Source organism: Buttiauxella noackiae ATCC 51607, from assembly GCF_001654865.1.
GTDB classification, from domain to species: domain Bacteria; phylum Pseudomonadota; class Gammaproteobacteria; order Enterobacterales; family Enterobacteriaceae; genus Buttiauxella; species Buttiauxella noackiae.
Genome location: NZ_LXEO01000013.1, coordinates 1 through 57671, shown reverse-complemented (window position 1 = coordinate 57671; position 57671 = coordinate 1). Strand labels below are relative to the sequence as shown.

55 protein-coding genes, 2 tRNA genes, 1 other RNA gene and 2 pseudogenes (1 of these 60 running past the window's edge) are annotated in these 57671 nt (G+C 49.4%); 24 read left to right on the top strand and 36 right to left on the bottom strand.

What is annotated here, in order from left to right; all coding sequences use genetic code 11:
• The 4 genes from M979_RS05240 to rssA form a co-directional block, all read right to left on the bottom strand.
• A protein-coding gene (locus tag M979_RS05240; RefSeq protein WP_034455846.1) for a UDP-glucose dehydrogenase family protein crosses the window boundary here: on the bottom strand, positions 1-774 show its 5' portion. It extends 567 nt beyond the left edge of the window; only the first 774 of its 1341 coding nucleotides appear in the window; the start codon lies at positions 772-774; its stop codon lies beyond the left edge, outside the window.
• A 24-nt stretch (positions 775-798) separates the two neighbouring features.
• The gene (galU, locus tag M979_RS05235) at positions 799-1707 is read right to left on the bottom strand and encodes a UTP--glucose-1-phosphate uridylyltransferase GalU (RefSeq protein ID WP_034455847.1); all 909 of its coding nucleotides are present in this window, start codon (positions 1705-1707) and stop codon (positions 799-801) included.
• Positions 1708-1907: 200 nt separating this feature from the next.
• The gene (rssB, locus tag M979_RS05230) at positions 1908-2921 is read right to left on the bottom strand and encodes a two-component system response regulator RssB (RefSeq protein WP_064554000.1); all 1014 of its coding nucleotides are present in this window, start codon (positions 2919-2921) and stop codon (positions 1908-1910) included.
• 93 nt (positions 2922-3014) lie between these two features.
• Positions 3015-3923 carry a patatin-like phospholipase RssA gene (gene rssA / locus M979_RS05225; RefSeq protein ID WP_064553999.1) on the bottom strand — a complete coding sequence of 303 codons (909 nt, stop codon included), beginning with the start codon at positions 3921-3923 and terminating at the stop codon, positions 3015-3017.
• Between the two features lie 116 nt (positions 3924-4039).
• On the opposite strand from rssA, the gene M979_RS05220 reads away from it, so the two are divergent.
• The 5 genes from M979_RS05220 to M979_RS05200 all read left to right on the top strand — a co-directional run bounded on the left by M979_RS05220 (position 4040) and on the right by M979_RS05200 (position 5954).
• Positions 4040-4498 (top strand): YchJ family protein, encoded by a 459-nt coding sequence (locus tag M979_RS05220; protein WP_064553998.1) that lies wholly within the window; start codon positions 4040-4042, stop codon positions 4496-4498.
• A gap of 55 nt (positions 4499-4553) precedes the next feature.
• The gene (purU, locus tag M979_RS05215; protein ID WP_034455854.1) at positions 4554-5396 is read left to right on the top strand and encodes a formyltetrahydrofolate deformylase; all 843 of its coding nucleotides are present in this window, start codon (positions 4554-4556) and stop codon (positions 5394-5396) included.
• A 164-nt stretch (positions 5397-5560) separates the two neighbouring features.
• A tRNA-Tyr gene (locus M979_RS05210) sits at positions 5561-5645 on the top strand.
• Between the two features lie 50 nt (positions 5646-5695).
• A tRNA-Tyr gene (locus M979_RS05205) sits at positions 5696-5780 on the top strand.
• 43 nt (positions 5781-5823) lie between these two features.
• Positions 5824-5954, top strand: a non-coding RNA gene (locus M979_RS05200) — RtT sRNA.
• 197 nt (positions 5955-6151) lie between these two features.
• On the opposite strand, the gene narI is transcribed toward M979_RS05200, so the two are convergent.
• From narI to M979_RS05175, 5 genes are all read right to left on the bottom strand, one after another.
• A complete protein-coding gene (gene narI, locus M979_RS05195; protein WP_034455855.1) occupies positions 6152-6829 on the bottom strand; it encodes a respiratory nitrate reductase subunit gamma in 678 nt (225 codons plus the stop codon).
• 2 nt (positions 6830-6831) lie between these two features.
• Positions 6832-7533 (bottom strand): nitrate reductase molybdenum cofactor assembly chaperone, encoded by a 702-nt coding sequence (gene narJ, locus M979_RS05190; protein ID WP_064553997.1) that lies wholly within the window; start codon positions 7531-7533, stop codon positions 6832-6834.
• Positions 7530-9065: a nitrate reductase subunit beta gene (narH, locus tag M979_RS05185; RefSeq protein ID WP_064553996.1), complete on the bottom strand. Its 1536-nt coding sequence runs from the start codon at positions 9063-9065 to the stop codon at positions 7530-7532. The genes narJ and narH overlap by 4 nt, the downstream gene beginning before the upstream one ends.
• Positions 9062-12808 (bottom strand): nitrate reductase subunit alpha, encoded by a 3747-nt coding sequence (locus M979_RS05180; RefSeq protein WP_064553995.1) that lies wholly within the window; start codon positions 12806-12808, stop codon positions 9062-9064. Before M979_RS05180 ends, narH begins: the two co-directional genes overlap by 4 nt.
• Positions 12809-13159: 351 nt before the next feature.
• On the bottom strand, positions 13160-14551 hold the full coding sequence (locus tag M979_RS05175) for a NarK family nitrate/nitrite MFS transporter (protein ID WP_064554008.1): 1392 nt from the start codon (positions 14549-14551) through the stop codon (positions 13160-13162).
• A 307-nt stretch (positions 14552-14858) separates the two neighbouring features.
• Here M979_RS05175 and narX point away from each other — a divergent pair, with 307 nt between their 5' ends.
• A complete protein-coding gene (gene narX / locus M979_RS05170) occupies positions 14859-16643 on the top strand; it encodes a nitrate/nitrite two-component system sensor histidine kinase NarX (protein ID WP_064554007.1) in 1785 nt (594 codons plus the stop codon).
• A complete protein-coding gene (gene narL / locus M979_RS05165) occupies positions 16636-17286 on the top strand; it encodes a two-component system response regulator NarL (protein ID WP_034455863.1) in 651 nt (216 codons plus the stop codon). The genes narX and narL overlap by 8 nt, the downstream gene beginning before the upstream one ends.
• A gap of 106 nt (positions 17287-17392) precedes the next feature.
• Here the strand turns inward: narL and M979_RS05160 are convergent, their stop codons facing one another.
• Positions 17393-18793, bottom strand: a complete 1401-nt coding sequence (locus tag M979_RS05160; RefSeq protein WP_064553994.1) for a YchO/YchP family invasin — start codon at positions 18791-18793, stop codon at positions 17393-17395.
• Positions 18794-18914: 121 nt separating this feature from the next.
• On the opposite strand from M979_RS05160, the gene M979_RS05155 reads away from it, so the two are divergent.
• Both M979_RS05155 and M979_RS05150 read left to right on the top strand, forming a co-directional pair.
• Positions 18915-19268, top strand: coding sequence for a DsrE/DsrF/TusD sulfur relay family protein (locus tag M979_RS05155; protein ID WP_034455866.1), 354 nt, complete (start codon positions 18915-18917; stop codon positions 19266-19268).
• 262 nt (positions 19269-19530) lie between these two features.
• A complete protein-coding gene (locus tag M979_RS05150) occupies positions 19531-19776 on the top strand; it encodes a DUF1883 domain-containing protein (protein ID WP_064553993.1) in 246 nt (81 codons plus the stop codon).
• 61 nt (positions 19777-19837) lie between these two features.
• Here the strand turns inward: M979_RS05150 and M979_RS05145 are convergent, their stop codons facing one another.
• Both M979_RS05145 and chaB read right to left on the bottom strand, forming a co-directional pair.
• A complete protein-coding gene (locus M979_RS05145) occupies positions 19838-20533 on the bottom strand; it encodes a gamma-glutamylcyclotransferase (protein ID WP_064554006.1) in 696 nt (231 codons plus the stop codon).
• 225 nt (positions 20534-20758) lie between these two features.
• Positions 20759-20989: a putative cation transport regulator ChaB gene (gene chaB / locus M979_RS05140; RefSeq protein WP_034455868.1), complete on the bottom strand. Its 231-nt coding sequence runs from the start codon at positions 20987-20989 to the stop codon at positions 20759-20761.
• A 280-nt stretch (positions 20990-21269) separates the two neighbouring features.
• On the opposite strand from chaB, the gene chaA reads away from it, so the two are divergent.
• Positions 21270-22373: a sodium-potassium/proton antiporter ChaA gene (chaA, locus tag M979_RS05135; RefSeq protein WP_034455869.1), complete on the top strand. Its 1104-nt coding sequence runs from the start codon at positions 21270-21272 to the stop codon at positions 22371-22373.
• 90 nt (positions 22374-22463) lie between these two features.
• Here chaA and kdsA read toward each other — a convergent pair whose 3' ends face one another.
• Genes kdsA through hemA form a run of 6 tightly spaced genes read right to left on the bottom strand, consistent with a single transcriptional unit; the run spans position 22464 to position 27783 of the window.
• Entirely contained in the window at positions 22464-23318 is an 855-nt protein-coding gene (gene kdsA / locus M979_RS05130) for a 3-deoxy-8-phosphooctulonate synthase (protein ID WP_034455870.1), read from the bottom strand.
• 40 nt (positions 23319-23358) lie between these two features.
• Positions 23359-24168 carry an invasion regulator SirB1 gene (sirB1, locus tag M979_RS05125; protein ID WP_034455871.1) on the bottom strand — a complete coding sequence of 270 codons (810 nt, stop codon included), beginning with the start codon at positions 24166-24168 and terminating at the stop codon, positions 23359-23361.
• Positions 24169-24171: 3 nt separating this feature from the next.
• Positions 24172-24561 (bottom strand): invasion regulator SirB2, encoded by a 390-nt coding sequence (sirB2, locus tag M979_RS05120; RefSeq protein WP_034455872.1) that lies wholly within the window; start codon positions 24559-24561, stop codon positions 24172-24174.
• A gap of 17 nt (positions 24562-24578) precedes the next feature.
• Positions 24579-25409 carry a peptide chain release factor N(5)-glutamine methyltransferase gene (gene prmC, locus M979_RS05115; RefSeq protein ID WP_064553992.1) on the bottom strand — a complete coding sequence of 277 codons (831 nt, stop codon included), beginning with the start codon at positions 25407-25409 and terminating at the stop codon, positions 24579-24581.
• The gene (gene prfA / locus M979_RS05110; RefSeq protein WP_064553991.1) at positions 25409-26491 is read right to left on the bottom strand and encodes a peptide chain release factor 1; all 1083 of its coding nucleotides are present in this window, start codon (positions 26489-26491) and stop codon (positions 25409-25411) included. Before prfA ends, prmC begins: the two co-directional genes overlap by 1 nt.
• Positions 26492-26526: 35 nt before the next feature.
• Positions 26527-27783 carry a glutamyl-tRNA reductase gene (gene hemA / locus M979_RS05105; RefSeq protein WP_064553990.1) on the bottom strand — a complete coding sequence of 419 codons (1257 nt, stop codon included), beginning with the start codon at positions 27781-27783 and terminating at the stop codon, positions 26527-26529.
• A gap of 205 nt (positions 27784-27988) precedes the next feature.
• Here hemA and lolB point away from each other — a divergent pair, with 205 nt between their 5' ends.
• The 4 genes from lolB to dauA all read left to right on the top strand — a co-directional run bounded on the left by lolB (position 27989) and on the right by dauA (position 32357).
• On the top strand, positions 27989-28612 hold the full coding sequence (gene lolB, locus M979_RS05100) for a lipoprotein insertase outer membrane protein LolB (protein ID WP_064553989.1): 624 nt from the start codon (positions 27989-27991) through the stop codon (positions 28610-28612).
• The gene (ispE, locus tag M979_RS05095) at positions 28612-29481 is read left to right on the top strand and encodes a 4-(cytidine 5'-diphospho)-2-C-methyl-D-erythritol kinase (RefSeq protein WP_034455877.1); all 870 of its coding nucleotides are present in this window, start codon (positions 28612-28614) and stop codon (positions 29479-29481) included. The genes lolB and ispE overlap by 1 nt, the downstream gene beginning before the upstream one ends.
• Positions 29482-29603: 122 nt before the next feature.
• The gene (gene prs, locus M979_RS05090) at positions 29604-30551 is read left to right on the top strand and encodes a ribose-phosphate diphosphokinase (protein ID WP_008454180.1); all 948 of its coding nucleotides are present in this window, start codon (positions 29604-29606) and stop codon (positions 30549-30551) included.
• A 99-nt stretch (positions 30552-30650) separates the two neighbouring features.
• A complete protein-coding gene (gene dauA, locus M979_RS05085) occupies positions 30651-32357 on the top strand; it encodes a C4-dicarboxylic acid transporter DauA (RefSeq protein ID WP_064553988.1) in 1707 nt (568 codons plus the stop codon).
• 56 nt (positions 32358-32413) lie between these two features.
• Here dauA and ychH read toward each other — a convergent pair whose 3' ends face one another.
• On the bottom strand, positions 32414-32692 hold the full coding sequence (ychH, locus tag M979_RS05080) for a stress-induced protein YchH (RefSeq protein ID WP_034455878.1): 279 nt from the start codon (positions 32690-32692) through the stop codon (positions 32414-32416).
• A 399-nt stretch (positions 32693-33091) separates the two neighbouring features.
• On the opposite strand from ychH, the gene pth reads away from it, so the two are divergent.
• The 3 genes and pseudogenes from pth to M979_RS22385 all read left to right on the top strand — a co-directional run.
• Positions 33092-33679, top strand: a complete 588-nt coding sequence (gene pth, locus M979_RS05075) for an aminoacyl-tRNA hydrolase (protein WP_064553987.1) — start codon at positions 33092-33094, stop codon at positions 33677-33679.
• Positions 33680-33813: 134 nt separating this feature from the next.
• A complete protein-coding gene (ychF, locus tag M979_RS05070; protein WP_064553986.1) occupies positions 33814-34905 on the top strand; it encodes a redox-regulated ATPase YchF in 1092 nt (363 codons plus the stop codon).
• Positions 34906-35100: 195 nt separating this feature from the next.
• A pseudogene (locus M979_RS22385) lies at positions 35101-35291 on the top strand (Arm DNA-binding domain-containing protein); the annotation flags it as partial.
• An 11-nt stretch (positions 35292-35302) separates the two neighbouring features.
• Here the strand turns inward: M979_RS22385 and M979_RS05065 are convergent.
• The 4 genes from M979_RS05065 to galB are packed head-to-tail and all read right to left on the bottom strand — an operon-like array spanning position 35303 to position 38726.
• Positions 35303-36181 (bottom strand): DUF1932 domain-containing protein, encoded by an 879-nt coding sequence (locus tag M979_RS05065; protein WP_064553985.1) that lies wholly within the window; start codon positions 36179-36181, stop codon positions 35303-35305.
• Between the two features lie 13 nt (positions 36182-36194).
• Positions 36195-37277, bottom strand: coding sequence for a 4-oxalomesaconate tautomerase (locus tag M979_RS05060; protein WP_064553984.1), 1083 nt, complete (start codon positions 37275-37277; stop codon positions 36195-36197).
• A 1-nt stretch (position 37278) separates the two neighbouring features.
• A complete protein-coding gene (locus M979_RS05055; protein ID WP_064553983.1) occupies positions 37279-37989 on the bottom strand; it encodes a 4-carboxy-4-hydroxy-2-oxoadipate aldolase/oxaloacetate decarboxylase in 711 nt (236 codons plus the stop codon).
• Positions 37986-38726, bottom strand: a complete 741-nt coding sequence (galB, locus tag M979_RS05050; protein ID WP_064553982.1) for a 4-oxalmesaconate hydratase — start codon at positions 38724-38726, stop codon at positions 37986-37988. Before galB ends, M979_RS05055 begins: the two co-directional genes overlap by 4 nt.
• 131 nt (positions 38727-38857) lie before the next feature.
• Here galB and M979_RS05045 point away from each other — a divergent pair, with 131 nt between their 5' ends.
• A complete protein-coding gene (locus M979_RS05045) occupies positions 38858-40126 on the top strand; it encodes a LysR family transcriptional regulator (RefSeq protein ID WP_064554005.1) in 1269 nt (422 codons plus the stop codon).
• On the opposite strand, the gene M979_RS05040 is transcribed toward M979_RS05045, so the two are convergent.
• From M979_RS05040 to M979_RS05025, 4 genes are read right to left on the bottom strand one after another with little or no spacing between them, the layout of a single operon-like run.
• Positions 40102-41358, bottom strand: coding sequence for a gallate dioxygenase (locus M979_RS05040; RefSeq protein ID WP_064553981.1), 1257 nt, complete (start codon positions 41356-41358; stop codon positions 40102-40104). The two genes, M979_RS05045 and M979_RS05040, sit on opposite strands and share 25 nt — an antisense overlap.
• Before the next feature lie 44 nt (positions 41359-41402).
• A complete protein-coding gene (locus M979_RS05035; protein WP_064553980.1) occupies positions 41403-42542 on the bottom strand; it encodes an aromatic ring-hydroxylating oxygenase subunit alpha in 1140 nt (379 codons plus the stop codon).
• Positions 42543-42550: 8 nt separating this feature from the next.
• Positions 42551-43531: a PDR/VanB family oxidoreductase gene (locus M979_RS05030; RefSeq protein WP_083963890.1), complete on the bottom strand. Its 981-nt coding sequence runs from the start codon at positions 43529-43531 to the stop codon at positions 42551-42553.
• A gap of 13 nt (positions 43532-43544) precedes the next feature.
• Complete coding sequence (locus tag M979_RS05025) at positions 43545-44906, bottom strand: MFS transporter (RefSeq protein ID WP_064553979.1); 1362 nt, start codon at positions 44904-44906, stop codon at positions 43545-43547.
• A 292-nt stretch (positions 44907-45198) separates the two neighbouring features.
• Here M979_RS05025 and M979_RS23505 point away from each other — a divergent pair.
• A pseudogene (locus tag M979_RS23505) lies at positions 45199-45392 on the top strand (IS3-like element ISKpn37 family transposase); the annotation flags it as partial.
• Positions 45393-45534: 142 nt separating this feature from the next.
• On the opposite strand, the gene M979_RS05020 reads toward M979_RS23505, so the two are convergent.
• Complete coding sequence (locus M979_RS05020; protein WP_064553978.1) at positions 45535-46416, bottom strand: LysR substrate-binding domain-containing protein; 882 nt, start codon at positions 46414-46416, stop codon at positions 45535-45537.
• Between the two features lie 123 nt (positions 46417-46539).
• Here M979_RS05020 and M979_RS05015 point away from each other — a divergent pair, with 123 nt between their 5' ends.
• Entirely contained in the window at positions 46540-47121 is a 582-nt protein-coding gene (locus M979_RS05015; protein ID WP_064553977.1) for a nuclear transport factor 2 family protein, read from the top strand.
• Positions 47122-47295: 174 nt separating this feature from the next.
• On the opposite strand, the gene M979_RS05010 is transcribed toward M979_RS05015, so the two are convergent.
• Complete coding sequence (locus tag M979_RS05010) at positions 47296-48327, bottom strand: methionine synthase (RefSeq protein WP_064553976.1); 1032 nt, start codon at positions 48325-48327, stop codon at positions 47296-47298.
• A gap of 27 nt (positions 48328-48354) precedes the next feature.
• Positions 48355-49332: a DUF1852 domain-containing protein gene (locus tag M979_RS05005; protein ID WP_064553975.1), complete on the bottom strand. Its 978-nt coding sequence runs from the start codon at positions 49330-49332 to the stop codon at positions 48355-48357.
• Positions 49333-50044: 712 nt separating this feature from the next.
• Between M979_RS05005 and M979_RS05000 the strand changes: the two genes are divergently transcribed.
• Complete coding sequence (locus tag M979_RS05000) at positions 50045-50635, top strand: hypothetical protein (RefSeq protein WP_064553974.1); 591 nt, start codon at positions 50045-50047, stop codon at positions 50633-50635.
• A gap of 73 nt (positions 50636-50708) precedes the next feature.
• Here the strand turns inward: M979_RS05000 and M979_RS04995 are convergent, their stop codons facing one another.
• Genes M979_RS04995 through M979_RS04985 form a run of 3 tightly spaced genes read right to left on the bottom strand, consistent with a single transcriptional unit; the run spans position 50709 to position 53688 of the window.
• Complete coding sequence (locus tag M979_RS04995) at positions 50709-50975, bottom strand: YkgJ family cysteine cluster protein (RefSeq protein WP_064553973.1); 267 nt, start codon at positions 50973-50975, stop codon at positions 50709-50711.
• Positions 50972-52543 (bottom strand): hypothetical protein, encoded by a 1572-nt coding sequence (locus M979_RS04990; protein ID WP_064553972.1) that lies wholly within the window; start codon positions 52541-52543, stop codon positions 50972-50974. Before M979_RS04990 ends, M979_RS04995 begins: the two co-directional genes overlap by 4 nt.
• A 47-nt stretch (positions 52544-52590) precedes the next feature.
• The gene (locus M979_RS04985; RefSeq protein ID WP_034455895.1) at positions 52591-53688 is read right to left on the bottom strand and encodes a hypothetical protein; all 1098 of its coding nucleotides are present in this window, start codon (positions 53686-53688) and stop codon (positions 52591-52593) included.
• Between the two features lie 419 nt (positions 53689-54107).
• Here M979_RS04985 and M979_RS24000 point away from each other — a divergent pair, with 419 nt between their 5' ends.
• The gene (locus M979_RS24000) at positions 54108-54284 is read left to right on the top strand and encodes a Bor/Iss family lipoprotein (protein ID WP_425338127.1); all 177 of its coding nucleotides are present in this window, start codon (positions 54108-54110) and stop codon (positions 54282-54284) included.
• Positions 54285-54303: 19 nt separating this feature from the next.
• Here M979_RS24000 and M979_RS04975 read toward each other — a convergent pair whose 3' ends face one another.
• The 3 genes from M979_RS04975 to M979_RS04965 form a co-directional block, all read right to left on the bottom strand.
• On the bottom strand, positions 54304-54741 hold the full coding sequence (locus M979_RS04975) for a hypothetical protein (RefSeq protein WP_034455897.1): 438 nt from the start codon (positions 54739-54741) through the stop codon (positions 54304-54306).
• 197 nt (positions 54742-54938) lie between these two features.
• Complete coding sequence (locus M979_RS04970; RefSeq protein ID WP_064553971.1) at positions 54939-55289, bottom strand: hypothetical protein; 351 nt, start codon at positions 55287-55289, stop codon at positions 54939-54941.
• Positions 55290-55748: 459 nt separating this feature from the next.
• Complete coding sequence (locus M979_RS04965) at positions 55749-56684, bottom strand: LysR family transcriptional regulator (RefSeq protein ID WP_064553970.1); 936 nt, start codon at positions 56682-56684, stop codon at positions 55749-55751.
• A 98-nt stretch (positions 56685-56782) separates the two neighbouring features.
• Between M979_RS04965 and M979_RS04960 the strand changes: the two genes are divergently transcribed.
• Both M979_RS04960 and M979_RS04955 read left to right on the top strand, forming a co-directional pair.
• Entirely contained in the window at positions 56783-57217 is a 435-nt protein-coding gene (locus M979_RS04960; RefSeq protein WP_034455900.1) for a DMT family transporter, read from the top strand.
• Between the two features lie 9 nt (positions 57218-57226).
• Positions 57227-57671, top strand: a 445-nt coding sequence (locus M979_RS04955) for a DMT family transporter (protein ID WP_064554003.1), incomplete at its 3' end; no start/stop codon positions are given.

Sequence of the window (57671 nt, the reverse complement as noted above, 5' to 3'; positions counted from 1 at the left end):
TGGGTAGATAAAGCTGTAGCCAATGCGGGAGTCTGAACCAATACCCATACGCACTTTTTCGATATCTGCACCCAGGCGTTCTGCCAGGTTAGAGATCTCGTTCATAAAGCTGATTTTCGTCGCCAGCATACAGTTTGCCGCGTACTTGGTCAGCTCAGCACTGCGGATATCCATCAGGATCATGCGGTCGTGGTTGCGGTTGAACGGTTCGTACAGCTCACGCAGCAAATCCACAACATCATCGTTATCTGTACCGATAACAATACGCTCAGGGCGCATACAGTCAGAAACTGCCGCCCCTTCCTTCAGGAATTCAGGGTTTGAAACCACATCAAATGGGATATCCACGCCACGGGCTTTCAGCGTTTCTTCCATCACGCTGCGCACTTTGTCTGCGGTTCCGACAGGAACGGTAGATTTATCGAGCACAACTTTGTGGGATGTCATGTGCTGCGCGATAGTACGTGCAACAGCGGTGACATATTTCAGGTCAGCAGACCCGTCTTCATCCGGAGGAGTACCAACGGCAATAAACTGCATTTCACCATGGAGGACGCCCATTTCAGCATCGGTGCTGAACTGTAAACGGCCTTCTTCATAGTTTTTCTTCACCAGCGGCGTTAAGCCGGGTTCAAAAATTGGGATCACGCCGTTTTTCAGATTTTCGACTTTCTTCGCATCGACATCTATGCACATTACATCGTGACCAACTTCCGCAAGCACTGCGGCCTGCACAAGTCCAACATAGCCGATACCAAATACAGTAACTTTCATCTTTCTATCCTGCGTTGAAATGAATTACTTTTTCGCGCCAACTGTCTCTTCTAGCCAGGCTTTAAAATCTGCGCCCAAAGTGCTGTGACGGATACCGTACTCCACAAACGCCTGCATATAACCGAGTTTGTTACCACAATCATGGCTCACGCCTTTCATGTGATAGGCTTCAACAGTCTGTTTTTCCATCAACATAGCAATAGAGTCAGTCAGCTGAATTTCATCACCAGCACCTGGAGGTGTTTTGGACAGCAGCGGCCAGATGTCGGCGGTCAGAACATAACGGCCTACAACTGCAAGATTAGATGGAGCAACATCGGCTTTAGGTTTCTCAACAATACCGACCATTGGCACGCTATCGCCTTCGTTTAACTCAACACCTTTGCAGTCAACAACACCGTAAGCGGTAACATCTTCTACCGGCTCAACCATAATCTGGCTGTGGCCTGTTGTATCAAAACGTTTGATCATTTCAGCCAGGTTGTCCTGGGAAAGATCGGATTCGAACTCATCCAGGATAACGTCTGGCAGGATAACGGCTACTGGCTCGTCGCCAACGACAGGATGAGCACACAGCACGGCGTGACCCAAACCTTTAGCCAGACCCTGACGAACCTGCATGATAGTGACATGTGGAGGGCAAATAGCCTGAACTTCATCCAGCAACTGGCGCTTAACACGTTTTTCCAGCATAGCTTCAAGTTCAAAGCTGGTATCGAAGTGGTTTTCGATGGAGTTTTTCGAAGAGTGAGTCACCAGCACAATTTCAGTAATGCCTGCGGCGATACATTCATTAACCACATACTGAATTAACGGTTTATCGACTAAAGGCAGCATCTCTTTTGGAATCGCCTTGGTAGCCGGTAACATACGTGTGCCCAATCCCGCGACAGGGATTACTGCTTTTCTTACTTTAGAATTAATGGCAGCCATTGAAAAATCTCCTGGACTGTTCAAGTTTTCACTTGCACGTCAATTAAAAAAACGTCTCGAGTATATCAGCTTAAAAATGGAATCTGCGGCTGTTTACCCGTTGCGTTGATAATTTAAGACTAATACGATTTGGATAGATACGATATTACCACCAGCAATGATAGGGGAGAAAACCTAAATGATTTCAACCATCCAGATGCTCATTCCGCAGACAACATCAGCCGTAATCGCCCGCCACTTCCCCAAACCTGACACTGCCATGACTCACAGCGCTGGCTAATTTGATTGAGATAAGTATTGCCCAGTGTCCCTAAAGGCACACCATTGCTGACCTGAATTTGATGCTCACCGGTATTTAAGGTGGCATTTAGCCCAGCCGATACCAAAATGAGGGTTTTGAGCTCGCTATGATAATAACCCACCATCAGCGGAAACTGCCCGGTAAGATTGGCCTGACGTAATAATTGATTCACTTGTTTGAGTAAATTACCGAGCTCAGGTAAACGTTGGTTTTGTTTGGAGAGTTGTTCCTGCAATAGCCCATTAAATAGAGCTCTTAATAACAACGCTGCCAGCACCCCATTATCCCCTGCTCTTGTCACATCAAGACAATAAAATGCCAGGTCGTTCTCTGACAACGCCGCAATATCCAGAACAAGTCCTGGTTGATTAAGAGTAATTAACTGGCGGTAATTCACCCGGCAATGCGAAATCACCTGTTGTACTGGAGGTTGTAGTTCTTGAAGTAATGTAGATGCAGCCTGCGGGTCGCTTACCAGCGCATCCCAGTCCTGAAATAACCGCTCCTCTTCCTCAACACGCGAATTAAACATGTTGGGATAGAGGCAGGCGAAAACGGTTTCACGTAGACGATTGAGATCTTTAATGGGCTTGAGCAGGACATCCTGCACCCCAAAGCGCAGCGCTTTAGCGATATCTGACATGTTTTCCGTGGCGGAGATCACCAGTATTGGCGTCTGCACTCCTTCATTACGCAAGTGCTCTACCAGTTTCAATCCATTCATGCGTGGCATAGCCAGATCGCAAATCAGCAGATCGGGCGAAAAACTGGTCATCTTTTCCAGAGCGTCTATACCATCGACTGCAACAGCAATGACCGCACCTAAGGAAGAGAGATAATTTTCCAGTAAAGAGCGAAAAACGGGCTCATCCTCAACAATGAGAATCAGTTTTCCAACGAGTGGCTGTGTCATTTTCGCTCCCCTGACTGGCGATAGATCAATAGTGGCATGGTATGACAATCACCGCCTGTCAGAATTGCCTGAAGATGCGAGTTTTCACCATACTCAATCATGGGTACGAACCAATGGCAGTAGCTCATCCATCTTTTTCTCGACGGCCAGACTGCCCGCGCTTATCGCTTCCGCGGCACGGTGGAAATCAAGCGTAGAAATCTGGGGGCAAAAAGGTTGCAGCAAAATATCCGGTGGGTCACCCGCCATACGGTTACGCTTTAAGCGGTTTTCCAGCACCTGAATAGAGGTGGTCATGATTTCCATGGCCGTTGGCGTGGTATTGGCGCGCCGGGTAGTGATTTTTCCGAGCTGTTCGCGTAAACGACCACGCCATGAATCAGGTTGCACCTGATTTTCAGCCAGAGGAGTAGTCATATTGACGGAGAGTAAATCTTGCTGCATCAGATGCGCATCATGTTGCAGGTCGACGGCAATCACGATATCGGCCCCCAACGCACGCGTTAGCGAAACAGGCACCGGGTTAACCACTGCACCATCCACCAGCCAGTAGCCGTTATACCCGACCGGCGACAAAAGCCCCGGCATACTGCAAGATGCCCGGACAGCCTGATGCAAATCGCCATCCGTGAACCACAACTCGCGCCCGGTGCTTAAATTGGTGGCAACAGAGCCAAAACGTAATGCACAGTCCTCAATCTTCTCTTCGGTTATGATTTTGCGGACGTTGTTGAAAACTCTTTCACCACGCAACAAACCGCCACGACGCCAGGAAAGGTCCATGAGTCGCAGTACATCCCAATAGCCGAACGAACGCACCCAGCGTTCCATCATCGGTAAACGATTACTGGCATAAGCGGCACCCACCAGCGCCCCCACCGAGCAACCTGCGACGATATCAACCTGAATGCCTGCTCGCTTTAACGCATTAATGACACCAATATGCGTCCATCCTTTTGCTGCTCCCGACCCTAATGCCAGGCCGATCTTTACCTGTCTCATTCCGCCTCGGTCTATCTTCCCCGGTTTAACACCGCGTGGCGAACTCGCCACAGCTCAGTTAACATAACTACCCCGCGTATTTACGCCGACTATTTTTTTGTAACCAAGGAGATGCTGTGTCGCAACTTTGCCCTTGTGGTAGCGGTCTGGAGTATAGCTTATGTTGCCAGCCATACCTACGCGCAGACCAGCTTGCGCCAACCCCATCACAGCTAATGCGTTCACGTTATTGTGCTTACGTGATGCAAGATGCAGATTACCTCGTAGCGACCTGGCATCCGCAAACCCGTAGCCCTTCGCTGAAATCAGATATTTCAGGAAGTTTTGGCGTAACCTCGTGGTTAGGTCTGACAGTTTATGAAGCTACTGCCGGACACGATGAAAACGAAGCTTTCGTCAGTTTTGTCGCGCGTTTTGAAGAACAAGGCGAAGAAAATGCCATTATCGAGCGTTCTCGGTTCTTAAAGGAAAACGGCCAGTGGTACTATATCGATGGAACACGCCCGCAGTTTGGTCGCAATGATCCCTGCCCTTGCGGTTCTGGGAAAAAATATAAAAAGTGTTGTGGGCAATAGCGCTCCGTGGCACAAATCAGTTAGCAAACACACGTACAACAGGACTTAGCCTGCAATGCAAGCATTACAACGAAAAGTACTACGCACCATCTGCCCCGATGCAAAAGGGCTTATCGCCAAGATCACCAACATTTGTTACAAGCATGAACTGAACATTGTTCAGAACAATGAGTTTGTCGACCATCGCACCGGGCGTTTCTTTATGCGTACCGAACTCGAAGGTATTTTCAACGATACAACTCTGCTGGCAGATTTGGATGGCGCATTGCCTGAAGGTTCAGTACGTGAACTCATTCCTGCAGGACGTCGCCGCGTGGTGATTCTGGTCACTAAAGAAGCGCACTGTCTGGGTGATCTATTAATGAAAGCCAACTACGGCGGCCTGGATGTCGAAATCGCTGCCGTTATTGGTAACCATGAGACTTTGCGTACCCTGGTTGAACGTTTTGATATTCCGTTCGAACTGGTGAGCCATGAAGGGCTGACGCGTGAAGATCACGATAAGCAGATGGCTGACGCTATTGAAGCCCACAAACCTGATTATGTGGTGCTGGCTAAATATATGCGCGTGCTGACTCCGGAATTTGTTTCACGCTTCCCGAACCAGATTATCAATATCCACCACTCATTCTTGCCTGCATTTATCGGTGCACGTCCTTATCACCAGGCTTATGAGCGTGGCGTGAAGATCATCGGTGCCACTGCGCACTATGTGAATGACAATCTGGATGAAGGCCCAATCATCATGCAAGATGTTATTCACGTCGATCACACCTATACCGCAGAAGATATGATGCGCGCCGGGCGTGATGTTGAGAAAAACGTTTTGAGTCGTGCATTGTATCAAGTGTTGGCCCAGCGAGTGTTTGTATACGGGAACCGCACGATTATTCTGTAGATCAATCATGTAATTGCTTAGGTTTACGACGTTACGTGTAAAAAAACGGCAAACGATTCATTTTCTTATAGTGAATGCTTTACAGCGGCGCTTCATTTGATATGATGCGCCCCGCTTCCAGACAAAGGATGCGAGCAAGAAAGCCAACAAAATGTAATACCCCTGGCGGGGTTCCCGAGCGGCCAAAGGGAGCAGACTGTAAATCTGCCGTCATCGACTTCGAAGGTTCGAATCCTTCCCCCGCCACCATCTTCAAGCAGTAAGTACGGCCAGTAGTTTCAAACAAGCATCATACCCCTGGCGGGGTTCCCGAGCGGCCAAAGGGAGCAGACTGTAAATCTGCCGTCATCGACTTCGAAGGTTCGAATCCTTCCCCCGCCACCATCTCCTGAAGTACCCCCAAACAAATTCAAAATCGCATAATCTTTCATATTCCCGTTGGGGAAGGATGAGAAGCTTCGACCAAGGTTCGATTCGAGCGTAGCGAGAAAGCGTTGCCGCAGGCAACGACCCGAAGGGCGAGACGCAAAGCGTCGAGTCATCCTTCCCCCGCCACCATCTCCTGAAGTACCTCCAAACCAAATCCAAATCGCATCATGTTCAACCATCTTTGTTGGATGACGCTTCGCTTATCCAACCTACAAATGACAACTTCAAAACCTAACCGTAAGTCGGATAAGTGCAGCACCATCCAACATTACAGACAAAAAAATACCCGGCCGAAGCCAGGTATTTTCAAATCAGGCACACATCACTTAGCGACGAGCGCGAACAACCTGATACTTACGCGTCAAATACTCAACCGGCGCACTCCAGACGTGCACCAGACGGGTGAACGGGAATAGCAGGAACAGTGTCATACCCAACACTAAATGCACGCGGAAGATAAATGCCACACCATCCAGATGCTCAGATGCGCCGCCGTGGAAGGTCACAACCGTCTGTGCCCAGCCAACCAGCTTCATCATTTCGCTGCCGTCCATATGCTGTGCCGAGAACGGAATAGTTCCCAGGCCCAGAGCACACTGGATCACCAGCAGGCTGAGGATCAGAATATCTGCAGTTGTTGACGTCGCGCGAATACGTGGGTTGAACAAACGACGTTTCAACAGCAGACCGCCACCAATCAACGTCATCACACCACTCGCACCACCGGCAAACATCGCCATTTTCTGCTTCACTTCAAGCGGCAGGAACGACTCGTACATCCAGTGCGGCGTCAGCATCCCAAGGAAGTGACCAGCAAAAATACCCAGAATACCGATGTGGAACAGGTTTGATGCCAGGTTCATGCCTTTACGGTCGAGCATCTGACTGGAACCCGCTTTCCAGGTGTACTGGCCATAGTCATAACGCAGCCAACTACCGACCAGGAACACTGTCCCGCAAAGATACGGGTAGATGTCAAAGAAGAACACATTGAGAAATTGCATGATTACTGTCCTCCGATATTCAAATACTGCGGAGCGACAGCCCCGGCAAAACGACGCTGATGGTTGCTAATCTCAGATTCACCACAACCGGCGTCCGCCACAAATTTCACCTGTTCTTCTTCCCAAACCGCATCCAGCGCCTGCGGAGTGTCATCGCGTGCTTCATCTGCGATTTGCTTAATGACGCTTTCAACCGCAACGTCACTTTGAGACAGACCCAGCAGCACATCAAACAGTGCCGCATAGGCGCTTTCACGCTGTTTCAGACGGGCTGCCAGCAGCGCCAGAATTGGCGCCACATCCTGCAAACCACCACGCGCTTCGGCTTCATCACGCTGAGACAAATACTCGAGATACAGCGGCAGGTGGTCTGGCAGCTCACGGCTGTCGATTTCCATACCGGCTTGTTCGTACTGTCCCATCAGATTCACCATCGCCTGGCCGCGATCGCGAGATTCACCATGCACGTGTTCGAACAACAGTAAAGAGGTCGCACGGCCTCGGTCGAAAAGCTCGCTGTAGCTTGCTTGTGCATCTAACAAATCACGGCTGCACAACGTCGTAATGAAATCATTAAGCTGCGCGGCCTGCTGAAGATTCAACGCACCACCTTCTGCCAGCACGTCGCGAAGTTCCTGTTGATGCTGCCACAGGGCAGCATCCGGGTACTCGAGCAAGCGGGAAATCACCAGAAGTTCAATCATGGTTTTGGCTCCGTTTTGCTGGTCACATCAATTGCGTCAATACGTTTGCTATTGAACAGATTGAATTTGCTGTCAGAACCGTGGCAACCATCGCCGAAGCTGAAACCGCAACCATTACGCTCAGGGAAGGCATCTGCCGCGATTTCACGATGGCTGGTTGGGATCACGAAACGATCTTCATAGTTCGCAATCGCCAGGTAGCGGTACATCTCCTGCGCCTGGGCTTCAGTCAGGCCAACTTCTTCCAGCGCGCTAATATCGTGAACCCCATCAACGGTTTCGGCACGTTTATAGTGGCGCATTGCCATCATACGTTTCAGCGCACGCAGAACCGGCGCGGTGTCACCAGCGGTCAGCAGGTTCGCCAGGTATTCCACCGGAATTCGCAGGCTTTCAACGTCAGGCAGAATGCCAGTGTGCGGCAGTTCACCCGCGTCAGCCGCAGACTGAATTGGCGACAACGGTGGTACATACCAAACCATCGGCAACGTGCGGTATTCCGGGTGCAGCGGCAAAGCCAGCTTCCAGTCCATCGCCATTTTGTAAACCGGTGACTGCTGTGCGGAATCAATCACACTCTGTGGAATGCCATCTTTCAGAGCCTGTTCAATAACCGCCGGATCGTTCGGATTAAGGAAAATGCTCAGTTGGCGCTCGTAGAGATCTTTTTCGTTTTCGGTGCTTGCTGCTTCTTCAATAGCATCCGCATCGTAAAGCAGCACGCCGAGATAACGGATACGGCCTACACAGGTTTCAGAGCAAACTGTTGGCATACCGGCTTCGATACGCGGATAACAGAAAATGCACTTCTCAGATTTACCAGTTTTCCAGTTGAAGTAGATCTTTTTGTACGGGCAGCCGGTGATGCACATACGCCAGCCACGGCACTTGTCCTGGTCAATCAGAACGATTCCGTCTTCTTCACGCTTATAGATCGCGCCACTCGGGCACGTTGCCGCACACGCTGGGTTCAGGCAGTGTTCGCACAGACGCGGCAGGTAAGCCATAAACGTGTTTTCGAACTGGCCGTACATCGCTTTTTGCATGTTCAGGAAGTTCTGATCTTTGGCGCGTTTTTCAAACTCGCCGCCGAGGATCTCTTCCCAGTTCGGGCCCGCTTCGATCTTGTTCATACGCTGGCCGGTAATCAGCGAGCGTGGACGCGCGATCGGCTGGTGCTTACCTTCCGGCGCGTTGTGCAAATGCTTGTAGTCGTAATCAAACGGCTCGTAGTAATCATCGATGCCCGGCAGATGCGGGTTAGCGAAGATTTTACCCAGCAGCATGGCGCGGTTACCCATGCGCGGTTGCAGCTTGCCGTTGATTTTACGAATCCAACCGCCCTTCCATTTTTCCTGGTTTTCCCAGTCATTCGGATAACCGATACCCGGTTTGGTTTCGACGTTGTTAAACCACGCGTACTCCATCCCTTCGCGGCTGGTCCAGACGTTTTTACAGGTCACAGAACAGGTGTGACAGCCGATGCATTTATCAAGATTCAGCACCATGCCGACTTGTGAACGAATTTTCATTTTACGCTCTCCTGTTTCTGGTCATTGCCTTCGCCGTCTAACCAGTTAATGTCTTTCATCTTACGTACTACAACGAACTCATCACGGTTTGAACCTACGGTGCCGTAGTAGTTAAAGCCGTAGGCCAGTTGCGCATAACCGCCAATCATGTGCGTTGGTTTCGGGCTAATACGCGTCACCGAGTTGTGAATACCACCGCGCTGACCAGTAATTTCAGAACCCGGCAGGTTCACGATACGTTCCTGAGCGTGGTACATCATCGTCATGCCTTCAGGCACACGCTGGCTCACCACCGCACGCGCCGTCAGCGCACCGTTTTTGTTGAACACTTCAATCCAGTCGTTATCTTCGATGCCCAAATCTTTGGCGTCGATTTCACTCATCCAGACAATCGGGCCGCCGCGTGAAAGCGTCAGCATCAGCAAGTTATCGCTGTAGGTTGAGTGAATGCCCCATTTCTGGTGCGGCGTCAGGAAGTTCAACGCTTTCTCTGGGTTACCGTTAGATTTTTTACCCATCACGCCTTTTACAGATCGGGTATCAATCGGTGGACGGTATACCAGCAGGCTTTCACCAAAATCACGCATCCACTGGTGATCCTGATACAACTGCTGGCGGCCAGACAGCGTGCGCCATGGAATCAGCTCATGCACGTTGGTGTAGCAGGCGTTGTAAGAAACATGTTCATCTTCAAGGCCTGACCAGGTCGGGCTGGAGATGATTTTGCGTGGCTGGGCCTGAATATCGCGGAAGCGAATTTTCTCTTCGGCTTTCGGGCGAGCCAGATGCGTGTGATCGCGTCCGGTAAATTCGCTCAGTGCCGCCCAGGCTTTCACTGCAACATGGCCGTTAGTTTCTGGGGCCAGAGTCAGGATCATTTCGGCAGCATCGATAGCCGAGTTGATCATCGGCTGGCCTTTCGCCGGGCCGTCTGCCTTGGTGTAGTTGAGCTTACGCAACAGATCCATTTCGGTCTGGGTGTTCCAGGCAATACCTTTCCCACCGTTACCGATGGTTTCCATCAGTGGCCCAACCGAGGTGAAACGCTCGTAAGTCGCCGGGTAATCACGCTCAACCACCATCAGGTGCGGCGCGGTTTTACCAGGAATCAGGTCGCACTCGCCTTTTTTCCAGTCCATTACGCCAAACGGCTGAGCCAGTTCTGCCGCAGAATCGTGCTGAATTGGCAGTGTTACCACGTCAGTTTCTTTCCCTAAGTGGCCTACGCACACTTCGGAGAATTTCTTCGCGATGGCTTTATAGATTTCCCAGTCGCTTTTTGAATCCCATGCAGGATCAACAGCCGCAGACAACGGGTGAATAAACGGATGCATATCCGAGGTATTCATGTCGTCTTTTTCATACCAGGTAGCCGTTGGCAGCACGATATCGGAATACAGGCAGGTGCTCGACAGACGGAAGTCCAGCGTCACCACCAGATCCAGCTTGCCATCCAGGCCGTTATCTACCCACTCAACTTCTTCCGGCATTACGCCGCCTTCTTTACCCAAATCTTTACCCTGGATACCGTTTTCAGTACCGAGCAGATATTTGAGCATGTACTCATGGCCCTTACCGGAAGAGCCCAGCAGGTTTGAACGCCAGACAAACAGGTTGCGCGGATGGTTGTTGCCCGCATCAGGCTGCTCTGCCGCGAAGCGAATATCGCCACTTTTCAGCTGCTGCGCGGTGAAATCAGCTGCGCTCATGCCAGCCGCTTCCGCCTGCTTTGCAATATGCAGCGGGTTAGTGTTCAGCTGTGGTGCTGACGGCAACCAGCCCATACGTTCAGCACGTACGTTGAAGTCAATCAGGTGGCCGCTATAACGGGTTTTATCCGCCAGTGGCGAAAGCAGTTCTTCTGCCGTCAACGACTCATAACGCCATTGGCTAGAGTGGTTGTAGAAGAACGAGGTGCTGTTCATATGGCGCGGTGGGCGCTGCCAGTCCAATGCGAACGCCAGTGGTGTCCAGCCAGTTTGTGGACGCAGTTTTTCCTGGCCCACATAGTGTGCCCAGCCGCCGCCGCTCTGACCTACACAACCGCAGAAGATCAGCATATTGATCAGACCGCGGTAGTTCATGTCCATGTGGAACCAGTGGTTCATACCGGCGCCAACGATGATCATGGAGCGGCCATGGGTTTTATCTGCGTTTTCGGCAAACTCACGCGCAATGCGGATGATGTTCTGGCGAGAAACGCCGGTGATCTGCTCAGCCCACGCTGGGGTATACGCTTTCACATCGTCGTAGCTGGTGGCGCAGTTTTCGTCGCCCAGACCGCGATCCAGGCCGTAGTTGGCAAGAGTCAGGTCATAAACGGTGGTAACCAGCGCAGTAGTGCCGTCAGCCAGTTGAATACGTTTAACCGGCAGTTTGTGCATCAACACGTTATCAAGTTTAACGCTGTTGAAGTGCTCAGAACTTTCACCGCCAAAGTAAGGGAAACCGACTTCAGCGACATCGTCATGGCTGCCCAACAGGCTCAGGCGCAGTTCGGCTTCTTCGCCGCTGGTGCCATCACGCTGCTCCAGGTTCCATTTGCCCTTCTCACCCCAGCGGTAACCGATAGAGCCGTTAGGTGCCAGTGGTTCACCGGTCTGGTTATCCAGTGCAACGGTTTTCCACTGTGGGTTATTTTCCTGGCCCAGGCCATCAACCAGGTCAGATGCACGCAGCATACGGCCGGCCGCATAGAAGCCGTCGCGCTCTTCGAGCATCACCAGCATTGGCATGTCGGTATAGCGACGAACGTAATCGGTGAAGTATTGGCTTGGGTTATCAAGGTGGAACTCACGCAACATTACGTGGCCCATCGCCAGCGCCATTGCCGCATCGGTACCTTGTTTCGGAGCCAGCCACTGGTCGCACAGCTTAGCGATTTCAGCGTAATCCGGCGTTACCGCAACGGTTTTGGTGCCTTTGTAACGAACTTCAGTAAAGAAGTGCGCATCTGGCGTACGGGTCTGTGGAACGTTAGAACCCCAAGCCATGATATAGCTGGAGTTATACCAGTCTGCTGATTCCGGAACGTCAGTCTGTTCGCCCCAGGTCATTGGCGACGCAGGTGGCAGATCGCAATACCAGTCGTAGAAGCTCAGGCAAGCTCCACCAATCAGAGAAAGGTAGCGCGCACCAGAGGCGTAGGAAACCATCGACATCGCCGGGATCGGAGAGAAGCCGGCGATACGGTCAGGGCCGAAGGTTTTTGCGGTAAAGACGTTGGCCGCAGCAATCAGCTCATTCACCTCAGCCCAGCTTGAGCGCACGAAACCACCGCGTCCACGGGCTTGCTTATAGCTTTTCGCTTTTTCGGGATCGTTGATGATGGAAGCCCATGCATCAACCGGATCGTTATGCAGGGTTTTCGCTTCACGCCACAGTTTGATCAGACGCTTACGCATCAGAGGATATTTCAGGCGGTTAGCGCTGTAGAGATACCAGGAGTAGCTCGCGCCGCGTGGGCAGCCGCGTGGCTCGTGGTTTGGCATATCCGGGCGAGTACGCGGATAGTCAGTTTGCTGGGTTTCCCAGGTCACCAGGCCGCTTTTGACGTAAATCTTCCAGCTACAGGAGCCCGTACAGTTTACACCATGCGTGGAACGGACCACTTTATCGTGCTGCCAGCGCTGACGATAGCCTTCTTCCCAATCACGATTGGTATCGAGCAGTTGGCCATGTCCATTGGCAAAAGTTTCGCCCTTCTGTTTGAAGTAACGAAACCGGTCAAGAAATTTGCTCATCGGGGTTCTCCTGATGTGGAGCCTTGAGGCTCTATCTTATTGATACGACATTGCTGAATTGCGGGCACGGTAACTCGCTCATATGGCGGGATAATTGATAACGATCAACTGAGGATAAGGATGTTAAGCCCCAAAATGGCAGACATACCACCAAAGTGGCATTCGCTGAATTATATTTAAATTATTGATATTTAACGTGTTAAATAGTCTGTTTTTGTAGGCAAGGAGTAGTAAATCCACCCTGCGGGTATTAAGGGGTAAGTGCTCCTTTTAGAGCCTTGCTCCACACAAATTTGGCGTAAAAAAAAGCGCGACCGAAGCCGCGCAAGGGATAACCAAAAGGTCAAAAGGTTACTGTGCTGATTTGCGGCCATACACGGCCCAGGTAATCACCACACAAATAATGTAAAAGACGAGGAAGACTTTCATAGCGTCCGCTGGGGAGCCAGTCAGTGCCAATGAAGTCCCAAATGCTTTCGGAATAAAGAAGCCGCCAATCGCACCGATCGCTGAGATAAAGCCCAATGCAGCAGCGGTATCAGTAGCCGCTTCACGCAGCGCCTGCTCTTCGCTCCCACCCTGCGCTTTCACGCGGTCCATAGTCAATTTTCGGAAAATCACAGAGATCATCTGGAAGGTAGAACCACTTCCCAGGCCTGACGTCAGGAACAGCATCAGGAACACGCCGAAGAACGCGATGAAATTACCACCGACGCCGTTGTGTGGCAGCGTGGTAAACAGCAATGCGCTAAATACCGCCATCACGATGAAGTTATACAGTGAAACACGCGTCCCGCCCCAGCGGTCAGAAATCGCCCCACCCGCAGAACGTGCCAGCGCACCAATCAGCGGGCCGAAGAAGGCGAAATGCAGAATATTCACATCCGGGAACTGAGTTTTAGCCAGCATCGCGAAACCGGCAGAAAAGCCGATAAACGAGCCAAATGTTGCCAGGTAAAGCAGCCCCATAATCCACAGGTGAACGCGTTTTAGTACCGGCAACTGCGCTTTTAAAGACGCTTTAGATGTGGCCAAATCGTTCATGCCAAACCAGGCCGCAATGGTCAGAATCGCCAGGAACGGTACCCACACCCACGCCGCGTTTTCCAGGAACAGCATGGAGCCATCTGCTTGCTCAACGCCCGTACCACCAAATACGGCGAACATGGAAAGCGAAATCGCCAGCGGAGCAAGTAATTGCATTACGCTCACACCCAGGTTACCCAGACCACCGTTAAGACCCAGCGCCCCGCCCTGTTTTGATTTCGGGAAGAAGAAGCTGATGTTCGCCATGCTGGATGCAAAATTTGCCCCTGCAAAACCACACAGCAAAGCAATGGTGATGAACACGCTAAACGGCGTAGTTGGGTCTTGCACAGCAAAGCCTAACCACACGCATGGAATAATCAAAATCCCGGTGCTGAACGCCGTCCAGCGGCGGCCGCCGAATACCGGCACCATGAAGGCATACGGGACGCGCAGCAAGGCACCAGAAACTGACGGCAGTGCAGTCAACATAAAGAGCTGGTCGGTGGTGAAGTTAAAACCCACTTTATTCAGGTTCACCGCAACCGCACTAAACAACATCCATACGCAGAACGCTAACAGCAAGCAAGGAACGGAAATCCATAAGTTGCGACGGGCAATCGGGTGACCTTTAGTTTGCCAAAACGCAGGCTCTTCTGGACGCCATTCGGTAATAAGCGATCCCGTTTTCTGGCTATTCGCGGGAGACTGAGACATAAACACCTCATAAAGAGTGAGAGTAATGGCCGCCACATTAGGTGCTAATGGCGAATAAAAGTTGATGTGAATCAAGGGATAAGCCATCTGAATAGCGCTTAAAAAATCACCATCACTCTTTGTGGGTAAGATTAAAAAAGGAAAATTGTCTGACTTTTCACATGGCTGATAACAGGTATTTGAGGTCTTACACGACGACATGCCACCTCTGGCAATTTGTAGGTAATCCCTAAGGGGTATGGGTATACTCCAGGGTATGTCTGAGAATACCGCCCTGGCTTTCCATCGCCCCGGAGTTCACTTGTCAATATTAAAGCGCCTGCTATCCCCTCTCACTCTGTTTAACCAACTGGCATTAATTGTGCTTGTGTTGGCGTTGCTGGGTGTCGCGGGAATGAGTCTCGCAGGTTGGCTGGGGCAAGGCATTCTGGGCAATGCGCACGCTATCAATAAAGCCGGTTCTATGCGCATGCAAAGCTACCGCCTGCTGGCCGCTATCCCGCTTAGCGAAAAAGACAATGCGCTATTCGAGGAGATGGAAAAAACCGCCTGGAGCGAAGATCTGCAGGTCGCCGCGCTGCGGGATGGGCAGCAAGAAAAGCTCGCCGCACTACAAAAATATTGGCGTGAAGAGTTAGGGCCCGCGCTGCGTCAAGCGCAAAATCCCGACCAGGTTCAGCCCCACGTCGCCAGTTTCGTCTCGCGCATTGATCAACTGGTGACCATTTTTGATCACACCACTGAAGCTCGTCTGCACCGAGTTATCCAGCTACAACTGGGTATGGCGGCTGTAATGGGCTTGCTGATTATTTTTACCGTCATCTGGCTACGTAAACGGCTTTTACGTCCATGGCGGCAATTATTAGCGATGTCGCGGGCTATTGGTCACCGGGATTTTACCCATCGTGTGAATATTCCCGGTGGTAACGAAATGGCCACGCTGGGCCTTTCATTGAACAGCATGTCTTCGGAACTGGCTGGCAGCTACGCAAGTCTTGAGCAGCGCGTGCGCGAGAAAACCGCCGGGCTTGAGCAGAAAAACCAGATACTGTCGTTTCTTTATCAGGCTAACCGTCGTCTGCATTCGCAGGCGCCACTCTGCAAGCGTCTGTCTCCAGTACTTAGCGAATTACAGCATTTAACACCGCTGCGGAATATCGAGCTGCGCGTCTATGAATATGAAGACGAAGAGAATTACGAAGAATTTACCTATCAACCTGACAGCAGTTGCGAAGCCCTGGGTTGTGACCTTTGCCCACGCGGGCCGGTGTTAGAGCCTTGCGAGACCACCACTCAAAAGTGGCGTTTGACCGACAACCACATTCAATATGGCCTGGTACTTGCGCAATTACCGGTTGGCAGCAGCCTGACGCACGATCAGCAGCAGTTGATTTTAACGCTGATGGAGCAGTTGACCGCCACTCTGGCGCTTGAGCGACAGTACGAACGCCAGCAGCAACTTGTGGTGATGGAAGAGCGTTCCGCAATTGCCCGTGAACTGCACGACTCCATTGCACAATCGCTCTCCTGCCTGAAAATGCAGGTTAGCTGCCTGCAAATGCAGGGCGAGGCTTTACCTGCCGAAATGCAGACGCTACTTGGCCAGATGCGCAGCGAACTGAACACCTCATGGCGGCAATTACGGGAGTTACTGACCACCTTCCGACTGCAATTAACCGAACCAGGGCTGCGCCCGGCACTTGAAGCAAGCTGCTGCGAATTCAGTGAAAAGCTGGGCTTCCCGGTAAATCTTGATTACCAGTTGCCACCGCGCCTTGTGCCGTCACATCAGGCGATTCATTTGGTGCAAATCACCCGTGAAGCGCTTAATAACAGCCTGAAACACGCCGATGCGACCGCATGTGGAGTCAGCGTGATCTACCATGAAAACCAAATTACCTTAACCATATGGGATAACGGTCGGGGTATTCCCGACAATGGTGACCGCCGTAATCATTACGGATTAATTATTATGCGAGATCGTTCGCAAAGCCTGAAAGGTGATTGCCAGGTAGGTGCGCGCCCAGGCGGAGGCACTCAGGTTATCGTCAGCTTTATCCCCGAAATAACTACAGGAGCAGATCATGAATAACCCGGAAGCCTCGACCATTTTGTTGATCGACGATCATCCCATGCTGCGCACTGGCGTTAAGCAGCTCATCAGTATGGCCCCCGAACTAGCGGTCGTTGGTGAAGCTGGCAACGGAGAGCAAGGTGTGCAACTTGCTGAAGAACTCGACCCGGATTTAATTCTGCTGGATTTGAATATGCCGGGCATGAATGGTCTGGAAACACTCGATTGCCTGCGTGAGAAACCATTGTCAGGCCGCATCGTTGTGTTCAGCGTTTCCAATCATGAAGAAGATGTAGTGACCGCCCTGAAAAGAGGGGCTGACGGCTATCTGTTAAAAGATATGGAACCCGAAGATTTGCTCAAAGCGCTGCAACAAGCAGCAGCCGGTGAGATGGTGCTGAGCGAAGCGCTAACGCCAGTGCTGGCGGCAAGTCTACGAGCCAACCGCGCTACCTCCGATCGGGACGTAAATCTGCTGACGCCTCGCGAACGCGATATTCTCAAACATATCGCCCAGGGTTTGCCGAATAAAATGATTGCTCGCCGCCTGGATATCACCGAAAGCACGGTGAAAGTACACGTTAAGCATTTGCTGAAGAAGATGAAGTTGAAATCCCGTGTTGAAGCAGCAGTGTGGGTACATCAGGATCGTATATTTTAAGCTAGCCACGAGGACGATGGTGGATGACACGCAAGCGCTTATCCACCCTACAAAACCGAGTCAAATCGTAGATCGGATAAGCGCAAGCGTCATCCGACATCAGCGTTTATTCCCCTATTAACTCGTAACGCGGATCTTCTGCAGGGCTGATAACTAAAGGCTCCGCCAGTTTCAACGTAATCCAGTTAGATGTTACCTTCTGGCCTTTATCATCTTCGATAACTGCCGACAGACGATACTCGTTTGGTCCTTCATTGTTCCAGGCTGGCATAATCATGCTCCAGCCTCTGGTATCACGGTTATCCGCTGGTGGCGTTAGACTGAGCGCATGAGTATCGCCCTGCCAGGTCACGCTGCGAATATTGTGACTGGCGCGGATCTGGAGCTTAAGCTCCACCGTTTCACCGCTGCGTAATTCCCAGGGCGGCGTGGCTAAAAATGCCGACAACGTTTTCTTCTGGCGATATTCCACCACCGGCAGGGAATCACGTTCCACATTGTCATAACGGCTACCGCGCAGTGAACTGGTGGTCGCGACTTCCGCCGCAGAAAGTTGTTTTTCCACCGGAACGCCAAAGCGATAATTGACTTTGAAGCCAAGGTTATCTTGCGAAACGCCGCTTTCGCCCTGCTTATGCTGCGCGGTTAACGTTAGCAACGGAATTGGCGTGTAATTTAAGCCCATCGTTACCGCAACGGGGTTGCGATAACCGGTACCGCTATCGAATAAATCAACGCTTTGACCAAAATATTGCTCAAGGCTAACGCTGGTATTGATATGGCGATAAAACGGCAACCATGCCTGTGCCGTCACGTCATAGCCACGTGCCAGGCGCTGCTCCAGCGTTTCGCTGTTTCCTGATTGCCAGCCAGATAAAGGCTGATAATAGTTCGCAGACAGGCGCAAATATTCACCCCAGGCTTCAGCGCCGAATCCGGCACGCTGAAGATTATTAGCCAGTTGCTGATCATAAAAAGCGTTATAACCTAGCAACCATTGCCCCGCGACCCAACGCTGCCCGGCGCCGATATTGCCAACCGCACCGCTATCCTGCTGAGTAAAACCCACCTGGCTCCAGGTAAGATAACGGTTGTTGTCTTCCCAAGGCGTAAACAGCGAGGCGCCGCTGCCGTTCCAGTTGCCATGCTCATCCACCAGCAGATTAACGTTCGCTTTACCCCAAGGCGACAATAACGATTCGGCTTCGCTGGTAACCTTGTCTGCCAATACATCTCGTAAGCGGGCGAAAGCAAATAAACGTGCCTGTTCGCCAGTATCCAGCCCATTATCGACCATGCTGTCTTCACCAAATTTCTTCGCCATAGCGGCTATTTTGCGCGCCGCCGCGTCGGTTTCTGGTGCAATGCCCATATCGGGAAGCTGTTGGGTAGATGGAGCGAATGGGTTTTCGGCTTTCTCGATAAAGGTCTGCGGGGTACTGGCAGCCCCTCCCATGCTGAGGAGTGCTAATGGTAGGGTGACGAATGGAACAGCTTTTCTAAACATCTGGAAATTATAACATACTGTATTTCCGGATTTCAGTAACGTACAGCCTGGCTGCTGATTTCGGATAACACTCAATGTAGGATACGCACAACAGTTATGCCTGATAAGGCAAGGAGAGAAAATGCAGAAGATTGTGATTATTGCTAATGGGGCTGCTTACGGCAGCGAATCTTTGTTTAACAGCCTGCGTCTGGCGATTGCATTATGCGACCAGCAGCCTCAGCCAGAAGTGAAATTGTTTTTGATGTCTGATGCCGTGACTGCAGGATTACGCGGTCAGAAACCGGCTGAGGGATATAACATCCAACAGATGCTTGAGATCCTGACGGCGCAAAATGTGCCGGTGAAATTGTGTAAGACTTGCACCGATGGGCGTGGCATTACGGCACTGCCACTGGCTGATGGCGTGGAAATTGGTACGTTGGTGGAATTAGCGGAGTGGACACTGAGCGCTGATAAGGTTTTAACGTTCTAAAAAACGAGCTTATAACTGAGGCCAGCAACCAAATTTAATGATGACCTGACGCTAATTAACCGTATAAAAAACCGTCAGCTGAATGGTTTCAGGTGCATCTGCATTTTTGTTTAATCGTTATGGTATTTTTTGATCAAAGTCAGCATTTCTGAAGCTCGGGTCTGGTGTTATGCATAAAGTGTGATTTGTGAGCAGCATCACTGATTGCAAGGATAACCCGACGCATGGATGTCTAACTTTGATGTGATAGCGGAGTATAAAAATGTCAGTAGTGAAAGCCAGTTTGCATCTTTTCGGCGGTGACACCGTGGTGGTTCACTGTTCAAACAAAAGCCATATTCATTTGATGAGCGACACTACTTCTGCGGGTAAACCGCAGGCCGATATTTTGAGCGTGGAAGATAAGCAGTCTGCTTATTTGACGGTGCCGTACAGCGGGACGTGGAAAGTGTTGATTGATAGCCACAGTAAATCGCTTGAGCACTCAATCAGTTATGTAGCAGCATAAAAACCTCATCCCGGCCCTCTGTATGAGGGCTACTTTTTTACGGGATGAGGTTCAGGAATGGTCAGGCAAAACCGGGCTGAAACTCCCCATCCTCACCTTTAGGTTGTAACCAGTCTCTGACTTTACTCACCAGTTCATCAAGACAATCATCGTGCATACCCCGCTTTATCAGCTCTTGTTCCAGCGAGAACAAATATTGGGCGTTGGTGCCCAATGGGCCACTGGCGGCAGCAATCAGCGGCGCGATAATGTCAGCACGCGTATCAGCTTCATAGAGTGGATGACGCGGGTCCATAATAAACACCAACGCATTCACCACGCGACTATCATCCAACTCGAGTTTGCACCAGGTAGGCAAATAACATCCGGTGATCATCTCACGCTTCCACACCAGCGTCAGTTCGTCTTCAAGAATGGCTTCTGGCAAGCGGTAAGCAAGCCCGGTAGTGCGCCCGCCCTCTTTCAGGGCGAGCATGCGGCCAGGCTGGCAAGCAGTTCCACGCCCTGCAGTTAAACGCAGACAAAAGGCCCGATGCCAGCCAACAAGTGTACCTGCCGCTGACTCTTCATATTCGAATGCCGGGTTCCACATCAGAGAACCATAGCCAAAAATCCATACGGGACTGCTATCTGGACGGCAAGCGAGCGTCGCGGCGAGTGATGCCGAGCGCTGCTCAGGGGTCCACAACAGCGATTCCTCAATGGAACCAAAAGCTGTCTTACAATCTGCTTTTATTAAGAAATCACGCGTTAACACCATACACCTCCGCCACTGCAAACTTCCGTGTGACTACGTCAGATGCGCCTTCCGGGCTTTTTAGTTACTGCTTACTATTAGAGCAGTATATCTGTGAACATAAGCAATTAGCGACACGCTGGCAAGTTTGATGACGATCACAAAACAATAAAAATGTCATATTAACTTGCCATACTGAAGTGTGCGGAGATGTTTGTGGATGAGTATCAATACATTATGTAAGGTTTAAGTTTTCTTATGCCATTTATCATCATCACCTTTTTGGTAACTGTGTTTCACGGCAGCCCACGCAACTTTATGGGCGGTTTCTTCACGGCTGGCATCATCCCGCCGGTCTTCTTTATCTTTGTACTCATCCCACGCGCTGTTAAACGCCTCTTTGTAGATATCCTGGGCATGAGCGGGAAGGACATTTTGTACGCTTTCCGGGAGGTCATTTCGGCTTTTGTAAGGCATTACGTTATCCTGAATCAGGTAAATATAAAGTGTGAAACATGAGGTCCGATCCTGCCAGTTAAAATCAATAATTGAGTTTATTAAAAACATATCATTATGTTTTATATTGATTAATATGAGTAAACACCTATTTTTACTCATCATAAAAGCCATTACCGCCTAAGCGGTAAAACTGAGTAAATTTTTTCAGAAAACGTCTATTCTTTGCTATTTTAACGGGGACATAATGTCCGACTATAATCAATAAATAGCTTAATGCCTGCACAGGTGGAGATGCATTTTGACCAAAACACAACATGAGGCGGTGAAAACCCGTCATAAGGAGAGTTCGCTCATTTTCCCGGTATTAGCGCTGGTCGTACTGGTGATGTGGGGAGGAAGCCAGTCTTTTCCAGCGGTTATTGGGATCAATATTCTGGCCCTGGTGGGCATTTTAAGTAGCGCATTTAGCGTAGTTCGTCACGCAGACGTACTCGCGCACCGTTTAGGTGAACCTTACGGTTCTCTCATTCTTAGCCTTTCCGTTGTTATTCTTGAAGTAAGTTTAATTTCCGCATTAATGGCAACCGGTGACGCAGCACCGACACTGATGCGTGACACGTTGTACTCCATCATCATGATTGTGACCGGCGGTCTGGTCGGCTTCTCGTTGCTGTTAGGTGGACGCAAATTCGCGACGCAATATATGAATCTGTTTGGAATCAAACAGTACTTAATTGCTTTGTTCCCACTCGCAGTCATTGTGCTGGTGCTTCCGACTGCATTGCCAGAAGGTAACTTTAGTACCGGGCAGGCATTAATGGCTGCGGCCATTTCTGCTGCAATGTATGGCGTGTTCTTATTGATTCAGACCAAAACGCACCAAAGCCTGTTTGTTTACGAACATGAAGACGAGGCTGACGACGACGACCCGCATCATGGTAAACCATCGGCGCACAGTAGCGTCTGGCATGCCATTTGGCTGATCGTACATCTGATAGCAGTTATTGCCGTCACGAAAATGAACGCAGTACCACTGGAGTCATTGCTCTCGACGCTCAATGCGCCTGCGCAATTTACCGGCTTCCTGATAGCGTTGTTAATTCTCTCCCCTGAAGGTTTAGGGGCGCTAAAAGCGGTGCTAAATAATCAGGTTCAGCGCGCAATGAACCTGTTCTTCGGCTCTGTACTGGCGACGATCTCGCTGACGGTTCCAACTGTGACACTGATTGCTATGCTAACGGGCAACGACCTGACCTTTGGTTTAGGAATGCCGGAGCTGGTCGTGATGTTGACGTCATTGGTGTTGTGCCAGATTTCGTTCTCGACAGGGCGCACCAATGTGCTCAACGGCACCGCGCATCTGGCACTGTTTGCCGCTTATCTGATGACGATATTTGCCTGACGGGTCATATCATAAAAAAAAGCCCTTCTCGTGAGAGAAGGGCTTTTTGTTTGGTGGCTAATGGCAACGCCATCCGCCATTAATTCGTACTTACTTGCTGGTATCCAGCGGCTCGAAATTCTTCACCAAATCATCAATAGCTTTGATTTGCTTAAGGAACGGCTCGAGTTTTGCGAGTGGCAGTGCTGATGGGCCATCACAACGTGCTTTATCTGGATCCGGGTGCGCTTCGATAAACAGGCCTGCAAGACCAGTTGCCATACCCGCACGTGCCAATTCAGCAACCTGAGCACGACGGCCGCCAGATGCTGCGCCAAACGGGTCGCGGCATTGCAGAGCGTGAGTTACGTCGAAGATAACCGGTGAGCCATTAGACACTTGTTTCATCACGCTAAAGCCCAGCATGTCGACAACCAGGTTGTCATAACCGAAGTTCGCACCGCGGTCACACAGAATGATTTGATCATTGCCACCTTCGTGGAATTTATCAACGATGTTACCCATTTGGCCAGGGCTTACAAACTGTGGTTTTTTGACGTTGATAACCGCGCCAGTTTTCGCCATCGCTTCAACCAGGTCAGTCTGGCGAGCCAGGAAAGCTGGCAACTGAATCACATCAACCACATCCGCAACAGGTTGTGCCTGGCTTGCTTCATGAACGTCAGTGATGATTTTCACACCGAAAGTTTGCTTCAGCTCCTGGAAAATCTTCATCCCTTCTTCGAGGCCTGGACCACGATAAGATTTGATGGATGAGCGGTTAGCTTTATCGAAAGACGCTTTGAATACGTAAGGGATGCCCAGTTTCTGGGTCACAGTGACATAGTGCTCACAAATACGCATCGCCAGGTCACGTGATTCCAGCACGTTCATGCCGCCAAACAGTACAAATGGCAGGTCGTTTGCGACGTTAATATCGCCAATGCTTACGACTTTCTGTTTCATCTTAATCTCGCCTTGTTGGGAAACATTTAAAAATTTGGCATCAGTGCAGAGTGATCTGCTTTTGCGAAATAGAGTTAATTTGCGCTTTGATCATCTCGCTTATTGGGTCTTCCGGGCACTGTTCAACAAAATAGCTGAGGTCGTTGAGTGCCACATGTTCGCAATCGAGCTGAGCATATATCAAGCCACGGTCGCGAATTTCATAAGGATCTTCCGGGTTAAACTGGAGCAAGGCTTCACTGGTGCGCAGTGCCAACTCCATCTGACGCTCTTCCATCAGCGCGGACTTCATGGTGTCGAGTAATTTACGCACCACTTCCGCGTTGTCTGCTTCATCTAAATCTTCATCGAACAGTTCGGCAGTCGGCCCGACGTTACCCTTCAGCCACACTTCCAGCGTGTGTTCATTAAGCGTGTCACCGTTAAATGGGTTGATGAGCCACATTTCACCGTCCATCCAGTCGCCGCGTAAAATCAGCTGAGTGGGAAAAATGACCGGATTCAACGGGATATCAAGACGGTCGGCTATCCACAGTAGAATAGCACCCAGCGACACTGCACTGCCCTGACGCTTGGTCAATACGTTATCGAGCCACAAGGCATCGGATAAACGGTAAATGCCACTGGAGTCTTTAAAGCCCCAGGTGCCATAAAACAGTTCGACTAATTTTTCGAGCTGCACATCCTGGTGTAGACCTTCGCAGATCTCTTCACGCGCAAGGCTCGCCAGGCTTTCCAGTTGTGCTCGCACTTCTTCTGCCGGGAAATCATCACGGATCAGTTGCGAGACTAAGATCATGCCCTCGCATAACGGCGCCTGATTGAATTCGAAATCGGCTAACGACCTCATGACTTACCCCAATAATGGTATTTTTGTGGTGGCGAGTTTAATGATGATGTAAAGCACCACCAGGGCCAGCAGAAAGGCAAACCACCGAATCTGTTGGCTGCGTGGGCGCTTACCCAGCACGATAAACCCTAAAACGATATAGATAATAACGCCAAATAGCTTCTCAGTCAGCCATGCACCTTGTGGCGTGAAGGGATAGAAATGCGTAATCATCACAAGAGCGATGCCGCTGACCAGCAACACGGTGTCATTCACATGCGGAACAATGCGCACCCAGCGCTTGTTTGACATGGCTGATTCACGGTATTGCCACCAGTAGCGTAAAACGAACAGGGTCACGGAAATGAAGACCGTCAGAATATGCAAATGCTTGAGCGCGAAGTAAGTTGCCATTTGGCTCAGTTCCTTATTTAGAAATAGCGTCCTACTGTCAGACGGTCATTACCACCGTAATCCTGACAGCTTTGTATCTCGGTATATCCTGCTTCTGTAAATAATTCGCGGACTTGAGCGGCCTGAAGCCAACCGTGTTCGAGCAATAACCAACCACCAGGCTCAAGGAAATTGCGAGCTGACTCCACAAGAACGCGTAAATCTGCTAAGCCGTGATTATCTGCCACCAGAGCGCTACGCGGTTCAAAACGAACATCACCCTGTGAAAGATGCGGATCTTCCTCGTCAATATAAGGCGGGTTGCTGACTATCACTGAGAAACGTTGGATATTGAGCGCACTAAACCAATTGCTTTGCAAGACCTTAACATTGGTTATTCCGAGGCGGCTCGCATTATCGCGCGCAAGTTCTACTGCCTCAGGGACCAGATCAAGAGCTGTCACATCACAATCCGGGCGCTCGCTGGCAATCGCCAGAGCAATTGCTCCTGTACCCGTGCCTAAATCCAGCACGGAACATGAGGCTGTGGGCATTCTGGCGAGGGCTTGTTCGACAAGGCATTCCGTATCCGGGCGTGGGATGAGCGTCACAGGAGAGACACGCAGCGGCAGCGACCAAAATTCACGCTCACCCACCAGATGCGCGATGGGCTCCCCCTTCACACGGCGCGCCAGCAAAACATCCAGCTGTTGCTGTTGCTCTACAGTCAATTCGGTTTCACCGAATGCCAGAATGAAGGTTCGCGCTTTCCCGCAGACAAAACCCAGCAGGATTTCCGCGTCACGACGCGGGCTTTCACTATCCTCAAGCTGGGCAATTGCCTGTTTTAACCAGTGTTGAAAATCCATTAGTCCTGCTCAGACAGCGCCGCTAGTTGGTCTGCCTGGAACTCCTGCACGATAGGTTCAATAAGTCCGTCGAGCTTGCCTTCCATCACTTCGTCAAGACGATATAACGTCACGTTGATACGGTGGTCGGTTACGCGGCCTTGCGGGAAGTTATAAGTGCGGTTACGGTCTGAACGATCGCCACTGCCAAGCAGGTTACGACGCGTTGACGCCTCTTCCTGCTGACGTTTAGCCATTTCAGCCGCACGGATACGTGAACCCAACACAGAAAGCGCTTTGGCTTTGTTTTTATGCTGTGAACGTTCGTCCTGACATTCCACCACGATGCCTGTTGGCAAGTGGGTGATACGGATTGCAGAATCGGTGGTGTTAACGTGCTGGCCGCCCGCACCCGAGGAGCGGAAGGTGTCGATACGTAAATCACCAGGGTTGATATCTGGTAGTTCCGCTTCAGGAATCTCTGGCATTACTGCAACGGTACACGCTGAAGTATGAATACGCCCCTGGGATTCTGTCGCAGGAACACGTTGTACGCGATGGCCACCGGACTCAAATTTCAGGCGACCATACACACCGTCACCGCTGATTTTGGCGATCACTTCTTTGAAGCCGCCGTGCTCACCTTCGTTGGCACTAAGAATTTCGACTTTCCAGCGACGCGACTCCGCGTAACGGCTGTACATGCGGAACAAGTCACCAGCAAAGATTGCCGCTTCATCACCACCCGTACCTGCGCGCACTTCAACAAATGCGTTACGCTCGTCATCCGGGTCTTTTGGCAACAACAACACTTGCAGTTGTTGTTCTAATTCTTCGCTGTCGCTTTTGGCCTGATTTAACTCTTCTTGCGCCATTTCGCGCATTTCTGGGTCGTCGAGCATGCTTTGTGCGGTTTCAATATCTTCCTGAATCTGGCGCCATTGCAGGAAGCAACGGGAAACGTCGCTTAACTGGGCGTATTCGCGGGACAAAGCGCGAAAACGGTCCTGGTCGGCTATGGTGGATGCATCTCCAAGAAGCGCCTGAACTTCTTCATGGCGCTCTTGCAGGGCTTCTAGTTTGGCAACGATAGAAGACTTCATGGGCGGTGTTTCACCTTGTAATAAGAGTTTATTTGCTAATCCAGCCCGAGGCTGTTGCGCAGAATCTGCAGGCGTTCTTCATCCCCGTCACGGGCAGCCTGCGTAAGCGATTTGGTTGGTGCATGGATCAGGCGATTAGTTAATTTCCACGCCAGATCCTGGAGAACGGTTTCGGCATCGGCACCCTGTTGAAGAGCAGCGATAGCCCTGGCAGCCAGGTCATCACGAACTTGTTCAGCCTGACTGCGATATTCGCGGATGGTCTCTGTGGCGCTTTGAGCGCGCAACCAGGCCATAAATTCACTGCATTCCTGCTCAACGATAGTTTCAGCTTCAACTGCGGCAGCTTTGCGCTGTGCAAGATTGCTTTGGATGATCGCTTGCAAGTCATCAACGCTGTAGAGATAGGCGTTCGGGAGTTTGCCGACTTCAGGCTCTACGTCGCGTGGTACGGCAATATCAACTAATAAAAGCGGCTGGTTACGGCGAGCTTTCAAGGCTCGTTCTACCATCCCTTTGCCAATAATAGGCAACGGGCTGGCGGTGGAGCTGATAATAATATCAGCCTCCTGTAACCGGGAATCGATGTCACTCAGACTAATAACCTCTGCACCAACTTCGTCTGCCAGCACCTGAGCGCGCTCACGCGTGCGGTTTGCGATGATCATCTTCTGGACATTGTGTTCGCGCAAGTGCCGTGCGGCCAGTTCAATTGTTTCACCCGCACCGACCAGTAGAACAGTAACGGTCGATAAGGATTCAAAGATTTGGCGTGCCAGGGTACAGGCCGCGAAGGCTACGGACACAGCACTCGCACCGATCTCAGTTTCGGTTCGTACGCGCTTGGCAACCGAGAAGGATTTCTGGAACATGCGCTCCAGTTCGTTGGAAAGCGAATGTCCTTTCTGGGAGTCTGCGAAGGCTTTTTTGACCTGCCCTAAGATTTGCGGCTCGCCGAGCACCAGGGAGTCAAGACCGCTGGCAACGCGCATTAAATGCGTTACCGCTTCATTATCGTGATGCCAGTAAAGGCTTTTACGCACTTCCTCTTCGTCAAGGTTGTGGTAGTTACAAAGCCAACGCACCAGTTGTTCGTGGAGGTTTTCCTGTTCTTCAACACTCAGATATAGCTCGGTACGGTTACACGTCGACAGCACCACCCCACCCTGTACCATTGGCTGGTTAAGCAGGCTGTTCAACGCCTGGTCGAGTGTATCCGGCGAAAACGTAACACGTTCTCGCAACGACACTGGAGCTGTTTTGTGGTTGATGCCAAGAGCTAAAAGGGTCATTGAGCGGCTGTGAGTAATACCGATGTTGATAAGGATTAACTCGGCGCATCATACAGGATGCGCGCAGTCAATAAAAGGGAGCCCCCCCTTGGGGGGTATCACCGCAATTAATGATTTAAGACAACTTGAACGTAGACGACCTCGCTTGCCACCGCTAGCATAAACAGTTAACAACTAAAATTAATGAGAAGGATCCGCTGCCACTATGTTTATGACGAAAGCCCGTCTGCTGCGCCTTGCGCCACTGGCAAGCCTTGTTTTGGCTGCTTGTTCTGTTCATCAACCAAGCGGTCCGGCAAAAAGTCCTGACTCTCCGCAATGGTTACAACACCAGCAACAAGTACAAAAAATCACCCAATATCAGACGCGTGGTGCTTTTGCTTATCTTTCCGATAGGCAAAAAGTATATGCGCGTTTTAACTGGCAACAAACTACGCCAGAACGCTATCGCTTGCTGCTGACTAACCCACTGGGCAGTACTGAGCTTGAATTGAATGCGCAACCTGGCGTGGTGCAACTGACTGACCGTAATGGTAAAAAATACGTTGCTGATAACGCCGAAGAGATGATTGGTAAATTGACCGGTATGCCAATCCCGCTAAACAGCCTGCGCCAATGGATCCTCGGCCTGCCAGGCGAGGCGACCGACTATAAAATCGACTCGGAGTATCGTCTGAGCGAAATCAACTACACGCAAGACGGTAAAACCTGGAAAGTGGTTTACAGTGATTATGACGACTCAGTGAAACCTGCCCTGCCGTCAAATATGGAACTGCGCGAAGGGGATCAACGCATCAAACTCAAAATGGACAGCTGGACGGTTAAATAATGAGAAAGCGTTGGCCATCACCGGCAAAACTGAATCTTTTTTTGTATATCACGGGTCGTCGTGAGGACGGCTATCATAATTTACAAACTTTATTTCAGTTCCTCGATTATGGCGACACAATCACCATCGAGCCGAGAAACGATGGTCAAATTCGTCTTGCGACACCGATTGAAGGTGTGCCAGATGAAGAAAATTTGATTGTCCGGGCCGCCCGATTATTGCAAGACAGAGCATTGCTGATGGGTTCATTGCCGCAAGGTGCTGGAGCCGATATCAGCGTTGAAAAACAGCTACCAATGGGTGGCGGTTTGGGTGGTGGTTCTTCAAATGCGGCAACAGTTCTGGTAGCGCTTAACCATATCTGGAACACCGGCCTGACTGAAGATCAGCTGGCTGCCCTGGGGGTGACTCTCGGTGCTGACGTGCCGGTATTTGTCCGTGGCTTTGCCGCTTTCGCAGAGGGTGTTGGTGAGAAGCTTACGCCGGTTTCACCAGCGGAAAAATGGTACCTTGTTGCACATCCCGGAGTCAGTATTCCCACACCGGTCATTTTTAAAGATCCGGAGCTACCACGAAACACCCCGATCAGATCAATTGACACGTTATTAAATTGTGAATTTGGTAATGATTGTGAGGTTATCGCAAGAAAACGTTTTCGTAAGGTTGATGAGCTGCTTTCCTGGCTGTTAGAATACGCGCCGTCGCGCCTGACCGGCACCGGCGCTTGTGTGTTTTCTGAATTTGACACCGAGGACGCTGCCCGCCAGGTGCTTAAGCAAGCCCCGGAATGGCTGCATGGGTTTGTTGCGCGAGGCGTTAATGTCTCCCCGCTGCATCAGGCCATATCCGGGCAAGCTGAGTATTGGTGACAACGTCACCTTGTTTCAGACGTTGCATCAAGCTCTTTATACACCGCCTGGATGGCGTTACCCCGCCCGCATAAGCTGCGGTAACACCATCCGCCACTGGACGCATGCCTGAGGTTTTTCTCGTGCCTGATATGAAGCTTTTTGCTGGTAACGCCACCCCGGAACTAGCACAACGTATTGCCAACCGCCTGTACACCTCCCTTGGTGACGCCGCCGTCGGTCGTTTTAGCGACGGAGAAGTAAGCGTACAAATCAACGAAAATGTACGCGGTGGTGATATTTTCATCATCCAGTCCACCTGTGCACCAACGAATGACAACCTGATGGAATTGGTTGTTATGGTAGACGCCCTGCGCCGTGCTTCTGCAGGTCGTATCACTGCTGTTATCCCTTACTTTGGTTATGCTCGTCAGGATCGCCGTGTGCGTTCTGCCCGTGTGCCAATCACCGCGAAAGTGGTTGCTGACTTCCTCTCAAGTGTTGGGGTTGACCGTGTTCTTACCGTGGACTTGCACGCAGAACAGATTCAGGGATTCTTCGATGTACCTGTAGATAACGTTTTCGGTAGCCCAATCCTGCTTGAAGATATGCTGCAAATCGGCCTGGAAAACCCAATCGTGGTTTCTCCAGATATCGGTGGCGTTGTGCGTGCTCGTGCTATCGCAAAACTGCTCAACGATACCGACATGGCTATCATCGACAAACGTCGTCCTCGCGCTAACGTTTCTCAGGTTATGCATATCATCGGTGATGTATCTGGCCGTGATTGCGTACTGGTAGACGATATGATCGATACCGGCGGCACTCTGTGCAAAGCAGCTGAAGCGCTGAAAGAACGTGGTGCTAAACGTGTGTTTGCATATGCAACTCACCCGATTTTCTCCGGCAATGCGGTCCACAACCTGCGTAACTCCGTTATCGACGAAGTTATCGTATGTGACACCATCCCACTGTCTGACGAAATCAAAGCGCTGCCAAACGTCCGCACCCTGACTCTGTCCGGTATGCTGGCTGAAGCAATTCGCCGTATCAGCAATGAAGAATCAATCTCTGCGATGTTCGAGCACTAATCGAACTCGCATTAAAAAACCCGCTGCGGCGGGTTTTTTCTTTTTACAGCACCTATTTGTTTAGAAAATGCCTCCTTCACCTGCCATGCCCCCCCAGAAATGACAGATGATGCGCTCACGGATGGAATCAAAGTGAAAAACGTATCTTCTTCTGTATTACCTTTCCGCGCTCTGGTAGACGCTTGTTGGCGCGAGAAATACACAGTCTCCCGTTTTAGTCGCGATATTATTGCCGGCATTACCGTTGGGATTATTGCCATCCCACTCGCGATGGCTCTGGCTATCGGCAGCGGTGTTGCCCCACAGTATGGTCTATATACCTCGGCTATTGCCGGAATTGTTATCGCGTTAAGCGGTGGCTCACGATTCAGCGTTTCGGGGCCGACAGCGGCTTTCGTTGTTATCCTCTATCCGGTCGCTCAGCAGTTTGGCCTTGCCGGTTTGCTGATTGCCACGCTGATGTCTGGCGTGTTTCTGATTTTATTTGGGCTGGCGAGATTTGGCCGTCTTATTGAATACATCCCACTTTCTGTGACGCTCGGTTTTACTTCCGGAATTGGGATCACCATCGCCACTATGCAGGTAAAGGATTTCTTTGGTCTGACGCTGGAACACGTGCCGGAACATTACCTCAATAAAGTGGCGGAGTTAGCCATGGCGATGCCCACTCTTAATCTCGGTGATGCAGCGATAGGTGTGGTAACGCTCGCAGTATTGATTCTTTGGCCGCGTCTGGGTATCCGTTTGCCGGGCCATTTACCCGCACTTTTGGCAGGCTGTGCGGTAATGGCTGTTGTCCATGCCGCAGGTTTCGATGTGGCAACCATCGGCTCTCGTTTCCACTATGTCCTGGCTGATGGCACACAAGGCAACGGCATACCGCAATTACTGCCGCAATTGATGCTGCCCTGGAACATCCCTGACTCGAACTTTACGCTCAGTTGGGATTCACTTAGTACCCTTCTCCCTGCTGCATTTTCCATGGCGATGCTCGGCGCGATTGAATCGCTGTTGTGTGCCGTAGTGTTAGATGGCATGACCGGCACTAAACATAACGCCAACAGTGAACTGATTGGCCAGGGGCTGGGCAATATTATTGCGCCATTCTTCGGCGGTATTACGGCAACGGCGGCGATTGCGCGTTCGGCGGCAAACGTGCGCGCAGGTGCAACATCACCTGTTGCCGCGGTTATTCACGCGCTGTTGGTGATTATGGCATTGCTGGTGCTTGCCCCATTACTATCATGGCTACCACTCTCCGCCATGGCAGCTCTTCTGCTGATGGTTGCATGGAATATGAGTGAAGCGCATAAGGTGCTGAGCCTGCTTAGACGGGCACCAAAAGATGACATCGTGGTAATGCTTATCTGTATGTCGTTGACGGTGCTGTTCGATATGGTCATTGCCATTAGTGTTGGGATTGTACTGGCATCACTGCTATTCATGCGCCGTGTTGCGCGTATGACGCGACTCGCCCCTGTGAATATCCATACACCGGAGGGCGTGTTAGCGCTGCGTGTAACAGGCCCACTGTTTTTTGCCGCAGCCGAAGGATTATTCAATGACCTCGCCCAACGAGTTGAAAATAACCAGCTGATCATTCTCCAATGGGATGCCGTACCGGTGCTTGATGCAGGCGGCCTCGATGCGTTTCAACGCTTTGTAGAAAAACTGCCGGATGGTTGCGAATTGCGGGTGACGAATCTGGAGTTTCAGCCTCTTAAAACACTGGCACGAGCTGGTGTTCAGCCGATTCCAGGTCGACTTGCTTTCTTCCCGGATATTCATGCGGCTTTGGCTGAGTAAACTTTTTTGCCAAAAAAAACGGTTCTTAAGCAGAACCGTTTTCACTTCCAGACTTTTTAGCTGTGGCGATGATTATCGTCACGGCGGCAACGTTTATCAAAGTGGCGAACCCACCAATAACGGTCACCAACTTGTTCATGTCCGCCTACACGAGCACCCGCCAGCCAAAGAACCGCACCAACAAAAATGCTTAAAACCGCGCCGTGGGCAAAGTATTGCGGGAAGTTGAATTGAGGGAGTTGGTTTAAAATGGAATAACCAACACCACCCACCATAACGACAAGCCCCAACCCCATGAAAATATTGCCGAGTAATGAAGCGTTTTTGCGTTTCATATGTCACCTCCGGGTGTTCGCGGGTCGGCGGGGGAAATCCCCACTCCTTGTGTGTAAAGTATAGACAACACCGCTTCGGATGATGTGCGTTAGCGGTCACAATAACGAATGAAAAAACTACAAAAGTTTACAAATAACTCGCTGAATAGCATCAAATTCTAATGATTCACTCTATGAACTATTCAATAAATAAACATACCCCAAATAATTCGAGTAGTGGTAAGGCGGCAAGCGCGTGAGTCCCTGGAGCACAGATAACTATGTGACTAGGGCGAAGGTGAGCAGCCAACGCATCAGCAACTTGAAGTATGACGGGTATAGATGACACATTCGCTCTTTGTCATCGCGCCTTGAGCACAGTAAACTACGCGGCTCTGGTCTGTTTTCAGGAAATTAAACGTGAGTATTAAATTAATAGTTGGCCTGGCAAACCCAGGTGCGGAATATGCGGCGACCCGCCATAACGCTGGTGCCTGGTATATGGATTTGCTCGCTCAGCGCCACAACCAGTCGCTTAAAGAAGAGAGTAAATTCTTCGGTTACACAGCGCGCATAAACCTTGCCGGAAAGGATGTTCGCCTGTTAGTCCCAACCACGTTTATGAACCTTAGCGGCAAAGCTGTTGGCGCAATGGCCACATTTTTCCGTATTGCTCCCGATGAAATCCTGGTCGCACATGATGAGTTGGATCTCCCGCCAGGCGTTGCAAAATTTAAGCTTGGTGGCGGCCACGGCGGTCACAATGGTCTGAAAGACATCATTAGCAAATTGGGTAATAACCCAAACTTTCACCGCTTACGTATCGGAATTGGCCATCCGGGTGATAAAAACAAAGTTGTCGGATTTGTATTAGGTAAACCACCACTCAGCGAACAGAAGCTGATTGACGATGCAGTAGATGAAGCGGCACGTTGTACGGAAGTTTGGTTAAAGGAAGGTTTAACTAAAGCTACTAACCGACTGCATACCTTTAAGGCACAATCCTAGCCTGAACTGCGGGCAACGAGGATTTCTGCGCCCGTTATATGCCGTTTGCGTGTATAATGTGGGAAGTTATGATCATTTTATCAATGAGACGACATCAACTCATTGAATATCAAGTAATTAAGGTAAAATAAACCATGGGATTCAAATGCGGTATCGTCGGCTTGCCGAACGTTGGTAAATCAACCCTGTTCAACGCGCTCACTAAAGCGGGAATCGAAGCAGCAAACTTCCCATTCTGTACTATTGAGCCGAACACTGGTGTGGTACCAATGCCGGACCCACGTCTGGATAAACTGGCCGAAATTGTTAAACCACAGCGCATCTTGCCTACCACTATGGAATTCGTCGATATCGCCGGCCTGGTAAAAGGCGCATCGAAAGGCGAAGGCCTGGGTAACCAGTTCCTGACCAACATTCGTGAAACCGAAGCCATTGGCCACGTGGTGCGTTGTTTTGAAAACGACAACATCATTCACGTAAATAACAAAGTCGACCCTGCTGACGATATCGAGGTTATCAATACCGAACTGGCACTATCTGACCTCGATACCTGCGAACGTGCAATCCATCGTGTGCAAAAGAAAGCTAAAGGCGGCGATAAAGACGCAAAAGCTGAACTGGCTGCGCTGGAGAAATGTCTGCCACAGCTCGAGAACGCCGGTATGTTGCGTGCGCTTCCTCTGACCGACGAGGACAAAGCAGCTATTAAATACCTGAGCTTCCTGACGCTGAAACCAACTATGTACATCGCAAACGTCAACGAAGACGGTTACGAAAACAACCCATACCTCGACAAAGTGCGTGAAATTGCCGCCGCCGAAGGTTCAGTTGTTGTTGCTGTATGTGCAGCAGTTGAGTCTGATATTGCTGAGCTCGACGATGCTGACCGTGAAGAGTTTATGGCAGAAATGGGTCTGGAAGAACCAGGTCTGAACCGCGTTATTCGCGCAGGTTACGAGCTGCTGAACTTGCAAACTTATTTCACTGCTGGTGTGAAGGAAGTGCGTGCGTGGACTATCCCTGTTGGTGCAACTGCGCCACAAGCTGCAGGTAAAATCCATACTGACTTTGAGAAAGGCTTCATCCGTGCCCAGACTATCGCGTTTGAAGACTTCATCACCTACAAAGGTGAACAAGGTGCGAAAGAAGCAGGCAAGATGCGTGCAGAAGGCAAAGATTACATCGTTAAAGATGGCGATGTAATGAACTTCCTGTTCAACGTCTAAAAAAGTTTTGTTGTCTCACGAGATTTCTTAGATTTTGTGAGAACTGACAAACATCATAGAATCCACGCTATTGCGTGGATTTTTTATTTTATTAAGGCGCAACTCATCTCTTAACAAAGCAGTCAACAATGAGTACATGGATAAGTACACCATTCTTCCATCTTCATTTTAAGTGAGAACAATAACGGTATAGTTATGCTCACCGATACGCAATGCCGCACTGCTAAGCCGAAAGAAAAACTCTATAGGCTCAATGATTTCAACGGTCTCTATCCAGAAGTGAAACCCAATCGCAAAAAGGCATGGGCTCTCGGTTTAAACTCAACGGTAAATCCAGCATGTTTGCCTTGGGCGAGTACTCGACGCTCAAACTTGCCGAAGCTCGCCCCCTCCCTGATTAACGACGCAGGAACAAATCATCTGCAGTTTGTTTCCAGTCAAAAGGTTGAAGGGTTTCCCATACGACCCCGAGTTGTGTCATTCTTTCTGGTAACCTCTGCTGCGTGGCGATTGTGCCAATGCACATACTGGCTGGAAGACCCGCGTCTTCTATCATTTTCATCACTTCTCGCATTTCCTCTGCTCGGCGAACACCATGTTCTGCCACCCGGCTTATCATGTAGTGTGGGAAATCTCCGTCCCAGCCCAGCGAAGGAAAGCTGGCATGCAGCGAGGCTAATACCTCGTCTTCGACGCCGTAATGTCTAGCTGCAAGAAGGCATTCAGTGGTTAATGCCTCCAGCCCTTTTATCATCACACTGCGGCACATTTTAATCGCTGATACATCACCAACTTGATTGCTGCCAAAGCTTGCATTGAGCCCTGATTGTTGTAAAAACTGTACGGCTTGTAGCCCAGTTTCACCGCCAATCAGCAGGGGTGTCGCGGCGCGTTTCGGTGGAACAGGTGCCATCACTGCCACATCGACATAGTTTGCTCGCCCAAGACAACATTCGGCAGCCTGCCGCTTTGTGCCCGGCGCAACAGAATTACAATCCAGAAAAGATTGCCCCTCGTGTAGTAATGGCTGGCATTCAAGCACCAGATTGAGCGAATTTCCCGCCGTCACCAGGGAGAAAATCCACTCAGCATTTTCCAGTGCTTCGGCCAGGGAACCCGCTGCGTGTACACCACAGATACGGGCTTTATTACGCATCGCTTCGCCTGCATCACCAATGAATTTAGTGTCCCATACTGTCACATGGTGGTTTTTCACCAGTTCGCTGGCGAAAATCGTTCCTGCTTCACCGAAACCAATAACTGTGATGTTCGCCATACTGTTTTCCTTATTACATGCCCTGAGGCCAGATTGTGCCTGAGATAGCGACTTGCCCTTCAAAAATCAGCCGGGCAGTACGCAGCAGACCGCAACCCGCAATATGTTGCCCTTCAAGCTGCAACAACACGCTGAATTCTCCAGTGGGATGTTCAACACTGACGCGCTGTGATGGGGTATCGCTGATTCGCGCTACTTCCTCAGCTACGGTGTTGGGAATAAGACAGGCAGTTGCAATACTTACCGCGCCCAATACACCGACGGATGCGTGGCAACGATGTGGAATAAATGTACGGCTGGAGATAGCGCCACCGTTGCGCGGCTCTGCCAGTAATGTCATTTTCGGAACGGTACGGTGAGTGACATCACCAAGATGCATTTTCGGCCCCATCTGCAAGCGAATGGACTCAAGCTTCTGTTTCAGCTCTGAATCGTTATCCAACACTTCACGACTTTCATAACCGCTACGTAGCAGATCTTTAGCCCGCAGCAGTATCACGGGCATGCCGTTATCAATACAGGTAACTGAAATTCCATCGACGTAGTCCTGGGGATTTCCAGTGGGCAATAACGCACCGCAGCTTGAACCCGCAATATCCTGGAACTCCAGAACAATTTCCGCAGCACTACCTGGAACACCATCTATGCGTAATTCCCCCTCATATTCCACGCCTTCGGCAGTTGTTGGGATAATTGCGCGGGCGATTTGCCCGGTGTTTTCCATGTAGATACTGACTTGTGTGTGCCCATCCTGTGGCGCGACAAGCCCGCGTTCAATGGCAAATGGCCCTACCGCTGCGAGGATGTTGCCGCAGTTCTGCCCATAATCCACAGCTGCGGTATTCACATTCACTTGAGCAAATAGATAATCAACATCCACGCCTTCGCGTGAAGATGGCTGAATGATTGCTACTTTGCTGGTCAGAGGATCGGCACCACCAAGGCCATCAATTTGCCGGGGGTCAGGTGACCCCATAACAGCCAGTAACACGCTATCACGTACAGCGGCGTCGGCTGGTAAATCAGCAGCCAGAAAACAGGCGGCTTTCGACGTACCTCCGCGCATGTACAGACAAGGGATTTTGCGTTGTTTCATTTCAGTTCAACTCATCAACAGTGTCGATATAGCGAAGACCCTTTTCTGCCAGCCGCTGGCGCATATTATAAATATCTAACCCTAACTCACCGTCGGCCAGTCGCTGGCGTTTCCCCTCCTCCAGGGATTCACGTTTCAGGGCATTCTCAAGTACAGGCATTGCATCATCAAACGGCACTACCACCACACCATCATCATCTGCGACGACAACATCCCCCGGATAAATTACCTGTCCTGCGCAAAGAATAGGGACATTCACCGAACCGAGCGTTTCTTTCACCGTTCCCTGGGCACAGACAGCACGAGACCAAACGCGGAAATCCATCTCACGTAATACATGACTATCTCGGATCCCGATATCACCAATCAGTCCTACCACTCCGCGTGCTTTAAGCGACGTGGCCAGCAAGTCACCAAAAAAACCATCACGGCAAGGTGAAGTAGGAGCAACCACCAGCACGTCACCAGGACGGCATTGCTCGACCGCCACATGGAACATCCAGTTATCACCAGGTGTTACCAGCACAGTGACCGCATTTCCCGCGATGGCTTTACCCTGTTGAACAGGGCGAATGGCGCTGTCCAGTAGCCCTTTGCGACCTTGCGCTTCATGCACTGTCGCGACACCCAACCGGCGCCATAACTCGAACTGGGATACATCACTACGTGGAATATTACGTACTACAAGACCACTTTTATTAATCAGGTTCATGACAAATCCTCCGTCACCCGCGGGAAGATGCTCTGGAACCCTTCCGCATGAGTGAGCGTTTTCACCGCAGTAATACCGATGTTACGTTTTGCCTGGACTCCGCGCTGTAAAGCGACACGCGTGTAGTATTCCCAAAGGTGCTCCTGGCCCGCCATGCATTGAATAGCCTGATACTTTTTTTTCCACACAGAGGTAATGTCCAGCAGCACATCAGGCTTCCAGTTGCACTGCTCGGGTTGGTGAGGTTCAAAACAGTAAACTGGCGGCGCGCCAATAATCGGCTCACCAGGGCGGTACCCTTCAGCCTGGGCGATAATGCGGGCTTCCTGCGCCAGATGTGTTGCCAGCGGGTGATCGTAGTTATAAGGATCGTGCAGTGAATGGCTTAGAACAAAGTGTGGCTGAACACGGCGGTAGACATCTGCCAGGCGGAATAATGAGTCTTTGTCCGCGCGCAGTGGGTAATCGCCCATATCGAAAAACTCTATGCTGGCCCCCAACACTTCCGCTGCTGCCATCGCTTCTTCTTTACGTATGGCTTTGACGTTTTCTTCCGTCATCTCGCCTTTACGCCATAGCTTTGCCGATTCACCACGTTCGCCAAAAGAGAGACACACAACATGCATGTTGTAACCGCGCGACGTGTGTAATGCGATGGCACCGCCTGCTCGCCAGACGAAGTCTGCTGAATGTGCGCTGACCACTAACCCCGTTTTTGCTGCTGTATTATTTGTCATGTTGGGTTCCTTGTTGTGCGTATGAATAAATACTGTCATGCGTTATTCAGGGCGGGTAATCAGTTTAATTGCCTGAGGTATGATTTTTATTTATGTTGTTTATTCATCAGCTCTGGATAAATGGCGAAAGCATGAAAAAAACACCCTCCTGTGAAATGATTAACATCATGCAAATCAGAGCTTTTTGCCAGGTTGCGGCCCATGGCACCGTTTCCCGCGCGGCGGATAATTTATTTCGCACACAATCCGCAATCACCCGTTCAATTCGTGATTTAGAACACAGTTTGTCGTTAAAATTATTTGAGCGGCACGCCAGCGGAATGTTATTAACCGAATTTGGAAAATGTATTTTGCCGCGCGCACGTCACGCTATTGATGAGCTGTGCGCTATTCCGAAAATTATCGCCAGTGTCAGGGGGAAAGAGATCGCCGGACGTGAATTTGCCGAACCAATCTGGCTTTATAACACCCGTCGTCTGGAAGTCTTTATGGCGCTTTTTCAGGTGCATCACACTCAGACAGTGGCGAATATGTTTCATGTCAGCCAACCTGCCGTCAGTGCTGCATTGAAAATGCTGGAAAAAGGCGCGGGTTTAGCGCTGTTCCAGCGCACCCCAAAAGGAATGATGCCTACCCGTGCAGGCCAGGAAATTGCCAGTAACATCAGTCGTACATTGAATGAATTACGTCATATTCCAGCGGATATTGCGGCCAGCCAGGGGATTTTACGCGGCACGGTCTCTATTGGAGCGCTACCGCTAGGCCGCACGCGCTTGCTACCAGAAGCTATTCTCAGCCTGCTGGCGAACTATCCGGGCGTGAACGTGATAACCAATGAAAGCGCATTCACCGCGCTGATTTCGGAATTACGTGCAGGCAATGTCGATTTTATTTTTGGGGCGCTGCGCGAAGGTGTCGCGGACATCACCAACGAAGCGTTGTTTACCGAAGAGATGGTTATTCTTGCCCGCCGCGATCATCCGTTATCTCGGAGTACGGTCAGCATCGAACAACTGGCTGCTGCACAATGGATTTTGCCACGCGCAGCTACGCCTGCTCGCAAACTGTTAAGCCAGGCATTTGGACAGTTAGGAATTGCCGAACCGCAGCCACTGGTGGAAACAGGTGATTTGGCGATTACACGTAGTTTGTTGCTGAATTCTGAGATGATAACGGCAATTTCCAGCCACCAGCTTGAGTATGAGCTGGCAGCTGGCGTACTGGTAAAATTGCCGGTCGAACTGCCGGATACACACCGTGCCATTGGGCTAACCTGGCGCCAGGGGGCGCTGCATTCTCCTGCCGCTCAGGCGTTGTTGCAGGCAATCCGTGACGTGGTGAGTAAATACCAGCCTGCACCGCAGGAAACTGAGAGTTACTCTTTGCCGGCAACAGAGTAAATCACCTGCTGATTGCGCGTTTTCTGAAAATCATCCAGCGACATACCACGCATCGCGGCATAAATGTGCAGATTTGAAACGCCCGTTACGGCACCGAATTTTTCCAGCAGGAAGAAGCTTGCGCCATATTGAATCAGTTTGCGCCAGTCGCGGTCTCGCAACATCTGCTGTTCCTGTTCGGTAAGCCCTTCTTGCTGGTAGAGTTGTTCCGGCTGCTGGCGAAAACGGGCACGCCATTCCGGCTGAACCAATTTGTGTAAAAAGCGGTTCAGGCGCAGCGCGTTCAGGCTGCGTTGTTGCGTAAAGGGATATGTGCCTTCCAGTTGCTCTAATCCCGCCAGTTCCTGAGCAATGTGAGCACGATGGCGTGCGGTAGTATCGACGGGTAAGGTTCGGGCATGGTTTTCCAGAATCAGCGTAGCGATACCGGTCATTGACGGCAAATAATAAGACTGGTGCGTTACCGTCACATTTGCCGACAATGCACCACGCATCACCAGCCACATAATCACTTCCGCCCCTTCCATTCCACCCAGTTGTGCATATTCCGCCACTGTCAGTTGCGTCAGGCTTTCAGGGTCGTTTGCCAGCGCATCAACAAACTGGGCATCCCAGTCAGGATTATTAAATCCGCAACGTTCGCCGTGTACCTGATGCGACAAGCCGCCTGTTGCCACCAGCGCCACAGTAAGATCTTCCGGGAAACTTTCAATTGCTCTACGCAAAGCCTGGCCAAGCTTGTAACAGCGGCGAGCGCTGGGGACAGGAAATTGCAGCACACCTATTTGCAGCGGCACCACTTGCGTCGGCCAACCGCCCTGCGAAGGTAACAGCGCTGACAATGGTGAGAAAAGACCATGATCGAGCGGCTTATTCATAAAGAAGCTCATATCAAACTCATCGCTCATCAGGCTGGTGCCAATATGGCGCGAGAGTGCCGCATGGCCTTTTACCGGCGGTAAATCACGAGGACCGCCGCCTTCATCCGCAACCTGATATTCGTCGTCGATTCCCAGCGCGAAAGTTGAGTAATGGTCGAAGAAAAACGACGTGACATGGTCGTTAAACACATACAGCAGCACATCTGGTTTTTTCTCAGCAAGCCAACGCTGCATCGGTTCAAAACTTGAGAATATAGGCTCCCATGCCTGCTCTTTTTGTTTGTTGTGGTCGACCGCGAAGCCGATGGTTGGCGTATGTGAAACAGCCAGTCCGCCAATAATTTTTGCCATGTTGTCTACTCCACGTATCGTTAAATTAGGATATTTTTATTAGGTTATTTTTGGCACTGCTGCATGCAATCTGGCGCATACCCTGCTTCAGCCACAGCTAAATCATGCAGGATGCGGCGCATCATTAAACCGGGTCGATCCGGTGCGAAGTTAAGATCAAACTGCGGTTCACTATCTTTGCGAACAACGTCGAGTATCCACTCCAGCGCGTCGACATCCTCGGTATAGGCCTTGGCAGAGGAAATATATAAGTGCTCATCCGTAGCGGTATTGTGCAAATCGAAATCACGCGTACAGAACCACCAGTAATGAATACTGCCATTGGTTTCCGGAGTGAAAATGTGCGAAATATTGAAGCGGTAAGTGATATCCCGACCTGCACCTTGTGAGGCATCAACGATACGGGCAAAGGCAACGTGCATAGCGGGCGACTGGAAACGAGCTTCTGAATAACGATCAACCGGAACTCCCGTCAACCCGGTTGGAATGGCATAGACCCCAGGCGGCGGCGAGTTTTTCAATACGCGGTCAATAATTACTACATTCCCTTCCTGGCGCACTTTCAGCTTCGAACGAGCATATTCCGGCGTGCCTATCGCACCAGGATGCAAGAACGGGAAATGCGTCTGATCGAGCAAGTTTTCATGCATGGAAATGTAGTCAGATTTAAAGCTGAACTGGCCATTAACACTTTTCCACTCCGGGCTACTTAACCAATGCGTGTCAGGAATAGCCGCGGAGTCGGCACTATCGGGGTCCCCCATCCAGATCCAAATCAGCGGTGCACGTTCTACGACTTCGAAAGTTCGCACCTGCGCATTGCTCGGCACGTTGGCCATCGACGGTAAATTGACGCAGCGCCCGCTCGTATTGAACTGCATCCCATGGTATCCGCAGACCAGCGTGTCACCCTCCAGTTTGCCTTTTGCCAGCGGAAACGAACGGTGCGGGCAGCGGTTGCGCACCGCCACAGGTTCACCCGCAAGAGTGCGGTAAAGCGCAACATCCGTCCCCAGAAAGCGGCGGCTGATTATCTCGCGGGAAACTTCATGACTGAGTGCTGCAACATACCAACAATTACGGATAAGCGGCGTGCTGTGATCAGCGAATCCACCCGCGCCAAACGTATCATCATCAAAGGGATGTCTTGGATGATCAATAACCATATCAAATGAATGATTCATAATTTACCCTATTGCAAATCAAGCACTAAACGTTTTCCGCGTAACCGTGAGACACAGATACACATTGACTCACCGGACTGTTTTTCCTCTTCGCGGAGATAGTGATCCTGGTGCACCAGTGGCCCATCGGCAGAAATCACCGCTTGCTCGCAAAGCCCACATTCACCCCGGCGACAATCCCAAAGCACATCCACTTTTGCGGCATTCAGCGCATCAAGAATGCTGGTATTGCTGGCAATCGGAATGATGCGACCAGAGCGTTTAAGTTCAACCTCAAACGGCTGGTTTTCTGACATTACCGCTGGTGCAAAACATTCATAATGCAGATTCTCTTGCGGGAAATTGCGTTCACGAGCTGCAGCGCATACGCCGTCAATCAACGAAGAAGGGCCGCAAATATAGATGGCTGTCTCTGGAGCCAGCGTTCCCAGCAGTGTATGCAAATCAATTCGCCCGGCTTTTTGGCTGTAATGAAAATGCACACGGCCAGGGATCAGGCGGGAGATGTCATCGTGAAAAGCCATCGAGTCCGCTGTACGCCCGCAGTAAAGCAATGAGAATGGCTTATGGCGTTTCATCAGGCTGCGCATCATCGAAAATACTGGCGTGATGCCAATGCCTCCGGCAATCAACAATACCGGTTGTGTGGTTCTTTCCAGTGCGAAAGCATTAACGGGCACCGAGACACGAAGACGGCAGCCTGGTAGCAAATGCTGATGTAACCAGCCTGAGACCGTTCCCTGTGGCTCGCGCTGAACAGCAATGCGGTAAAGATAACGGGCATCGTCACTGATGCCATCACCACCGAGCAAAGAGTAATGCCGGACAAACAGGCCGCCTTCGCGGTTATCAAGAAACAGCGTGATATGCGCGCCTGCTGTGTATTCCGGTAGCGGCATTTTGTCTGGTGTCGCCAACTGATACTCACGGATGGAGGGAGTGAGCTCACGAACCGCGACCACTTCCACTTCTATTTGTTTAAATGCCATCTCGTTTCTCCGCTTATTTCATTTCACGGGTCGCTGCAACGAAATCACTTCCGCTAACGGTTTGCGCACGGCCATCACGGTGATTAATCACCGCCAACATTGCTAACAACGCCGGTAGCGCGAGGATGTAAAAGATAGCGCCAGGCCCGGCAAACAGACCGATAAGCAAACCACCCGTCGTGGTGCTGAGAATCGCCCCGGTACGACCGATTCCATGCATCCAGCTGACACCCGTGGCACGAATGCCCGTTGGATAGAACGCTGGCGCAAAGGCTTGCATGCCAGTCTGCGCACCGTTAATACATACGCCACTGATAAACACGAACAAACCGAGCATCAACGGGGAAAAATTGAATATACCCAGGGTTAATAAACTGAGGCTACCGAGCAGATAAAATGCACCGATCACTTTCTTACGCGACATGCGATCCATCAGCGAGCCCACAATTATGCCGCCGCCAATTCCACCAAGCTGGAATACACCCGTGATTATCGCGGCATGCTGCAGGTTAATTCCGCCGTCACGCAGCACCGTTGGCAACCAGCCATTGAGCATGTAAATCACAAACAGCCCCATGAAATAGGTCAGCCACAACACAACCGTGCCCCACGCATAGCTCGGTGTGAACAATTGTTTTACGCGTGATGATTTTTCTACGACGGGGTTCATCAGGAAAAACTGCGTTTGCGCGGAGAACGTTCCGCCCATGCGCTGCAAAGTGGCAGCGATTTTTTCTGACGGAAAATGGCGAGCCACCATAAACATAGGTGATTCCGGCAAGAACCACAGCAGCAATGGTAAAAGTGCCAGCGGGACAATGCCGCCAAAGATCAGCACAGATTCCCAACCCCATGCCGGTATCATCCAGGCCGCAATGAAACCTGCAATGCCCGAGCCGATACTGAATCCGCTATACATTAAGGTGATCATCACCCCCTGACGACGAGCAGGAATATATTCAGCGATCAGCGTGACACAATTTGGCATAGCCGCACCAAGCCCAAGACCTGTAATAAAACGCATCAACGCCAGTTCTTGTGGTGAGGAGGAAAATGCCGACAGCATGCTAAAAAGTGCAAAAACGGCAACGGAAAGCAGCAATAAACGTTTGCGCCCATAGCGATCAGCCAGGGGCCCGGTGATCAGCGCTCCAAGTGCCACGCCAAACATGGCACAACCGAGAACAGGGCCTATCTCCGCACGGCTCAAACCCCACTTTGCCAACAGTTCCGGCACAATAAAGCCCATGATTGCGGTGTCATAGCCGTCAAACATGATGATCAGCAACCCTGCCGCCACAACCAGCCATTGATAGCCAGTAATGGGCCGTGAATCTATCCACGCTTTAACGTCTACATTATTGGAAATACTCATAACGTTGTTCGCCTGTTTTTATGATCGTGTTGCGATTACCGCCACTTAAAGAGACTGAGCGGTTTGTCGTGTAGGGTATGTTTAAGGTAAAGCAACACTGTCAGGCTCGTGGGCTGAAAAAATTTTAGAGATATGAGTTTTATTTATACTGTGAGGTTTACAACAATTTCCACATTATAAAAACAAGCTAAATATATTGAATAAAACCAAACAAATCAGTCATTTGAAGAAACCCTCTCGCATGAGACCTGGATGCAGAGGAATGATAGTTTTGTGGTGAAACATGATTAATTCAGTGAAACGCAGAGGGAATTGCCTGGATAATTCGTCGATGTAAAAAGACTTTCGGCGCCTTAAAGTGAATGGCTTGCGAAAGGCGGTTATGGTGATTTTAGCCATGCGGTACGCGATAGAAACCCGTGGATAAATGGTTATTACAACATTTATCGCCCACACACGAACAATGGTGGTTTACCGCCTTGCTAACATGAAGAAAAGTGGAGACAGGTTATTCCGGTGTCCTGATTTTATGATCCGCTACATTGTGCCTGGAGGGCGTTTGTATACTGAAAAAGCTGGTAAAAAATATAAATGCCGCTTCCAGCGTGATGATAATTGTCGACCACTTCTAAATATATTTCCGCGTGTGGTTGAGGTAGGCAAGCACTGCGGCACTAGACTCGCCTTTACGACTCACCATCATCAGATTAGCTGCCAACTCCTTCGAATCAAGAACCCGATAAACTACCCCCGGGATCGCCACCTGTGCTAATGGCGCAGGAACCAGGGCGATACCTAACCCGGCCCCAGCCATGGCGAGAACGCTCAGTGAACTGGATATCCGATAGGCAATATTCAACGAGTTGCCAAGCAGCTTATGGAGTTGTTTATCCAGTTGTGAATCTACGTCATTGACTGAGTACATAATCAATGGCTCGTTTGCCAGTAAATCTACCGTCAGGCTCTCTTTATCGGCGAATCTGTGATCACCAGACATCACCACCACCCGTCCCCACTCGCCAACAGATTCGTAGACAAGGGCTGATTCATGATCCGGATAGTAATCAGGCATATAACCCACATCCAGCGTCCCATTCTGAATGGCTTCATTCTGAAGCTGCGGAGCAAGCTCCTGGCAAATTATTTCAGCGTCCGGGTATGCCTGATGAAAAGATCGGACATCCTGCATCAGCCTTCCACTGAAGACAGCATTACCGGCAAACCCTATCCGCACCCGACCTGTTTCACCGCGAATAGCGCGTTCAACGGCAAGACGGGTATGTTCCACCTGCTCCAGTGTGCGCATAGCCTCCGCCTGCAAGAGCCTCCCGGCTTCGGTTAACTCCACACGCCGGCTGGTCCTAATCAACAATGGCCCACCCAGCTCATCCTCAAGAGCTTTAATCTGCATGCTCAACGCGGGTTGAACAATGTTGAGTCGTTCAGCCGCCCGGCCAAAATGCCGTTCTTCCGCGACAGCCAAAAAATACTTCAGGTGACGTAAATCCATAAAACCGCCCTATCAATCATTAAAAATGATTAATCAGTAATATCTATATATTTGAGTTTAACTTCTTTCGAGGCCAAACTGAATCCAGTCAAACAAAACAGCGAATTAACGGGAAATAAAAATATGCAAAACCAACTGCACGATCGCCAACAACTCAATGATCTGATGAATGGCTGGATGCACCGTGATTTAGGCGAATGGGATCAGCTACGCGAACTCTTTCACCCTGACGGCACGATTGAGATTACCTGGTTTGAAGGACCTGGAAGTGATTTTGTTGATGGTTCGATGCGTATGGGCGCATCAGACCTGCGTACTAAGCATCTTATTGCTTCACCCGCTATTACCTTTAATGAAGCCGGAGATAAAGCGATCCTTGAAACCAATGCAATCATCATCGCTGAGAACGTAAAACTGAATATTGGCTGTGAGTGTCACAACCGTTTTTATGACATGGCAGAAAAACGAGATGGTGTGTGGAAACTGTTCCACCGCCAGAGTGTTTACGATATCGGCACCTTCACCTTCCCACTAGGCCCTGTCGCAATCGACCAGACAATTGCGGCGAAGTATCCGCGTGAATATGCAGCACTGGCCTATTTACTTGAGCAGAGTGGTTTCCCACTTGGGCGCATATTCGCAACTCGAGGCAGCGAACTGGAAGCAAAAATGAAAATTGAAGGTAAGCGCTGGTTGGCCGCCTGATCCAGACTCATTCACTTTAACTTAAAACCCATGTAACAGAGGGTTCAGGCATTGCCTGCTATTCCTGAGTGGAATGCTAATGAGCGCCTTGAAATAATGGCCCGCAACCAGATTGGCGGGCCAATAATATTAGCTCGGGGTGAGTTTCCTTCAACGCTCAAATAGTTGGCAAAGCTATTTCGCGGAGAGTTCTTTTCGTACTATTTCTGCTCCTGCGCTTAAAGCATTTAGCTTGCCTCTTGCTACCCGGCGAGATAAGGGGGTCATGCCACAATTGGTGCTTGGATAGAGTTTGTCTGCATCGACAAACTGCAGTGCTTTTCGTAGCGTACTCGCGACTTCATCTGGTGTCTCAATGATATTGGTTGCCACATCAATGGCCCCAACCATAACTTTTTTACCACGGATGAGTTCAATGAGATCCATTGGAACACGAGAGTTTTGGCATTCCAGCGAGATGATATCGATATTAGATGCCTGCAGTTTGGGGAAGAATTCTTCATATTGCCGCCATTCTGATCCCAATGTCTTTTTCCAATCAGTATTAGCTTTAATGCCATAGCCGTAGCAAATATGTACGGCAGTTTCACATTTAAGCCCTTCAATTGCTCTCTCTAAAGCGGCAATTCCCCAATCGTTCACCTCGTCAAAAAATACATTAAATGCGGGTTCATCAAATTGGATAATATCGACGCCAGCAGCCTCTAATTCTTTGGCTTCCTGATTGAGAATTTTGGCGAATTCCCAGGCTAACTTCTCACGACTTTTATAGTGGCTATCATAAAGTGTATCTATCATCGTCATCGGACCTGGCAACGCCCATTTAATGGGTTGCGTGGTTTGCTGACGTAAAAACCTGGCATCTTCAACAAAAACGGGCTTTTGACGTGACACAGGCCCAACGACTGTCGGGACACTCGCATCGTAGCGATTGCGAATTCTGACAGTTTCACGTTTTTCAAAATCAACGCCACTGAGATGCTCAATAAACGTAGTGACAAAATGTTGGCGCGTTTGCTCGCCATCACTGACGATATCAATACCTGCCTGTAGCTGATCTTCCAGACACAAACGCAGAGCATCTTGTTTGCCATCAATTAATTCCTCGCCCTGCAATTTCCAGGGTGACCAAAGTGTCTCAGGTTGTGCAAGCCAGGAAGGTTTAGGTAAACTGCCCGCAGTCGACGTAGGTAATAATATTTTCATAATAGGTGACCTTATATTTTTAGTTAATCAAAGAACGTAATTTGCGGACCATTGCTCAAGGATAGTCTGGTATGGCTTTATAAAATTCTCTTCAGTAAACTTACCCTGCTCGATAGCTAACTGGCTGCGTTCTTCTCGATCATAAACAATTTGCGTTAATGAATAATCCTGTTGATTCAAGTTTGGTTGATAGTCTTTTCCTGCTACAGAATTAGCATTGTAAATCTCAGGTCGATAAATTTTTTGAAAAGTCTCCATTGTACTAATGGTACCGATCAACTCAAGATTCGTGTAATCACTCGTCAAGTCACCAACAAAATAAAATGCCAAAGGTGCAACACTATTCGGCGGCATAAAATAGCGAGCTTGCAACCCCATTTTATTAAAATAGTGATCGGTCATGGAGGGTTCATTTTGCTGGTATTCGACACCCAATACAGGGTGCTGATATTCAGTCCGATGATAGGTGTTTTTACTGGATACGCTGAGACATATAACAGGTTGCTTATTAAAGCGCTCTTTATACGCAGTTGAGTTAACGAAGCATTTGAATAGATTTCCATGTAGATCACCGAAGTTATCTGGTGTGCTAAACCCCGGTTTATTCTTGTTGTGATCTAACAGCACGACGCTAAAGTCATAATCCCGCACGTAAGAGGAAAAGTTATTCCCGACAATACCTTCAATACGTTCGTTGGTTTTTTGATCAACAATATTTGTTTTCAATATTTCAATTACTGGGAAAGTTTCGCCCTTGCCTTCAACATCCATCTCAACGGAGATGATTTCAAGCTCGACACAATAACGATTCCCTGTAGGATTATCCCAATGCGCCAATGAATTGAAGCGATCATCAATCATCTTTAAAGCATTACGCAAGTTCTCCTGACGCTTACTTCCTCTGGCTAAATTAGCAAAGTTAGTTGTAATGCGCGTATTTTCTGATGGGTTATAATTTTCATCAAAAGAAAGACTTTTAATAATAAATTCAAATTCTTTATTCATCGCGATTGGGTGTCCTAGTGTCTGATAAAACCTGAATTTATTTTTTGCTTTTTCAGCATGACTAAATTTTCTTTTCAGGTTACTTATTCAGTAGTTTTCATATTGTCTGTAGCTAATTGCAGTAGGTAATTTATGCCAGAGTCATTGATAGAGTAAAAGTGATTAAATTTCAGCGAACATGAATTATCTTCATGTTCTGGTGCGGTGATGTAATCGACACAGGTAAAGAAGCCCCTTCCCATAGGGTTCACAACTGGAATTAAAGGAGGCCAGTAGCGGTTAATCGGGGAGACTTAGGGTAGATTACAAGGAAAGGAATAACCATCTATCATAATGATATTTATGATTAAATCAGCTTAACATCGAAGCACGTTCGGCCTACAATCGGGAGCATAGTCTCACCCCATACAGAGCCAGTTTAATAAGATCAATAATAACCCTAAATAAGTAAGGATATTAATCATCTTCTGATTTAAGTGAAAGAAATGCCGTTAAAGGGGATGAAATTTATTCTGCTTTAGTTTTATCAAGAGGTAGAAAAAATGAAAAATGGCTAGTATAGCTCAGCCCATAAACTTATAAAAAATACGGATAACCTATACAAGCAGGCAAAACATCCTTCGCTTGATAGTTGAGAAATGCGCTTATAAAATACATAAATTCAATGCATTACTTCAAGCATTGCAGGATTAAACTTCTTAAGGGAGTGAATATGTTAGCACTCGGATTTGTTACTCAGAAAGCGCTGGCTGACTGGCAGAATACACCTCTATATATGCCACACTTTCAGTTCTACGAGCGGCATAGCACTACGATAAGAACTACCCACCCCGAAAAAATATTACCGGCGATTGCTGATTATGATATCCAACAGGATTTCCTTATTAAAACATTAATGTCAGTGCGACAATTGCCACAAAAATTACTACGCAATAAGTCTGAAAAAACTATTAATCAATTTGGGCCACATAGCTTTACTTTATTAGAAAGTTCGACAACCGAACTTTGCTATGGCTTAAGAGGTCAATTCTGGCGACCCGATTTTGGTCTTGAGGATGTCCCAGATGCTAGTGCCTATTGCGCAGTCCTTCGGCCGGGTAACGCAAAACTACTGCTGCGATATCAGGTACAACAACTTGCCAACAATAAATATGTTCTCTGCACAGAGACATTCATATACTGCCCTGACCGAGCGACACGGCTAAAAATGACCGGATACTGGCTGGCAATCAGATTGGGAAGCGGCTTAATTCGGCAAAGGACACTGAAGGCGGTAAAGCATGAGCTGGAGAAAGTGAGCTAACAGACTTAGCTGGCCGCAACTGAGGAGAGTCAGGGGCTATTTTTATAATGAAAGCCCCTCTGTTCTCTTTGCTTTAGAGCTTTTCCAAAATCAGACACGCCTCGCGATTCAGCGCAATAAACTCCTGCCAGCTATATTGCTGCCGGTAGTTAAGATGATATTGCTTTTCAACTCGGCAAATCAGTGGACGTGTTTCATAAATCGCACACAGCTTAGTCTCCATTTGATAGTGCCGACAAATACCATCACCACGATCGAGGAACTGTGTTTCGCTGGCGCGAACAACATGGCGGCAGCAGGCTCCGCACTGGTTGCAAGGAAATACCGGAGTGAGCTTCATAGCTTGCTTAACCAACTTCGCATGGAGCGTGTATTCCCGGCCTCAAACGGCAGCGCGATATTTCGACGTTCGATCTCAGCTCCTAGCAAAAGGCCACGCTCAATTTCGCTATTCACTGCGCCAAGATGACGAGTAAAGTACGCCAACTCTGAGGTATCTATCGCGAACTCTAGCGCCGAAAGCTCCAGAAGGTAACGATCGAGTTCACTATTAACCTGTCGATAATACTCAAGTGCTTTCTGATACTTATCTTTGAAAGTATCCAGAAATGCCCAGATCTTTTTCATTAAGGCGCTGTATTCAAGAAAATAGTTCATCACCAGTGTCAGAACACCTGTTGCCAGTGCGCCGCAGAAAGCAGCTAATTCCGGGCCAAAAGGAAAGACAAGAATTTTTGCTAGTGCTTCGTTAACCACAACACCCGCTGCGACGGCCACCCCAGCAGCCACCAACTTACTTACTGCTTTCGCCAACTGCCCCGGAGCTAAACCCTCTGGGTTAAAGACCATCACTTTGAAGGCCTGCACCAGGTTGTTCCACATTTCACGAATCAGCTTCACTATCATCTTCTTTGTAGTAAAGAAGATATTGAAGAGCGTCGTGGTAATGCTGGATAGCATGCCGCCAATTGCACCGTTTTTAAAGGAAGTAAGGAAGGTGCTAAATTTTTTCTGCACCCGGTGCCAGACAGCACGTAATACCTCATTAGCATCCTGTAGAAAATCTCCTGCATCAAATGCATGACGATGTTTCTCAAAGATCTGCGGAATACGCTCGCGGAATTCAAACCATGTTTCTGCAAGAATCAACCCCAGCATCTGCCGCGTTCCCATGCGAAATGCATTGTTCAGCGTTGCACTGGCAACATTCTTCGCAAACTTGCTGCTCGTGTAATATTCCTGATTGATAGTACTGTTGTATTTCTCCCGCGCCTGCTTATCGGACTCTTTCATGCGCTCAAAATCGGCGGCTGCTTTATTTTCCAGTTTATTCAGTTGTTTCTGTTCTTGTTCAGAGAGTGCAGGTTGACTGCGTAATCGGGCAATTTCATGCGTAGTGGCGGTATGCTGGTCATGCAACGTTTGTAAGAAGGCATCCATCGTTTTCGCTTTCTTCGCCTTATTTAGCGACTCGTTCGTGAAGGTAAGATTTGACGAGTCATTGGCCAGTTCAGCGCCATCGCACTCAGCGAGAACGCGTCCGGGATCATGGTGAATCTCGTGGGCAGAAATAATATGGTCGAGATTCTTTTTATCATTAGCCCTAAAACGTTCACCGGTATAGGTATCAGTTAGCGTGCCAGCCTCATGCGCCTTTTTTCCTGCCCGATTGGTGGCAATGTAGTTTTCGTGGGTGTGGTAATGGTGCGAATCATACCCTTCACGTTGCTCATACCGTTGACGTTCAGCATCAGTGGCATACACCCCCTGACGCACGTTGTGAATAGTGTTTACATCGCCTCCGTGCTTATCTTCCAGGAGGAGAAAATCTAACCCAAATGATGTGGTGAGGCTCTTGACCACCGTCTCATGTAACTCTTCACCCCAGTCGAACCTTGCTGCATTCATTGTGCTCTGTCCATAGAAATGCCGGGCCTCTTCGCCCGACGGGTCGATTAAAAATGAGAGGAAAAGGCGTTGAAATCAGAGGCGGATACCTCCAGTTTGTCATCCAGCACTTTTTGGTTCAGTAGGTTCATACCGTTGCTGTCGGTCTGCAACTGGATCACGCCATCTTCAATAACGGCTTCGCCATTTTCCTGCGTCATCGGCTTGAACAGCGGCGTAGTAATCACATCGGTCATGATGGCGGCTAATTTGTATCCATTGTCGATAATTTCCATGATCTCTTCCGACTCAGAAATCTCAGTGGAGATGTTCTTCTCATGACGTTCAACAATAATGGCATGCATCGCTTTCAGCGGCGCAAAGTAATGCTGAACAAAGACGTTATGCATACGAGCGATCGATTCATAAATGCTGTTTACATACTGCTGCACCTTCATTAACTGTGCTTCAGCCGCATTCATTTTCTCTACTGCCTCAGTCACCTCACGAGAGCTTTGATAAGCATTATTGAGCGCTTTTTCCGCATGACTATCGTAGGCCCAGCCCGCGATAGCAATCAGCGGAGCGACGACCGCGCCACCAAGTACCATCGCACCACCCGCCATACCCCAACCGCCCGCGGCAAGGGAACCGCCGCCAATCGCTGCCATCGTGGCGTTATAAGCCGCCGCACCAGATAACATGGCAATCGGCGTCCCGGTAGAAGCGGCGGCAAACGCCATGACGCCGCTGTATACGGCAAAACCCGCTGCGGCGCCTGATACCCCAGCGCCAACGACTGTTGTCAGATATTCCGTGGCAGAAATTGCCAGACTTTGGATCTTATTAATGCTGTGCTTTGGCACCGTCAGTTCAAGATTTTTATGCCCATCCTTTGCCATACGAGCAAGAAGATCGATAGCTATAGTATTGAATTCATTGAAATCATTACCAATTTCCAGTTCCTTTTCACCCAACTCAGCCAGTTTTTTAGACGTTGTTTCATTCGCCGCCTCAAAGCTCTCTTTATGCTTATCAAAGCGACGCTGTGCGCGATCTAATACGTCATCGGCTTCCGATTTTTTCTGGTAACCGTCATATGCTTTTTTGCCACCAAATGCCGTTGCCGCTGCCGCGACGCCCAATATAATAAAAGGTAATGCCATAGGTTATTATCTCCTGTGCTATAAATTCATTGTTACTCGCTAAGCCTTGCATTCCAAAACAGGAACTGATTCGCTCTCGCCAGAAATATAGTTATGCAGCATATTGATGACTGATTTTTTAACCATTCTGGCTCCAGAATTTCTATATATTTGATCATCAAGATGGAGGACTTGTTCGAGGTCCAAAAAATCATTGGATATGAACTCTTGAGCGTTGTATTTTCCGTTTACTTGCATCCTTTCTGAAATAACACATGCCCCCACAGTTTTGCTCCATACCAGTAGGCAGCTAATGTTCAGGTTTCGCTTTATCATATTAACCCTGCTCTATATACAATATGCTCCGCACGAGCAAAGTAGATGCAGTCCTTTAAAAAGTAGCTCGAAATACGGTGTCTTTTATGAGCACGTAAAGTTGAATAACGGCAAAGTGTGTCTGTAACTTAAATCTACAATCAGATTATAAGACTCAGATCACAACTGAAATGAAGGTTGCAAAGGTGGAAGTAAAACAGAGCGTGCTCAACGTATTGGTATCAACCTTAACAATGGGCTCCTACAGCCCACGTGAGGCGAATATCTACTGCCTCAATTAAATCAGTCGGTCGCCCCCATTTATGGACAGGTATAACTCCACGGGCCACGTGGGCAGGGTCGCATTATGGCATTTAAGTGCTCTGGATATATTTTGTACATGCCTCCATTGAATGGATCAATCAATAGCCAGCCTGGTACGCCGAGGAACAGCAAATTTCCGAAGGTGTACCAGCCGTTGAGCCGCGACTGCAATGGCACTATCAGCGGGTAGTGATCTGAATGCATTAGTGTGACTGTGTAAGATAACTTGCCAAAGTAGCTGCCATCAGCCTTAGGTAACGTAATATACTGCGGTGTGGTTCCACGAGCTGCGATCATCCCATTGTTATCAGAGATAACAAAATTTGCGCCCGTTGGTTTACTCTCGATATATAGAGTTTGTGACTGTTCGCCAACGATGCTTGCACATCCGCTTAAAAGCACAGATGCCAGAAGAAGTGACAATATTCTTTTCATTTTCTCTTTTCCATTCAACACAGTGTTTGACTGTAAAGCGACAACTTTTCACACAATATTAAATAGAACAGTGAGCGCCCCATAGCGTTTGTATCGGTGGCTCTGCCTTTCGAAAGTGGGGTTGAAGGAGTAACAGTTGTGGTTGCCAAAAAAACCACCATGCGAGGTGGTTTTGCGTTCAAGTGAGACCAGTAAGATTATTTCTGCCACGCCCAAATGGTTAATATATTGCCAGTATAACCAGGCTCTATACGTCCCGATTCAAAAGTCACCCCCTTGCAACGGAAATACTCTTTTTTTATTTGCGGGTGTAACTTCCTTAAATGTTCAAGAGAATGGGCTACATATGATGCAGGCGAATAGTGTTTCCCGGCCCCTGTTCCCATTTCAGCACTGCCGTCTTCTGTTCCATATTCAGACTGTATTTGCTGCCAAAGCACGCTGTAAGCGTCCCCCAGTGATTGGCAGATCTGGTAGGAAGATAAAAATAAGCCATTCTCTTTTTTTATAATCTGTATCAGTTCTGCTTCACAATGATTTAAATGCATTTCCCTATACTCCCATGAGTAATTAATGACAAAATCAGCGGTAGACCAACACTTAATTGACGACACAGAAATGACTTAAATTAAGTCCCTTACTAATAAATAAGAATGACCTTATCTGGTAGTTGACTAATCACAATGCACTGTTCTGCGTCCCTCAAAATAGCCCTGAACCTTTATGGAAGAATGTTGCCAGGCAGCCGCTTCGTACAGGAAGCTTATCCTTGCCACCATCGCTGTTAAGGTAATATTCGAGCTTTGACAGTGCCCGCAGAAAGGGGCATCCCCAGCCCTCGGTCCAGTAGCCTCAAGTTTCAGGAAAAGCCATACATACAGGTGCCGCTCCAGGTCTTCTTACGTTAATCATGCGCCAAATACGGGCGCTTGATAATTATTGAAAGCACTAAACCTCGCGCCTTTATTCATCATGGAGAACGATAAACTGGCTCTTATTGCAAAGCTTTAATCAAACTGCCAGTAAAGCGGCGCGCCGTAAACTTCTACGAAATAATCGATCACAGCCCGCACATTCAGCGGAGGATGGCGTGCGTTGGGATAGATAGCGGCGATATGCTGCGGCTCAGTATTGATCGCGACCTCAAATCCCTCCATCAATCTGACAAGGTCACCTTTTTTAAGACTGTCACCAATAAGCCAATCAGGAAACAACACCATTCCCATGTCGCTAAGTGCGCTGATAAGAAGAGATTCAGCATTGTTGGAGGTCAGTAATGCGGTAATGGGATAGTGAGTCCAGGAGCCGGCTGGTTCCCTAAACAACCAGCGGTTTGGACCCGATGATCCTCTGTAAACCAGGCATTTATGGTCATTCAGTTGGGCTGGAAATTCCGGTTTTCCAAATTTTTTAATGTAGCCGGGAGAGGCAACCAGGTGATAACGCTGAGTTCCAATTACACGCGCATGGAAAGAAGAATCCGTCAGCGTGCCAATTCTGAAAATAACATCTGAGGCATCCCTATGGGGGTCGATGTAATCATCAGTCTGCGTCAGTTCAATTAGCAGTCGGGGATAGCGGGCAGAAAGTTCGCTAAGCCAGGGGGCAATGTGGCGCTGGCCGAAAAATACAGGCGCATTAATCCTTATTAGCCCAGCTGGCTCAAGGGCTCTATCCTGCATCTCTATACGGGCTTCGCTCAATTGCTCAGTCATGGCGCGGGCATAGCTAATGAATAACCGTCCGGCTTCGGTGGGAATAACTGCTCGGGTATTTCGATAAAAAAGCTGCTGACCGAGTGCATCCTCTAGTTGAAGGATGACGCGTGAAATCATTGATACAGAGACCCCTTCACGTCGTGCTACGACTGAAAAGCTTTGGGTATCAAAGACGCCGATAAAAAATAACAGTGTGCGAAAATTTATGGCGCTTGGCTCGTACATTATCCCAACTTATGCAAAGGTGTTTATTGGATTATACCGTTTTTCATTACACTCCACTGCTATAGCATTCTCCACCTCAACCACTGGAGAGCGTTTTAATGCAGCTTTTATTTATATTACTCGTCGTTGCAGGCGGGATGGGGCTATCCGTTGAAGCCGGTTTATTAGGACCACTAGGAAGCGAAGTCGGTGACTTATGGGCAACATTCAGTATTTTCGGAGTCGGCGCTGCGCTGACATTCTTGCTAATGTTGTTCTTTAGCCCACGTAACAGCCCTTCCTTCTTTACCCAACCATCATGGACTCTGCTTGGCGGTATTTTGGGCCCGGTGTACGTTGTGATCCTCACCGTTGCCGTTCCCAGTATTGGAATTGCGATGACCATGATTGGTATTTTGGCAGGACAGGTCTCCAAAAGTGTGGTTATTGACCATTACGGGCTGTTTGGTTCTTCTCATCGGAAAATTGACAGTAAGCGCATTATCGCGCTGATTTTTATTATTGCTGCCCTATTCCTTATGGCAAAAGGTTGAGGTGAACTCGTGAATATATTAATGATCATTCTGGCCGTAGTCGGTGGTGCATTTCTTAGCATGCAGGCTGCAATTAATGGAAGGTTGGGTAGCAATGTTGGCGTATTTCGCAGTGCATTTCTGACTTTTTCCGTCGGCGCGCTGGTGACCGCGCTACTCATTTTCTTCTTCGAACCAAAGCATGCTGTAACCTTGCTGGATGTGCCGAAATGGCAATTACTTGGCGCACTTTGTGGTGTTCCTTACATTGTCATTATGGTTCTGGCTGTTCAGCGAATTGGGGCGGCTGTTGCTACTGTTGCGGTCATCTTTGGCCAGCTGGCAATGAGCATGCTCATTGATAATTTTGGTTGGTTAGGAAATGAAGCGATCCATTTTTCTGCGACACGACTGGGTGCGGTGGTCTGCCTGGGAATAGCACTTTTCTTTATTTACTTGACTAGTCCTGATATAC

Coding starts and splice junctions, on each gene's coding strand:
- M979_RS05060 (WP_064553984.1), bottom strand. CDS start 37,277: ATGAAACAACGCAAAATCCCTTGTCTGTACATGCGCGGAGGTACGTCG.
- prmC (WP_064553992.1), bottom strand. CDS start 25,409: ATGGATTTTCAACACTGGTTAAAACAGGCAATTGCCCAGCTTGAGGAT.
- M979_RS04960 (WP_034455900.1), top strand. CDS start 56,783: ATGCAGCTTTTATTTATATTACTCGTCGTTGCAGGCGGGATGGGGCTA.
- narI (WP_034455855.1), bottom strand. CDS start 6,829: ATGCAATTTCTCAATGTGTTCTTCTTTGACATCTACCCGTATCTTTGC.
- galU (WP_034455847.1), bottom strand. CDS start 1,707: ATGGCTGCCATTAATTCTAAAGTAAGAAAAGCAGTAATCCCTGTCGCG.
- rssB (WP_064554000.1), bottom strand. CDS start 2,921: ATGACACAGCCACTCGTTGGAAAACTGATTCTCATTGTTGAGGATGAG.
- M979_RS05035 (WP_064553980.1), bottom strand. CDS start 42,542: ATGAATCATTCATTTGATATGGTTATTGATCATCCAAGACATCCCTTT.
- M979_RS05015 (WP_064553977.1), top strand. CDS start 46,540: ATGCAAAACCAACTGCACGATCGCCAACAACTCAATGATCTGATGAAT.
- kdsA (WP_034455870.1), bottom strand. CDS start 23,318: ATGAAACAGAAAGTCGTAAGCATTGGCGATATTAACGTCGCAAACGAC.
- narH (WP_064553996.1), bottom strand. CDS start 9,065: ATGAAAATTCGTTCACAAGTCGGCATGGTGCTGAATCTTGATAAATGC.
- M979_RS04965 (WP_064553970.1), bottom strand. CDS start 56,684: ATGTACGAGCCAAGCGCCATAAATTTTCGCACACTGTTATTTTTTATC.
- ychH (WP_034455878.1), bottom strand. CDS start 32,692: ATGAAACGCAAAAACGCTTCATTACTCGGCAATATTTTCATGGGGTTG.
- narJ (WP_064553997.1), bottom strand. CDS start 7,533: ATGATTGAACTTCTGGTGATTTCCCGCTTGCTCGAGTACCCGGATGCT.
- narL (WP_034455863.1), top strand. CDS start 16,636: ATGAATAACCCGGAAGCCTCGACCATTTTGTTGATCGACGATCATCCC.
- M979_RS05040 (WP_064553981.1), bottom strand. CDS start 41,358: ATGGCAAAAATTATTGGCGGACTGGCTGTTTCACATACGCCAACCATC.
- prfA (WP_064553991.1), bottom strand. CDS start 26,491: ATGAAGTCTTCTATCGTTGCCAAACTAGAAGCCCTGCAAGAGCGCCAT.
- M979_RS04990 (WP_064553972.1), bottom strand. CDS start 52,543: ATGAATGCAGCAAGGTTCGACTGGGGTGAAGAGTTACATGAGACGGTG.
- M979_RS05065 (WP_064553985.1), bottom strand. CDS start 36,181: ATGGCGAACATCACAGTTATTGGTTTCGGTGAAGCAGGAACGATTTTC.
- M979_RS05005 (WP_064553975.1), bottom strand. CDS start 49,332: ATGAATAAAGAATTTGAATTTATTATTAAAAGTCTTTCTTTTGATGAA.
- M979_RS05155 (WP_034455866.1), top strand. CDS start 18,915: ATGCAGAAGATTGTGATTATTGCTAATGGGGCTGCTTACGGCAGCGAA.
- galB (WP_064553982.1), bottom strand. CDS start 38,726: ATGACAAATAATACAGCAGCAAAAACGGGGTTAGTGGTCAGCGCACAT.
- M979_RS05045 (WP_064554005.1), top strand. CDS start 38,858: ATGAAAAAAACACCCTCCTGTGAAATGATTAACATCATGCAAATCAGA.
- purU (WP_034455854.1), top strand. CDS start 4,554: ATGCAAGCATTACAACGAAAAGTACTACGCACCATCTGCCCCGATGCA.
- M979_RS05150 (WP_064553993.1), top strand. CDS start 19,531: ATGTCAGTAGTGAAAGCCAGTTTGCATCTTTTCGGCGGTGACACCGTG.
- ychF (WP_064553986.1), top strand. CDS start 33,814: ATGGGATTCAAATGCGGTATCGTCGGCTTGCCGAACGTTGGTAAATCA.
- lolB (WP_064553989.1), top strand. CDS start 27,989: ATGTTTATGACGAAAGCCCGTCTGCTGCGCCTTGCGCCACTGGCAAGC.
- M979_RS05000 (WP_064553974.1), top strand. CDS start 50,045: ATGTTAGCACTCGGATTTGTTACTCAGAAAGCGCTGGCTGACTGGCAG.
- M979_RS04970 (WP_064553971.1), bottom strand. CDS start 55,289: ATGCATTTAAATCATTGTGAAGCAGAACTGATACAGATTATAAAAAAA.
- M979_RS04985 (WP_034455895.1), bottom strand. CDS start 53,688: ATGGCATTACCTTTTATTATATTGGGCGTCGCGGCAGCGGCAACGGCA.
- sirB2 (WP_034455872.1), bottom strand. CDS start 24,561: ATGGCAACTTACTTCGCGCTCAAGCATTTGCATATTCTGACGGTCTTC.
- M979_RS05055 (WP_064553983.1), bottom strand. CDS start 37,989: ATGAACCTGATTAATAAAAGTGGTCTTGTAGTACGTAATATTCCACGT.
- M979_RS05030 (WP_083963890.1), bottom strand. CDS start 43,531: ATGGCATTTAAACAAATAGAAGTGGAAGTGGTCGCGGTTCGTGAGCTC.
- M979_RS05020 (WP_064553978.1), bottom strand. CDS start 46,416: ATGGATTTACGTCACCTGAAGTATTTTTTGGCTGTCGCGGAAGAACGG.
- M979_RS05010 (WP_064553976.1), bottom strand. CDS start 48,327: ATGAAAATATTATTACCTACGTCGACTGCGGGCAGTTTACCTAAACCT.
- dauA (WP_064553988.1), top strand. CDS start 30,651: ATGACAGATGATGCGCTCACGGATGGAATCAAAGTGAAAAACGTATCT.
- M979_RS05025 (WP_064553979.1), bottom strand. CDS start 44,906: ATGAGTATTTCCAATAATGTAGACGTTAAAGCGTGGATAGATTCACGG.
- M979_RS04995 (WP_064553973.1), bottom strand. CDS start 50,975: ATGAAGCTCACTCCGGTATTTCCTTGCAACCAGTGCGGAGCCTGCTGC.
- ispE (WP_034455877.1), top strand. CDS start 28,612: ATGAGAAAGCGTTGGCCATCACCGGCAAAACTGAATCTTTTTTTGTAT.
- M979_RS04975 (WP_034455897.1), bottom strand. CDS start 54,741: ATGAAAAGAATATTGTCACTTCTTCTGGCATCTGTGCTTTTAAGCGGA.
- chaB (WP_034455868.1), bottom strand. CDS start 20,989: ATGCCTTACAAAAGCCGAAATGACCTCCCGGAAAGCGTACAAAATGTC.
- M979_RS05160 (WP_064553994.1), bottom strand. CDS start 18,793: ATGTTTAGAAAAGCTGTTCCATTCGTCACCCTACCATTAGCACTCCTC.
- hemA (WP_064553990.1), bottom strand. CDS start 27,783: ATGACCCTTTTAGCTCTTGGCATCAACCACAAAACAGCTCCAGTGTCG.
- M979_RS05175 (WP_064554008.1), bottom strand. CDS start 14,551: ATGTCTCAGTCTCCCGCGAATAGCCAGAAAACGGGATCGCTTATTACC.
- M979_RS05180 (WP_064553995.1), bottom strand. CDS start 12,808: ATGAGCAAATTTCTTGACCGGTTTCGTTACTTCAAACAGAAGGGCGAA.
- rssA (WP_064553999.1), bottom strand. CDS start 3,923: ATGAGACAGGTAAAGATCGGCCTGGCATTAGGGTCGGGAGCAGCAAAA.
- sirB1 (WP_034455871.1), bottom strand. CDS start 24,168: ATGAGGTCGTTAGCCGATTTCGAATTCAATCAGGCGCCGTTATGCGAG.